Annotated in this window: 64 protein-coding genes, 1 pseudogene and 2 riboswitches (1 of these 67 running past the window's edge); of the genes and pseudogenes, 49 read left to right on the top strand and 16 right to left on the bottom strand. The window is 41.9% G+C overall.

The window, feature by feature from the left end:
- On the top strand, positions 1-187 hold the 3' portion of the coding sequence (locus KSP24_RS06525) for a hypothetical protein (protein ID WP_216974925.1). 116 nt of this gene lie to the left of the window's left edge; only the last 187 of its 303 coding nucleotides appear in the window; the start codon falls outside the window, past its left edge; it ends in the stop codon at positions 185-187.
- Here the strand turns inward: KSP24_RS06525 and KSP24_RS25590 are convergent.
- Positions 117-476 (bottom strand): DUF4231 domain-containing protein, encoded by a 360-nt coding sequence (locus KSP24_RS25590; RefSeq protein ID WP_216974917.1) that lies wholly within the window; start codon positions 474-476, stop codon positions 117-119. The two genes, KSP24_RS06525 and KSP24_RS25590, sit on opposite strands and share 71 nt — an antisense overlap.
- Positions 477-1,106: 630 nt before the next feature.
- On the opposite strand from KSP24_RS25590, the gene KSP24_RS06515 reads away from it, so the two are divergent.
- Positions 1,107-1,223 carry a sporulation protein YjcZ gene (locus KSP24_RS06515; protein WP_102163698.1) on the top strand — a complete coding sequence of 39 codons (117 nt, stop codon included), beginning with the start codon at positions 1,107-1,109 and terminating at the stop codon, positions 1,221-1,223.
- 252 nt (positions 1,224-1,475) lie between these two features.
- On the opposite strand, the gene KSP24_RS06510 is transcribed toward KSP24_RS06515, so the two are convergent.
- On the bottom strand, positions 1,476-1,928 hold the full coding sequence (locus tag KSP24_RS06510) for a hypothetical protein (RefSeq protein WP_129549459.1): 453 nt from the start codon (positions 1,926-1,928) through the stop codon (positions 1,476-1,478).
- Between the two features lie 114 nt (positions 1,929-2,042).
- Between KSP24_RS06510 and KSP24_RS06505 the strand changes: the two genes are divergently transcribed.
- The 3 genes from KSP24_RS06505 to KSP24_RS06495 all read left to right on the top strand — a co-directional run bounded on the left by KSP24_RS06505 (position 2,043) and on the right by KSP24_RS06495 (position 4,310).
- A complete protein-coding gene (locus tag KSP24_RS06505; RefSeq protein WP_129549458.1) occupies positions 2,043-3,431 on the top strand; it encodes a helix-turn-helix domain-containing protein in 1,389 nt (462 codons plus the stop codon).
- Positions 3,432-3,610: 179 nt separating this feature from the next.
- Positions 3,611-3,799: a hypothetical protein gene (locus KSP24_RS06500; RefSeq protein WP_129549457.1), complete on the top strand. Its 189-nt coding sequence runs from the start codon at positions 3,611-3,613 to the stop codon at positions 3,797-3,799.
- Positions 3,800-3,890: 91 nt separating this feature from the next.
- Positions 3,891-4,310 carry a hypothetical protein gene (locus KSP24_RS06495; RefSeq protein WP_025677576.1) on the top strand — a complete coding sequence of 140 codons (420 nt, stop codon included), beginning with the start codon at positions 3,891-3,893 and terminating at the stop codon, positions 4,308-4,310.
- A gap of 200 nt (positions 4,311-4,510) precedes the next feature.
- On the opposite strand, the gene KSP24_RS06490 is transcribed toward KSP24_RS06495, so the two are convergent.
- The 3 genes from KSP24_RS06490 to KSP24_RS06485 form a co-directional block, all read right to left on the bottom strand.
- Entirely contained in the window at positions 4,511-5,041 is a 531-nt protein-coding gene (locus KSP24_RS06490; protein ID WP_129549456.1) for an IS3 family transposase, read from the bottom strand.
- A gap of 98 nt (positions 5,042-5,139) precedes the next feature.
- Positions 5,140-5,271, bottom strand: coding sequence for a hypothetical protein (locus tag KSP24_RS25460; protein ID WP_276311643.1), 132 nt, complete (start codon positions 5,269-5,271; stop codon positions 5,140-5,142).
- A 237-nt stretch (positions 5,272-5,508) separates the two neighbouring features.
- Positions 5,509-5,967, bottom strand: a complete 459-nt coding sequence (locus KSP24_RS06485) for a hypothetical protein (RefSeq protein WP_216974753.1) — start codon at positions 5,965-5,967, stop codon at positions 5,509-5,511.
- A gap of 380 nt (positions 5,968-6,347) precedes the next feature.
- Here KSP24_RS06485 and KSP24_RS06480 point away from each other — a divergent pair, with 380 nt between their 5' ends.
- Positions 6,348-7,409, top strand: a complete 1,062-nt coding sequence (locus KSP24_RS06480) for a fibronectin type III domain-containing protein (protein WP_330706068.1) — start codon at positions 6,348-6,350, stop codon at positions 7,407-7,409.
- 57 nt (positions 7,410-7,466) lie between these two features.
- Here the strand turns inward: KSP24_RS06480 and KSP24_RS06475 are convergent, their stop codons facing one another.
- Complete coding sequence (locus tag KSP24_RS06475; RefSeq protein ID WP_013371509.1) at positions 7,467-7,787, bottom strand: hypothetical protein; 321 nt, start codon at positions 7,785-7,787, stop codon at positions 7,467-7,469.
- A gap of 1,389 nt (positions 7,788-9,176) precedes the next feature.
- On the opposite strand from KSP24_RS06475, the gene KSP24_RS06470 reads away from it, so the two are divergent.
- Positions 9,177-10,112 (top strand): hypothetical protein, encoded by a 936-nt coding sequence (locus KSP24_RS06470; protein ID WP_254207656.1) that lies wholly within the window; start codon positions 9,177-9,179, stop codon positions 10,110-10,112.
- Between the two features lie 14 nt (positions 10,113-10,126).
- Positions 10,127-10,516, top strand: a complete 390-nt coding sequence (locus KSP24_RS06465) for a hypothetical protein (RefSeq protein ID WP_199771159.1) — start codon at positions 10,127-10,129, stop codon at positions 10,514-10,516.
- A 350-nt stretch (positions 10,517-10,866) separates the two neighbouring features.
- On the opposite strand, the gene KSP24_RS06460 is transcribed toward KSP24_RS06465, so the two are convergent.
- A complete protein-coding gene (locus KSP24_RS06460; protein WP_064964213.1) occupies positions 10,867-11,181 on the bottom strand; it encodes a DMT family transporter in 315 nt (104 codons plus the stop codon).
- On the bottom strand, positions 11,178-11,516 hold the full coding sequence (locus tag KSP24_RS06455; RefSeq protein WP_129549452.1) for a DMT family transporter: 339 nt from the start codon (positions 11,514-11,516) through the stop codon (positions 11,178-11,180). The genes KSP24_RS06460 and KSP24_RS06455 overlap by 4 nt, the downstream gene beginning before the upstream one ends.
- Before the next feature lie 86 nt (positions 11,517-11,602).
- Positions 11,603-11,703: riboswitch (guanidine-I (ykkC/yxkD leader) on the bottom strand.
- Between the two features lie 223 nt (positions 11,704-11,926).
- Between KSP24_RS06455 and KSP24_RS25195 the strand changes: the two genes are divergently transcribed.
- Together KSP24_RS25195 and KSP24_RS06450 are read left to right on the top strand one after the other, a co-directional pair.
- Positions 11,927-12,019 carry a YjcZ family sporulation protein gene (locus tag KSP24_RS25195; RefSeq protein ID WP_225683653.1) on the top strand — a complete coding sequence of 31 codons (93 nt, stop codon included), beginning with the start codon at positions 11,927-11,929 and terminating at the stop codon, positions 12,017-12,019.
- Between the two features lie 308 nt (positions 12,020-12,327).
- Positions 12,328-12,435, top strand: coding sequence for a hypothetical protein (locus tag KSP24_RS06450; RefSeq protein WP_016821960.1), 108 nt, complete (start codon positions 12,328-12,330; stop codon positions 12,433-12,435).
- Positions 12,436-12,630: 195 nt separating this feature from the next.
- Here KSP24_RS06450 and KSP24_RS06445 read toward each other — a convergent pair whose 3' ends face one another.
- Positions 12,631-14,097, bottom strand: coding sequence for an FAD-binding protein (locus tag KSP24_RS06445; protein WP_216974752.1), 1,467 nt, complete (start codon positions 14,095-14,097; stop codon positions 12,631-12,633).
- 607 nt (positions 14,098-14,704) lie between these two features.
- Between KSP24_RS06445 and KSP24_RS06440 the strand changes: the two genes are divergently transcribed.
- The 5 genes and pseudogenes from KSP24_RS06440 (at position 14,705) to KSP24_RS25715 (ending at position 18,455) form a co-directional block, all read left to right on the top strand.
- Positions 14,705-15,586: a glycosyltransferase family 2 protein gene (locus KSP24_RS06440; protein ID WP_216974751.1), complete on the top strand. Its 882-nt coding sequence runs from the start codon at positions 14,705-14,707 to the stop codon at positions 15,584-15,586.
- Between the two features lie 109 nt (positions 15,587-15,695).
- Positions 15,696-15,797, top strand: a complete 102-nt coding sequence (locus KSP24_RS25190; RefSeq protein ID WP_080683377.1) for a sporulation protein YjcZ — start codon at positions 15,696-15,698, stop codon at positions 15,795-15,797.
- Between the two features lie 351 nt (positions 15,798-16,148).
- Entirely contained in the window at positions 16,149-17,567 is a 1,419-nt protein-coding gene (locus KSP24_RS06435) for a helix-turn-helix transcriptional regulator (RefSeq protein ID WP_216974750.1), read from the top strand.
- 232 nt (positions 17,568-17,799) lie between these two features.
- Positions 17,800-18,236 (top strand): annotated as a pseudogene (locus KSP24_RS25185) (DinB family protein); the annotation flags it as partial.
- Entirely contained in the window at positions 18,237-18,455 is a 219-nt protein-coding gene (locus tag KSP24_RS25715) for a DUF2798 domain-containing protein (RefSeq protein ID WP_483311487.1), read from the top strand. It abuts the pseudogene before it with no gap.
- Between the two features lie 93 nt (positions 18,456-18,548).
- On the opposite strand, the gene KSP24_RS06425 is transcribed toward KSP24_RS25715, so the two are convergent.
- The 3 genes from KSP24_RS06425 to lexA form a co-directional block, all read right to left on the bottom strand.
- Entirely contained in the window at positions 18,549-18,689 is a 141-nt protein-coding gene (locus tag KSP24_RS06425; protein ID WP_167347010.1) for a hypothetical protein, read from the bottom strand.
- A gap of 41 nt (positions 18,690-18,730) precedes the next feature.
- The gene (locus tag KSP24_RS06420; RefSeq protein ID WP_016821950.1) at positions 18,731-18,895 is read right to left on the bottom strand and encodes a hypothetical protein; all 165 of its coding nucleotides are present in this window, start codon (positions 18,893-18,895) and stop codon (positions 18,731-18,733) included.
- 416 nt (positions 18,896-19,311) lie between these two features.
- Entirely contained in the window at positions 19,312-19,938 is a 627-nt protein-coding gene (gene lexA / locus KSP24_RS06415) for a transcriptional repressor LexA (protein ID WP_013310545.1), read from the bottom strand.
- Positions 19,939-20,127: 189 nt separating this feature from the next.
- Between lexA and KSP24_RS06410 the strand changes: the two genes are divergently transcribed.
- The 4 genes from KSP24_RS06410 (at position 20,128) to KSP24_RS06395 (ending at position 22,388) form a co-directional block, all read left to right on the top strand.
- Positions 20,128-20,496, top strand: coding sequence for a LysM peptidoglycan-binding domain-containing protein (locus KSP24_RS06410; protein ID WP_216974749.1), 369 nt, complete (start codon positions 20,128-20,130; stop codon positions 20,494-20,496).
- Positions 20,497-20,604: 108 nt separating this feature from the next.
- Complete coding sequence (locus KSP24_RS06405) at positions 20,605-20,811, top strand: DUF896 domain-containing protein (RefSeq protein ID WP_016821948.1); 207 nt, start codon at positions 20,605-20,607, stop codon at positions 20,809-20,811.
- Positions 20,812-20,926: 115 nt separating this feature from the next.
- Entirely contained in the window at positions 20,927-21,436 is a 510-nt protein-coding gene (locus KSP24_RS06400) for a hypothetical protein (protein ID WP_013371492.1), read from the top strand.
- Between the two features lie 157 nt (positions 21,437-21,593).
- Positions 21,594-22,388, top strand: a complete 795-nt coding sequence (locus KSP24_RS06395) for an HAD family hydrolase (RefSeq protein WP_216974914.1) — start codon at positions 21,594-21,596, stop codon at positions 22,386-22,388.
- Positions 22,389-22,486: 98 nt separating this feature from the next.
- On the opposite strand, the gene KSP24_RS06390 is transcribed toward KSP24_RS06395, so the two are convergent.
- On the bottom strand, positions 22,487-23,029 hold the full coding sequence (locus KSP24_RS06390) for a 1,2-dihydroxy-3-keto-5-methylthiopentene dioxygenase (RefSeq protein WP_216974748.1): 543 nt from the start codon (positions 23,027-23,029) through the stop codon (positions 22,487-22,489).
- 281 nt (positions 23,030-23,310) lie between these two features.
- On the opposite strand from KSP24_RS06390, the gene metH reads away from it, so the two are divergent.
- The 27 genes from metH to KSP24_RS06255 all read left to right on the top strand — a co-directional run bounded on the left by metH (position 23,311) and on the right by KSP24_RS06255 (position 52,149).
- A complete protein-coding gene (metH, locus tag KSP24_RS06385; RefSeq protein WP_216974747.1) occupies positions 23,311-26,754 on the top strand; it encodes a methionine synthase in 3,444 nt (1,147 codons plus the stop codon).
- 79 nt (positions 26,755-26,833) lie between these two features.
- Positions 26,834-27,766, top strand: a complete 933-nt coding sequence (gene rnz / locus KSP24_RS06380; RefSeq protein ID WP_040103578.1) for a ribonuclease Z — start codon at positions 26,834-26,836, stop codon at positions 27,764-27,766.
- Between the two features lie 485 nt (positions 27,767-28,251).
- A complete protein-coding gene (locus KSP24_RS06375; RefSeq protein ID WP_216974746.1) occupies positions 28,252-29,079 on the top strand; it encodes a TIGR01457 family HAD-type hydrolase in 828 nt (275 codons plus the stop codon).
- Between the two features lie 66 nt (positions 29,080-29,145).
- On the top strand, positions 29,146-29,964 hold the full coding sequence (locus tag KSP24_RS06370; protein WP_013371485.1) for an Fpg/Nei family DNA glycosylase: 819 nt from the start codon (positions 29,146-29,148) through the stop codon (positions 29,962-29,964).
- Complete coding sequence (locus KSP24_RS06365; protein ID WP_216974745.1) at positions 29,954-30,802, top strand: deoxyribonuclease IV; 849 nt, start codon at positions 29,954-29,956, stop codon at positions 30,800-30,802. The genes KSP24_RS06370 and KSP24_RS06365 overlap by 11 nt, the downstream gene beginning before the upstream one ends.
- Positions 30,803-30,877: 75 nt before the next feature.
- Entirely contained in the window at positions 30,878-31,216 is a 339-nt protein-coding gene (locus tag KSP24_RS06360) for a cyclic-phosphate processing receiver domain-containing protein (RefSeq protein ID WP_058829642.1), read from the top strand.
- Complete coding sequence (locus KSP24_RS06355; RefSeq protein ID WP_216974744.1) at positions 31,213-31,527, top strand: thioredoxin family protein; 315 nt, start codon at positions 31,213-31,215, stop codon at positions 31,525-31,527. Before KSP24_RS06360 ends, KSP24_RS06355 begins: the two co-directional genes overlap by 4 nt.
- Complete coding sequence (locus KSP24_RS06350; RefSeq protein WP_216974743.1) at positions 31,524-32,297, top strand: ABC transporter ATP-binding protein; 774 nt, start codon at positions 31,524-31,526, stop codon at positions 32,295-32,297. The genes KSP24_RS06355 and KSP24_RS06350 overlap by 4 nt, the downstream gene beginning before the upstream one ends.
- Positions 32,298-32,319: 22 nt before the next feature.
- Positions 32,320-33,378: a 23S rRNA (cytidine(2498)-2'-O)-methyltransferase RlmM gene (locus KSP24_RS06345; RefSeq protein ID WP_090739187.1), complete on the top strand. Its 1,059-nt coding sequence runs from the start codon at positions 32,320-32,322 to the stop codon at positions 33,376-33,378.
- A 180-nt stretch (positions 33,379-33,558) separates the two neighbouring features.
- Positions 33,559-35,052 (top strand): serine/threonine protein kinase, encoded by a 1,494-nt coding sequence (locus KSP24_RS06340; RefSeq protein WP_216974742.1) that lies wholly within the window; start codon positions 33,559-33,561, stop codon positions 35,050-35,052.
- 44 nt (positions 35,053-35,096) lie between these two features.
- Positions 35,097-36,074, top strand: a complete 978-nt coding sequence (locus KSP24_RS06335) for an SAF domain-containing protein (protein ID WP_216974741.1) — start codon at positions 35,097-35,099, stop codon at positions 36,072-36,074.
- Positions 36,075-36,096: 22 nt separating this feature from the next.
- Positions 36,097-36,810, top strand: a complete 714-nt coding sequence (locus KSP24_RS06330) for a hypothetical protein (protein ID WP_216974740.1) — start codon at positions 36,097-36,099, stop codon at positions 36,808-36,810.
- Positions 36,807-37,664 carry a hypothetical protein gene (locus KSP24_RS06325; RefSeq protein ID WP_216974739.1) on the top strand — a complete coding sequence of 286 codons (858 nt, stop codon included), beginning with the start codon at positions 36,807-36,809 and terminating at the stop codon, positions 37,662-37,664. Before KSP24_RS06330 ends, KSP24_RS06325 begins: the two co-directional genes overlap by 4 nt.
- Positions 37,664-39,499, top strand: a complete 1,836-nt coding sequence (locus KSP24_RS06320) for an ATPase, T2SS/T4P/T4SS family (protein WP_216974738.1) — start codon at positions 37,664-37,666, stop codon at positions 39,497-39,499. Before KSP24_RS06325 ends, KSP24_RS06320 begins: the two co-directional genes overlap by 1 nt.
- On the top strand, positions 39,489-41,573 hold the full coding sequence (locus KSP24_RS06315) for a hypothetical protein (protein ID WP_216974737.1): 2,085 nt from the start codon (positions 39,489-39,491) through the stop codon (positions 41,571-41,573). Before KSP24_RS06320 ends, KSP24_RS06315 begins: the two co-directional genes overlap by 11 nt.
- A gap of 49 nt (positions 41,574-41,622) precedes the next feature.
- Complete coding sequence (locus KSP24_RS06310; protein ID WP_007430644.1) at positions 41,623-42,102, top strand: hypothetical protein; 480 nt, start codon at positions 41,623-41,625, stop codon at positions 42,100-42,102.
- A 40-nt stretch (positions 42,103-42,142) separates the two neighbouring features.
- Positions 42,143-42,538, top strand: a complete 396-nt coding sequence (locus tag KSP24_RS06305) for a hypothetical protein (RefSeq protein ID WP_216974736.1) — start codon at positions 42,143-42,145, stop codon at positions 42,536-42,538.
- Between the two features lies 1 nt (position 42,539).
- Entirely contained in the window at positions 42,540-43,094 is a 555-nt protein-coding gene (locus KSP24_RS06300) for a hypothetical protein (RefSeq protein ID WP_216974735.1), read from the top strand.
- Complete coding sequence (locus tag KSP24_RS06295) at positions 43,081-44,070, top strand: hypothetical protein (RefSeq protein ID WP_013371470.1); 990 nt, start codon at positions 43,081-43,083, stop codon at positions 44,068-44,070. The genes KSP24_RS06300 and KSP24_RS06295 overlap by 14 nt, the downstream gene beginning before the upstream one ends.
- Positions 44,071-44,423: 353 nt before the next feature.
- Entirely contained in the window at positions 44,424-44,963 is a 540-nt protein-coding gene (locus tag KSP24_RS06290; RefSeq protein WP_013371469.1) for a cupin domain-containing protein, read from the top strand.
- Positions 44,964-45,400: 437 nt separating this feature from the next.
- Entirely contained in the window at positions 45,401-46,954 is a 1,554-nt protein-coding gene (locus KSP24_RS06285; RefSeq protein ID WP_013371468.1) for an ABC-F family ATP-binding cassette domain-containing protein, read from the top strand.
- An 85-nt stretch (positions 46,955-47,039) separates the two neighbouring features.
- A riboswitch (TPP riboswitch) is annotated at positions 47,040-47,148 on the top strand.
- Positions 47,149-47,477: 329 nt separating this feature from the next.
- Entirely contained in the window at positions 47,478-48,071 is a 594-nt protein-coding gene (locus tag KSP24_RS06280) for a thiamine phosphate synthase (RefSeq protein ID WP_058711857.1), read from the top strand.
- Positions 48,072-48,128: 57 nt separating this feature from the next.
- Positions 48,129-49,277 (top strand): glycine oxidase ThiO, encoded by a 1,149-nt coding sequence (gene thiO, locus KSP24_RS06275; protein ID WP_040103593.1) that lies wholly within the window; start codon positions 48,129-48,131, stop codon positions 49,275-49,277.
- Positions 49,274-49,477, top strand: coding sequence for a sulfur carrier protein ThiS (gene thiS / locus KSP24_RS06270; RefSeq protein WP_013371465.1), 204 nt, complete (start codon positions 49,274-49,276; stop codon positions 49,475-49,477). The genes thiO and thiS overlap by 4 nt, the downstream gene beginning before the upstream one ends.
- A gap of 2 nt (positions 49,478-49,479) precedes the next feature.
- A complete protein-coding gene (locus KSP24_RS06265; RefSeq protein WP_040103594.1) occupies positions 49,480-50,247 on the top strand; it encodes a thiazole synthase in 768 nt (255 codons plus the stop codon).
- Positions 50,244-51,302 (top strand): ThiF family adenylyltransferase, encoded by a 1,059-nt coding sequence (locus tag KSP24_RS06260; RefSeq protein WP_216974734.1) that lies wholly within the window; start codon positions 50,244-50,246, stop codon positions 51,300-51,302. The genes KSP24_RS06265 and KSP24_RS06260 overlap by 4 nt, the downstream gene beginning before the upstream one ends.
- A gap of 154 nt (positions 51,303-51,456) precedes the next feature.
- The gene (locus KSP24_RS06255; RefSeq protein ID WP_216974733.1) at positions 51,457-52,149 is read left to right on the top strand and encodes a response regulator transcription factor; all 693 of its coding nucleotides are present in this window, start codon (positions 51,457-51,459) and stop codon (positions 52,147-52,149) included.
- 67 nt (positions 52,150-52,216) lie between these two features.
- On the opposite strand, the gene KSP24_RS06250 is transcribed toward KSP24_RS06255, so the two are convergent.
- Positions 52,217-52,717 (bottom strand): C40 family peptidase, encoded by a 501-nt coding sequence (locus tag KSP24_RS06250; RefSeq protein WP_013371461.1) that lies wholly within the window; start codon positions 52,715-52,717, stop codon positions 52,217-52,219.
- Positions 52,718-52,998: 281 nt separating this feature from the next.
- A complete protein-coding gene (locus KSP24_RS06245) occupies positions 52,999-53,640 on the bottom strand; it encodes a thiamine diphosphokinase (protein WP_129549434.1) in 642 nt (213 codons plus the stop codon).
- Between the two features lie 144 nt (positions 53,641-53,784).
- Between KSP24_RS06245 and KSP24_RS06240 the strand changes: the two genes are divergently transcribed.
- Positions 53,785-54,249 carry a low molecular weight protein-tyrosine-phosphatase gene (locus KSP24_RS06240; RefSeq protein WP_013371459.1) on the top strand — a complete coding sequence of 155 codons (465 nt, stop codon included), beginning with the start codon at positions 53,785-53,787 and terminating at the stop codon, positions 54,247-54,249.
- A 145-nt stretch (positions 54,250-54,394) separates the two neighbouring features.
- On the opposite strand, the gene KSP24_RS06235 is transcribed toward KSP24_RS06240, so the two are convergent.
- On the bottom strand, positions 54,395-55,129 hold the full coding sequence (locus tag KSP24_RS06235) for an alpha/beta hydrolase (RefSeq protein ID WP_013371458.1): 735 nt from the start codon (positions 55,127-55,129) through the stop codon (positions 54,395-54,397).
- A gap of 255 nt (positions 55,130-55,384) precedes the next feature.
- Between KSP24_RS06235 and pdhA the strand changes: the two genes are divergently transcribed.
- Complete coding sequence (gene pdhA / locus KSP24_RS06230) at positions 55,385-56,452, top strand: pyruvate dehydrogenase (acetyl-transferring) E1 component subunit alpha (RefSeq protein WP_216974732.1); 1,068 nt, start codon at positions 55,385-55,387, stop codon at positions 56,450-56,452.
- Between the two features lie 100 nt (positions 56,453-56,552).
- Complete coding sequence (locus tag KSP24_RS06225) at positions 56,553-57,533, top strand: alpha-ketoacid dehydrogenase subunit beta (protein WP_013371456.1); 981 nt, start codon at positions 56,553-56,555, stop codon at positions 57,531-57,533.
- Positions 57,534-57,671: the final 138 nt, after the last annotated feature.

Raw genomic sequence — 57,671 nt, 5'->3', positions numbered from 1 at the left:
TGGAATCTCATCTGAACTTGGTAAAGTGCGTGAGGAAGTAAATGTATCCAAATTTGAGGGAGAGCCACTCAAAACGGCGAAAAGTATCCATGTAAACCTGATATCTTCCAGAAAACTTACGAGCCGTTTGAAGCAGGCGCTTGCTGCTGATGGCTCTCTTTTTTTTGTTCATTTGCATGCAAATTAGCCCAATTGACATTTTCTTTTGAAATAACACTTTCCACACGCTCTACTAGCAAATTAAATGCCCCGTCTGCGATCTTGTAAATTCCTGTTCTCGTAAGATACATATACTTTTCTTGCCTCAGAGTTTCGCAAATTCCCCTGTATTCAATCCAATTTTCATGGTATTTGTGTAGACTAAGTATGCTTTCGAATAATGCTATACATGCTCCTAGAGCGCCAATAACAATGGCGATCCATCTTAATCCGGAGGAAAAGCTTGTTAAAACAGGAATCAGAGCAGCGGCAACTATCTCCGCTCTTTTTCACCGTTTGTAGTATTTTTGACACTCTATACTCTTTTTATCATACCAATTAATCTGATCATCAAGTCTCTCGGCAAGATATTCTCTTTCAGATATATCCATTGATCATCTCCCCCACATAGTAGAAATGTCATAGGTAATTCGCACTTGATAATTCTACATCATTTGACCTTCTTTGGGGAAAGTTGGAATAATTATTTACAAAATAGTCCAACCGTACTATAATCGTAACAGCACATACGAAAGCACCGTTGTGCAATCCGAAAGCATCGGTGATACCCTGCTGGCATACGCTGGTGGTTTTTTTTTGTTTACCTAGAAGTCCATTCCCTAAACAATGTCTCACATAACCTGTGGAGTAAACAAGGGAGGCGTTATGTGTGAGTGGAGCTGAAAGAGGTGGCGGGAATACTGACAGGACAGTTTGGATGTCGATAACTGTTATCCTGGCACTTTTTATTTTGTTGGTAGTTATCTTAACATTAACCCTTTTATAAAAGTTTTTAGGCTCTGCCGGTTTATCTGGTGTGAGCCTTTGTTTTGTTTACCTGCATACCCTGTCACTATACGAATTGATACATATATTAAGGTGTACAACAAGTAAAGGAGGTTAAAGCTATGAGTGGATGTGACAACACAACTCCAGCTCCAGTTGGTGGTATGTGGACTTCTACAGGAGCAATATTAGTGCTCTTTATCTTGTTGGTTATCATCACTAAATCACTTTGGATTTAATTATGTGAAGAAAAGGCTGAAGGACCACACACACTTTTTTCACTTCACTCAGTACAACTCCAAAAAACGTGCACTGACCCTGCTAGCTGTGCTGGTGGGGTATTTTTTTTGTATTAGAGGGAGGCATTCAGTTGGGGGAAATTAAGTCCAAAGGATAATCGTGTAGCTGGGCTTTTGCTAGACACTAAGTATGGCAACATTGTATTCATAAAGTGTCTCGGATATAACTCCAAGATACTCCCCTGCTTGAGGTTAGTTAATGTCTGATGGGTACTGGCCAGTAGTACCCCAAGCTTCGCCTTCAACTTTGTTACCGCCAGCTCGGAATTGAATTACGTATTCCCCTGATGGCATCCCGTTAGAGTATGAATTAAGACTAGTCCACGTTAATGTATCACCTTTGCCAACAGTTTTATTAAGGTATTCTCTCCCGTTACCCTGCAAGCTCCACGAAATTGTGTTGCTTCCTGTATTCTTCACTTTAATCTTTACATGTCCATAACCTTTTTTGACAGTAAACTCCATCGTCGGACTTGTCCCGCCAAGAACCTCATGTACTTCTTGACCAGTTGACTGGATAACTATACCTCCACGCCCCTTTGGTAATTCAACCCCCATATATGGTGTGGCGGAAGCAGCCAGCGGAGCTACTGCCGTAAGAGCCAATAGACCTGTAAGAATGATTAATGTGTTTTTAAACTTCATCAAAAACCGTCCTTTCGAATGGTATAATTTGTACTAATGACCAATCAAAGCACATAAAAAGGAATAAAATGTACTTTTGTATTAACAAAATGGAAAAAAATTTAATATTCGAAAATGCATATTTCCTATCTAGAACAAAAGGGTTTGAGCTTAGCGCAATTTGGACAACTTGCAGGCATGAATAGGGGAACAATAAGTGCTATTGTGACAGGTAATAAGTCAATGTCTGTTAACCAGCTTGACTTAATCACTGAGGCTATGGGTTTACCAGAAGGGGAGTTTTACGATCTGTTTATAGAAAACTTCATCATCGACCATCCTCCCAATATGAGACGAATCGAGCCGTTTTTGTTTCGCTGTGCGGAGTTGGACAAGTTGGATGCAATCCGTCGAGTGGTGGGAGCCATCATGGATAATCTGCTGTATTCACCCAAGCTATTTGAAATTGCAGAAAGATTGTTGGCGCAGGGACGACATGAGGCTGCACTACTGCTCTATGCAGGTGTGGCTGAAGCGGAGAGATATCAACATTCTGAACGTTTGGCAGTCTGCCAATACCGTATATTCACCATTCAAATCGGAGACGATCAAAGCCGAAATGTTAGGGTAGCAGCCGTTTTTGAGGCTTTTGTCGAACGCCTAGATGAAATAGATCAGCTTGATGCATTGAAGGATTTAGCTAACGTGTACAGGTCTTTGCGTAAATGGGACAAGGTAGACGAAATGGCAAGGCAAATGAGAGCTAAAGCTGAAATCCAATATTCGTTTGTCCATAACGAGAAACACAAAGTTGGAACGCCAGAAAAGAAAACAAGAGGACCGTTATTTGGATACATTGCTTATGCTGACCTGTTGTGTGCCAGTGTTTGTGAAGCCCGAGGCGATTATCAGCAAGCTTTACAATATACATACACCTATGCGGATTTAGACTGGGTTAAAGAGGACGACGAGGATACTAAGTACTGGATGAACTTGTTCAGTCAGTGGGCAGAAGGTAATACTTACGTATATAAGCTTTTATATGGAGATATAAATGTGCTGCATGATTATGTTGAATATATTGTAGCGACATCAGACACTAACGAAAATGAAAAGATATCAAAACTGCTTAATGTTTTAATTGCCGCAAACCAATATAGCATAGATGTAGACGATATACTTAAACGATTTGAAACTCTTATTGGGACTTTTTCGCAACAACCATCATCAGATGATATGTATACCCGACAAGTGATACCGGATTATATCGCGTGGTTTGGTTACGAGTTAGGTTTTTATTATTTACATCGAGGGAAGTACATTGATGGCTTTAAATATTTGATGAATGCAATGGTAAAGTCACATATAATAAATAATGAAACTTACTTTATAAACTGTATGGGGTTATTTGTTCGTTTTCAAGCCCATGCGGTTCCTGAAACTAAAGCTGAGTATTTCAATCTTATTGAAAGGGTGTGGGAAAACAATGTTCAAAAAAATGGTGCTTCTAATCATTGCGGCTAGCTTTTTGTTGATTGTTACTGTGCCGGATCAAGCCTTTAACCACCACCATAGTATTCAGCCTAACGTTACCATTGGAGGATTTTAAAAGCTAAAGCTCTGCCAAACTTATGGTTGGTAGGGCTTTCTTTAGTGCAGGAATTACCACACATACGGCAGAATAACTATCTGAGGTGATCAGCATGAACCATACATATAAAATGTTAAAGTCGGATATAGAACTATTTACAAGCTGCATTAAGACAGTAAGAGTATATGTAGTACAGCCGTTGGGTGGGGATTTGATAGATATTGTGGATTACGGTGGCGTAATGGAGAAGATTACACCAGAGTCGATCAAGATTAACGGATCTTACTTCTCTCGTAAGTAGTTTGAATTTAGAGTAGAAGTGAAAGAACCTACCAGATTGTAGACGGTGTCCCTTAAAGGTAGACTATATCAAAAAATAGGAGGGGAAAATGATGAAGAAAAGAATATTTCTGTTCTTGATTTTATCTTTATCTATAGCAACTACGATAGGTGCAGCTTCAGCTTCACCCAGTAAAACTAGTGGAAACAACATAATTTCTCAAAGATCGGGCGGAAGCGCAACTGTAAAAGAAGCCTTTAGTGTTCCTAAAGGATGGGGTCATGTTAAACTTTGTATGAAGAATCACTCTGATCATCCAGTAAGAGTAAGTTTAACTCACAGCGGTTCGAACAAACTATATATTGAAGCATTAGTAATCGCTCCTCATGATACAGTGACTTGGAAATCTACTGACCAAGGTTTTAGCGACGGTTTGCGTTCTGGAGACTACATACTTCAGTGGAGAGGCAGCGATTATAAAGTTGACGGAGAAACATGGGGAGTGGCTGATTCACAGCCTGGAAACCTCTAAATTCCCTAGGAATACAACTTGTCCTTCTGGCCATTTGATGAGAAAGGTTAACTGTTCAAGCAAGTAAGTGAATTAATCCCCTTAGTTGGTGGGAGAGCTTTTTTCGTTGATCAATTTGAATTTAGCGTAGATGTAAAAAAGGACTCTGCTGGTATGTAACCACTGTGACCCCAATTGAGGACACTTTGAATAAAGCCCGCTTAGGCAGCCAATAGATGGCTTCTGAATTCGTCAGGAATCATCTTTTTTAACGCCCATTGGTAGCGGCCTGAGTTGTAGTAAGCAATGTAGTTATCGATGCATGCCCGTAATTCTTGAATGGTTGCGCACGATTTGTATTCCAGATCACCCTTCATATGACCGAAGAATGTTTCCATAGAGGCATTGTCCCAACAATTTCCCTTCCGATACATAGACTGCCTGAAGCCTGCTTTACGGACCAGAAGGCGAATTTTGGGGTGGGTATAGTGCATGTCTTGGTCAGAGTGCAAGATGGCCTCAGGACGAACATTCCCATCGAACCGTTCAATTAACAACTGCAGCGTCCGCTTCATCAAGACGAGCTCCAGAGAAGATGACAGATAGTGAGCAAGTATCTGCTTGGTTGCCCCATCCTTCACACAAGACAAGTAGGCACACTGCCCGTGACCATAGTGCAAATAGGTGATATCTGTGAGCAATACTTTTTCTGGTTCCCCTTGGTCAAACTGACGTTTAGCAGGTTGGGGCATGTCTGGTGTTCCTGAGTCGCCTTGGCCATTTTACGGTATGGATTAGCTTGCCGAATCGTGGCGACAAGTTTGTACGTTCGCATGATCCGTCGGATCTTTTAGTGGTTCATAATAACACCATTTTCCCGTTCAAGCCTCATTTTAATTACCAATGCTCCTGCTTTGCCATGTAGGGCATCAAAATGCATCTTGATGAGCGCTAAGTCATGTTCATCTGCGCGAGCTTGCAACTGGCGTCTCTCCTCGGCATGAAGTCAGCGATAATAGCCGCTTGCACTGATGTGAGACAGTTTGCACAGGTAGCGTGTCATGCGCTTTAGGCTATATTGTCGGATCGTAAGGTTGATTATCTGATAGCGCTCGGGTGTCCATCTTACGGGTCACAGTTCAATTTAGCCGATAGAGTCCTTTTCTTTTTTATGTGAGTCGGATGTATATGAAGCCACTTAGTAATTTCTGTACATTAATTAGAATTGTCTTGCGCTTATATTGAGGTCCATTTGGGAACCGTCCTGGGTGTAAATGTATACACTATATGAATTTTTACTTTGAGAATAAATTTGCAAGGTCTTTTGACTACCAGGTGAAACTGAAGTGTCTATAGAGGTGCTAGAACCTAATTTCTTAATCTCTACATAAATTGTTGAACTTCCATTATTTTTAACGAACACATTGGCGTCTTCCCCATTCTCAGGGATCATGGTGAAGGTTTTCTCAAATGCTCCTTTTCCAGTGTGATGTATTGGATTAATCAATTGAACATCAAAAGGAGTAATAACATGCCCGTCCTGATTCTCAGTATTTTCAACCACTTTAATGAAACCATTATCAGTTTGATTTGCTGAAATTGAATCCTGCGCAAAAGCAGCAGGGCTTAGTGACAGAAGCAATGATGCGGCGATACCAAAACTCATTATTTTTTTCAAATTAAATCCCTTCTTTCTATAATTTAACTACAAAAATAATTATATATAATCTGTATATCTGTGTACATAGTTACTAAGTACCATAAAATTTAGTTGTTATGAGAATTGATAAATGGCAGTCTTATTTGCGATATATAATAGATAGCTCTGCTAACCTTAATTGGTCGGCAGCGCTTTTTTTTTTTTGGACTAGTTTGAATTTAGAGTAGAGGTAAAGGATTCAGCTGGGGAACTGGTGTAAGATCTGTTTCATACCCAATAAAAAATAAATATGCAAATATTTAGATTATATTTATAAATCAGCAAGTTTATGTTTAGACATGTTTTGAGGAATATATTACCTTAGTATCTGTTCATTAAATTACTAGGGGGAAATAATAGTGAAAATACGATTTATCAAAAAAATAGGAGTATTATTCGGGGCTTTTTTACTTGTAACGGTCAGTCTATTAAATTCAAATATTTATGCTGCGTCTGTTGGGGACAGGCTTACAGAACCAGAAGTAGGTTGGAAGAGATTTGATGATACTTATAAGACAATCTTGAGAGAAAATGGAGTGTTTGCTTTCGTACCATCCGATGAGCCAGACCAAGCATATAAAGAGGGATATTATTATAGTAAAGACAAAGGCGCGACAATTTCATTTGCTTTCACTGGCGAAAAGCTTAGAGTTCTAGCTCCAGTCTGGACTTTACAATCTAATAACATTGAAGTGAACATTGACGGTGTGAAAATAATGAATTATTCAGCGTATGGCTCACCAGTAAAACATCGAGTTATTTTGTTTGAAAAACTAAATTTAGACAAAGGTAAGCATATTGTTAAATTGACAAATAATCAAGCAGGTAAGGAATTTGAAGTTGATGCTATAGATATAGCAGAAGACGGAGAATTATTACCTATCAATGCTCCATTCAATTTAGATGCTTCTGCAGGCGACAGTAAAGTTACTTTAAAATGGGATCAAATCGAGAATGCAGAAAGCTATACAGTAAAATACGGAACAGAATCCGGCAAATATACTGAAACCGCAACAGCAACAAAAGATGCCTATGGAAACTTCATCATTCCAGATCTGACCAACGGAACAAAATACTACTTTGTTGTGAGTGCTAAAGTAAATGGTGTGGATTCAGAATACTCCAATGAAGCTTCAGCAGCTCCCCAAGGTGGAGGCGGTCAAACTGATCCTGAGCAACCAACAGGAAACCGCGCAATTCTGGTAGTCACCATGACAACTGGCTTAGAGAAAGAATTCGATCTGAGCATGAAAGAGGTAAATGACTTTATCGCTTGGTATGAAGGTAAGCAGGCTGGTTCTGGATCGGCTTCATATGCCATTAATAAGCACGATAACAATAAAGGCCCGTTCAGTAGCCGTAAGGACTACATGCTGTATGATCGTATCCTAACATTTGAAGTAAGTGAATATTCTAAATAAATTTAAAAGCTCTGCTAACCTTAATTGGTCGGTAGAGCTTTTAACTGTTCACGCCTCTTATAGTGTATCAAGGTATTCTTTCTGGAAATTGATAAAATCTTGCACACTATCGTGATAGGTAAATCTACCGCCATTTTTATCAATAATCCAGTTGATCTTCTCGTCATTTAACAAGACTCCATACATGCAGTGATGAAGCAGTTCAATTTGCTTTTCATCCCTAATTCGGATCAAGTATTTTTCTTGTTCGTCAATGAGATACCATTTCGTTTCTGCTTCATCCACATCCGCATCCACATACAGTATTGATACCGACAAGGGGAAGGGCCAGTCAAACCAATGTTCTCGTTTGTCTTCTCCATAACCTTCAAATGCCATGGTTATTTCCTCCTACTTGGATAATTTCCTGATTAGTTTAAATGTATCAACGTGCTGTGATTGTACGCTTTATTGATAACTGTTTTTTGGGAACTCGCAGCTGTTCTTAGCCTTTGGCATCTTGGCACCAATGCGGTGAATGACTTGCCGTTTGAAGGTTGGCACGAACTGCGATGCGTTTGTTTAGACTGGGGTAATAGGGAGGACGAACTTTATTGTAAATCCCTCATTTGCTCAATTTGTAAAGGCAATGCTAGTTCAAGGGAGAATTTTCGGTAGCCCCTTTTGGCAATGGACGACGTAGGCTTTTAGGAATACACACATTAATTTACTGCTGTTCTTGATTTATCCTACTAGCTCAGGAATATCGCCCCCATAATCTTTCCATGGCTTCACGTGCGCCATCGTAAACTTCTGCAAAAGTTTAGTGTAACTTTGGCAACGTCTATTCCGTAATTGTTGCATAATAGTTGTGTCCGCTTTCGTCGTTCATTGTTTTGATCTGTATAGTATACAGAAATGCCGGGTAACAAAGAAGTTGAATGCTTTGTTACCTGATATCGAACGCTACCACCAATACTCTACATTATTCTGCTGAGCGAAGACGGATACGCTCTATATTGTAATCATAGAGGGCTGGGATGGTGCCAAAAGATCATTACATTTCTCGTTTGGAAATAGTCATTATACGGTATTAAACCTCCAATGATCTGAAGTTTATTTTTCTGTACTCAGAATATAATTTGTCCATAACACATCAGGAGGCTGCATACATGTCATGTCATGCCAATAAGACTCGAAGGTAATGGATTAGGGGAAAGCATCCGCATCATACCGGAACATAAGGAAGCGTATCTAACACTCATGAACTACAGTTAACGGCGCGGCAAGCCAGAATTGGATGATCAGAAAGTGCAGCTAATCAAGCAAGCGCTAATAAAATTCCTACAACTCACGTACGGCTGCCACACGGTGAAGGTGATTTTAGCTGGGTTAAGTTGGAGAATATTATTTCTGCAGTACATAAAAGGCCCTAGGTAACCGGGGCTTTTTTTACGTCCTCTACCACGTTGAAAATATGTTTACTATTTAATATTTTTCGTATATATTAATGTTTGGAAATTAGTTTTTTTCACAAATTTTTCCTACAAAACTAGATTGAATTAACAGAGGAGATTATTTCAATGAGCATTTCATTAAGAATAGAACGCAAATCCGAGTGAACCAATCGAGTTTGTAAAAGGTGAGATCATTGGCTTTACTTATAATAATAATAGTTCCATAAAACTTTCAGCTAAGTCTCCGAACTTGGCTCATTCGCTACATATTCAAAGCAAAATTCCGCTTCATTCGCTTCCTTCAGTTATAGACAATGCGGATAATTCCAACATGCTGTATACATGGGCAACCACAGAATATAAACCTGATACTGAGGATTACTATCGCAAATGTAATATCCAAATCGTTAGAAATGAAAATACAATCCGAGATATTACGTTTACACACGCTTATGTAGATAAGTATCAAGAACAGATTGATACTAGCAAAGAGATCCTTGAGTTTGAACTTGTTTTAAAACAAAAAGAAGATCAATTGGGAAAAATTCAGTACAGTCCTCAGGTAGAACCTAAGGAAACAAGAGAACAGGATGAGTCTGATGCCTCGAAAAAAGTATTGGAAGGTGCATACAGTAAGAATATGTTAGTGTATGCAGGAAATAATACTTTTCCGTTTGAAAATCCGATGGTAGAACTAGAAAAGACTTGGGTGCGAGGCGTAGAGAAGGTAAAGAATTCAACAGATACTGTAATACATTATCCTGATCGTAAAGCATTTGCGTTAGTAGCTGTTCCTATAGCTCGAAAGAAGTACGGGGACATCACAGCCAATTTACTTCAACATTCACTTGACTACAAACCAGGAAATTTACACTTTAACGAGTGGTCATATGAGGCGCAGCAAGTTAAGAAATCTAAAGAGCACATCGCAATAGTTAATGATGAAGTCAAAAAAGCTAATGCTAAAAAAGTTAAAAGTTTTTCATATAATGATTCTAAGGGATTAGAAAGTGATAAAGATTTATATAATGCTTTTCACAAAATGAAGTACAAAATAGATGGAACATATGTAAACGGGCAATGGAAAATTACTACAACGTATTCTGATGTCTATAATTTTGAGTATAATTTTAAACAAATGTTTACTGGGAACAACAAACTTGGTTGGGCTGCAGCAAACCTAACAAATTTAATGGAATCATGGGGAACACTAAATGAGTATACGTCTTATGTAACAGTAACTGATACAAAAAAAGCTTGGAAGTGAGGTGTGAATTGCGGATGAAGCGTAGATATATCTTTATTTTGATCTTGCTCTCTCTACTAGTTATAACTACTACTATAATTTTTTTAGTGAATTTGGGGGATAATACGAAGTATAAATACCCATCAGGCAAAGATACCGTAGAATATTTTGGTGACGGGACTTTTCAAATTTATAGAGGGGGGCCGCACGACCCTTTAATTCTTTATAATCATCTTGCTGATCCGCTGGAAAATACTGTTGATAATATTGTGTCATATAAGATAAAAAAAAATATCGTATATGTGGTTGGGGAAAATGGCTTCATTAAATTGGATTCAAGTACCAACACGTACGAGCAAAAGAAACGGATTTCCGACTTTACTTCCAAAGATAGAGAGATATTCAATAAATTAATGGAAAAGTAGAGGATACCATAAGCAAATATGGTAGCAAGGGGGTTCTAGCTTGTTCACAAGTCCTATATGCACACAAGAAGAACTTTATCAAAAGTATATACAAGTCCAAATGTTGACTCTTAATATTAGAGATTTACCTAATATATTTTGTCGACTTCATAATTTTGAACGATTGCGTTTTGAAGATGACACTGAGGTTGGTTTCTGCAATTTCAGTTCTAAACTCTCGTAGAATTTTTATTTCAACGGCAGCCTTGGAAGGGGAAATATAATTCTAGACTGCCGTAGCTTTATTAAAATTAACATTCATCGTTAGCTTGCTCAGGAAACGAACTTTAGAGCTGCATCAATATATATTTTTAACTAGCTAGTTTCAGCCCCACAGCAGAGCTAAGGACCAACCCTATACACAAAATGCGCATTAAACCGCGGGGCTCACTATAAAAGATCATGCCGAGCATAGCGCCTCCAGAAGCGCCAATTCCAGTCCATACAGCGTAAGCTGTTCCCATCGGGAGTGTTTGCATTGCCAACGATAAAAATATAAAACTTAGGCCAAAACCAGTAATCAAAAGAGTCAGCGATTTCCAACTGCGGGTTTGATTGAACCTGTTTATAAGCAAAACCCCGATCATTTCAAAAATGCCCGCTAAGATCAAATACACCCAATTCATAGTCCACTTACCTCCTCTTTCTTCTTACTAAGCATTTTTAGTCCAATCACTCCAATAAGTAGCAGCCCGATTAAAGCTACTTTCGAAACACTTATGTCTGCGCCAAACAATAGAATTTCAGCTACTACAGTTCCAGCTGTCCCTAGCCCGACAAATACAGCGTATACAGTTCCAACCGCTAATGAACGAGCCGCCTTGATCATCAAATAAAAGCTGATGTAAATTGCGATTACTGTACCACTCCATTCCAAAAAACTATCCGCATGCTTTAACCCACTGACCCAAGCAACCTCGAATATAGCCGCCACAATGACTGAAAACCACGTTTTGTTCATAACACGCTCCTCCTTAAACTTCTTATTAAAAATTGTGCAAAAAAGAAAAAGATAAAAGCCCGGAAAATAAACCGCACAATGCGGTTATCTCCCAGGCTTTTATCCCTCCGTGTCACAGCCACTTGGCTGTGCGTTTTCTCTTGGACCAGACCAATCTTGCGATTGCGGAACCCTAGAAAACGTTTTTATTCAGTTATTGGTTAAAATCATACTAACACGCGATGTAACGTGAGTCAATTTACAACTCCACCACTAACCTGCCAGTTACTTTAACGCCGATGCTTAGTCTACAACTGCATTTTCACTGGATTCGCCTGGTTGGGTGTATTTTCTATTTAACTGAATGCCCGGTCACGGAGTCGTAGTTATACATATATTAAGGTGAAAACAATTAAAGGAGGGCTAAAGCTATGAGTGGATGTGCAGGTGTGTGGACTTCTACAGCGGCAATTTTGGTGCTTTATATCCTTTTGGTTATCATCCTTAAATCGTGTTGGGTTTAATTTTGTGAAGAAAATTGTATAGTGCCCCATCAACAAGTTCAATACCCTTATTTCTTTGGTAATCTGCCCGAAATCAGATTAGATAACAAGCTCTGCCGACCGATTAAGGTTAGTAGAGTTTGTTTTATTTGAGCATTTTCTTGATTAGCTTTAATAACTCAGAAGCACTATGATCCACTTTCATGCGTCAATGGTATTTTTATCAATGGTGCCTGTTTCTGTGGTGTTTTTTAATTACCAGCACGCCCTATCACAGAATGTATTCTTACATATATTAAAGTGACGACAGATAAAGGAGGTTAAAAGGCATGGGTGCATATGAAGGTAATGGCGGCGGCGGTGTATGGACTTCTACAGCGGCGATTTTAGTGCTCTTTATTCTCTTAGTTATCATCACTAAATCACTTTGGGTTTAATTTGTGAAAAGAACTGTTGGATAATATCACTTCACTCATGGATTGTAAAAGGTTGATTCCAGTAAGCGCATAAGCTATTTGGCAATAGCCACAGCATTCGCTGTTCTTTTGGTGGGTGCTTGCTGAATTTCTGCCATAATAGTTTTGCGCTTATTGGGTTTCGTCGGAAAGGGGAACGTCTCATTGAAGGGTTTATTAGCCTATACCGAATGCCTTTTCTTCAAGATCTTCTATAATTTCTAACGCAACAAAATATCCAAAAAATAATGTTAAAATATCCTCATATCGTTTTCCTGATCCTCTTGCGCTACTCAATATTATGTTTTGACTTTCTTGTATTTCTCTTTTATGGAGTGATAGAGAAACCACAGATGAATCAGGAGCGATCAGATCCACCATTAGAGTTGACAACTTTTTCTGAAACTCTTTAATTGGAAAGTCATTATTTTCTTTTGAGTACAGTTGCATAGGTTCAGGTGGATCTTTAAAGGTAATCGGGTATTGGGTATTGAAGACACCTTCATTAGCTATTTTGTCAGCAATTAATTTACCGAAAACGATACCCGCTGCAAATGCTTGCCCAGGGATTCTTCCCATACCAAGATCACCATTAAATTGAGCTTCTCCAGTAGCAAAAACACGATTTAAGTTTATAACTTCAGCATTAGCATTGATTTCGATTCCTCCTGAAGAATAGTGCATTGTTGGTGTGATTTTGATTCTTTTATTTTTAACCACCTTAGTGCTAAATCCATATTTTTTAAATCTTTCATTCAATATAGTTTCATCAGCATGGCTCATATCCAAGTACATATCTTTTTTTTGCTTGATGCAATCTAGTTCAAAATGTAAAATCTCGTCAATCATTTCGTGGTAATCATCTCGAGCAATAGCATCACAAATATACTCATCTTTTAATAGTTGAATTCCTTTCTCATCTACTATTTTCCCTTGGCTTAAAGATACAACTCCGCCCAATAAAATTTGTCTTCCATTGTATATTGACCAAGGATGAGACATTACAGTAGACATTCCCTTTAATCTTGCGCCTATTTTTTTAGCTAGGATAAGCGTTTCTCCAGTCGAACCCGGTGAATTATCATTGTAATTAAATTGTCCTGCATATCCTCCTGTAGCTAATACCAAATAATTAGTATAAATCCTGATAAATTGATCTAATTGAATGTCATAAAATAATGCGATAATTCCATCATCAGACTTTTCCAAATCAATCAAAATTTTATTACACAGCGGTTGTTCAATATGTTGTAACAAACAATTAACTAATTTTTTTCCTCCCTGTGATTTAATCAAACATTCAGGCATGATACCAAAGGATGTTTTCTCATAAGAGATTCCTAATTCCTCGAAAAAATTTATAACTATGTTGGAGTTTCTATATAGCGTTTCAATAACCGATCGATCTGCTCCACATTTATTAATCGTAAGATTAATAATATTGTTAATATCATTCTCCGATGGAACACGTGTATTTGCGGCTGCAAGAAAGGAGTTGCTTTGTTTGGGCGCATTCTTTTTTGTTGTAATGGTATACTTGATATTGTTTTTCGATAAATAATAAGCGACAGCAAGCCCCGAGATACCCGTACCGACAATCAAAATTGGAGTGTAGTGTTCTACGGATGTTACATTTCGTTCCATCATTCAATCTCCCTTTTTAAGATGCAGATATGATCTTCGGCTGAATCTCACAGTCCGTTTTCCACTTAGATATAGATATACAGTAGTATATGCAGCCGTGATATCTGACAAATATCGTTACGTTAAATTAAATACAGGCACATTTGCAAAAAGGAGAGGCAAAATAGAGTTGTTATACCCATCTTTAAGAAAAGATTACTGATATTTATAATATGTTTATTACCGATGAAGAATGGAATCTAAGTAATATATTTTTCCTAATTGTACAAATTTATTACTTATTTTGTCAATATCATCTAAGAAGTAAATAACTCGACTTTGAAGCATGAATATTCAAACCAATCAATCTTTGATGGCACTAGCGAATCTTTTTCTGTTAATTAATTATAAGGAAGTGTCTTTTGATAAGAGGATTGGCTTTCTAGGAGTGGAAAGCTTCTAAATTTTCAAAAGGGCATATTATATTACCGAGAAGCCGCTTCAAAATATATTTCAGAACATATCTTAGAACATAAGAATATAGAAGGAACAGCTATCAAAAATAGGGGAGCTGCTTTGTGATTTTATTACTGATTCTATTTTTAAAATATGAAATGGAGGGAATATTGTGCCACGAGCTTCGGTCATACTGCCAGTTTACAATAATGCGGCTTTTGTCTTGGAAGCAATACACAGTATTTTAACTCAAACTTATTCGGATTTTGAATTAATTGTTATTGATGATGGTTCGACAGATGGATCTACCTTTCTTATTTCACAAATATCAGACCCTAGAGTGATAAAAATCTTCCATAATACCAATCGAGGGTTGATCGCTTCTTTAAACGAAGGATTAAAAAAGGCCAATGGTGAATATATCGTTCGTATGGATAGCGATGATATTTCTACACCAGATCGACTAGCTGTACAAATCGCATTTATGGATCAAAATCCATTGGTTGATGTATGCGGTGCTGCTTTTACTTCATCTAGTGGAGGATCAATAAAGGTAAATCCGGCCAGTCATGACGAAATTAAAACATGGTTGCTATTTCACTGTTGTATCTGCCATCCTGCTGTAATAATGCGCAATAGCATGATCCGTCGGCTTGGCATTCAATATGATAGTAATTATCTCCATGCGGAAGACTACGAGCTGTGGAACCGACTAGCTTTCCAGGTACAAATGGCAAACCTCCCCATAAACGTATTGTATTATCGTCAACACAATGGACAAGTGTCCAATCAGCACAAAGCTATACAAGATGCTACTGCTCGGAGAATTCGTCAAAGACAGTTTAGTAAGTTGGGCTTGGAATTATCAGATGAAGAGAACCAGATTATGCTGGACATTCTTGAGTTTAAAGTTAATCCCTACAATTATGATAGTTACACCAGAGCATTAGGTTTTGCCAACTGGGTGCTAGACCAAAACAGTAAGTATTTAGTTTATAACCAGGAAATGTTAAATATAGCATTTTCGAGGTGCATATCCCATATTCCTTATTGACAGAGAGATAAGCAAGTGATCCTGTTGGACCGATGATACTCTAATGGCACAAGCTTGTAATGTTTTTACACATATATTGGAAGTACAACAATTAAAGGAGGTTAAAACCATGGGTGCATGTGAAGGTGGCTACGGTGTGTGGACTTCTACAGCGGCAATTTTGGTGCTTTTTATCCTCTTGGTTATAATTACTAAAGCATTTTGGATTTAATTTTGTGAAAAATTATAATGTAACACACTTCACTTTTTTTAAGATGGTAAAAGTTGAACCCAATGGCGCATAGGTTATTTGGCAGTAACCATAGTATTCTCTTCCTTTTGGTTAACTAAGTTTTTACAGCCTATTTGGGGATTACTTCCATAATAGGTTGTTGCGCTTATTGGGTTCTACTGTCAGTGATCAGCATAAACCATGTTTACCGAAGTTTTTTTATTTCATTTTATGTTAAAAATGAAATCTCACATTATTCGCATTATATATTGACATATGGTCAATTTTAGAGAAAAATAGATAACAATAATATAAAAATTTTGGAATTTTTATGTGAAGGGTGGATATGACATGAAGCATACACCTACGATTCGGGCGGAATTAGATAGATACCTAAAACAAGAGGGTCTGAACCTAACGCAATTCGGGCATATCGCAGGCATTAATAGGGGGATAGTAAGTGGCATTGTAACAGGAAATAGTTCTATGTCTGTTAACCAAATTGATAGAATCACTGAGGCTATGGGATTACCAGAGGGCTATTTTTACGACTTATATGTAGAAAACTATATTATCGACATTCCCCCTAATATGAGGCGAATCGAACCATTTTTGTATCGCTGTGCAGAGTTGGACAAGTTGGATGCGATCCGTCGAGTGGTGGGAGCTATCATGGACAATCTACTCTACTCACCCAAGCTATTTGACATTGCAGAAGAATTGTTAGCGCAGGGACGATATGATGCTGCACTATTGCTCTATGAAAGTGTAGCAGAAGTGGAAAAATATCAACATTCTGAACGCTTGGCCATCTGTCAATATCGTATTTTCGCGATTCAGATTGATGACGATCAAAGCCGCAATCTTAGGGCAGCCATACTTTTCGAGCCTTATGTCGAGCGCCTAGATGAAATAGAACAACTTGATGCATTGAAGGACTTAGCTAATGTGTACAGGTCTTTGCGTAAATGGGATAAGGTTGATGAAATAGCGAGAAAATTGAGAGCAAAAGCTGAAATCCAATACACTTTGAAACATCAACAGAAGAAACTAAAGGATGACGAGTCTAAAAATAGTTTAAGTCGCCCCATGTTTGTATATATTACCTATGCTGACCTGTTGTGTGCAAGTGTCTGTGATGCCCAAGGCGATTATCAACAAGCTCTACAATATACATATGCCTATGCAGACTTGGAGTGGGTTAGAGAGACTGATGATGATACCCTATATTGGGTAGAAATGTATCAAGACTGGGCACGATGCAATATTTACGTTAATAAACTCCTATCTGGAGATACAAGTGTGCTTGCAGATTATGTTGAATACATAGCTGAAACAGCACATACTGTGGAGGATGAAAAACTCTCAAAGTTGTTGAACGTTATGATAGCGGCTAACCGATATAATTTGAATGTAGATGATGTACTATCACGATTTAAGATAGACATTGATGCCTTTACCCAACTTCCGCTATCTACTGATATGTACACCCAACAAGTGGTACCTGACTATATTGCATGGTTTTGTTACGAAGTGGCCTACTATTATTTAAACAGGGGGAAGTACAATGATGGTTTTAAACAATTATTATGTGCTATGGTAAAAGCACATATACTAAACAATGAAACATACTTTATAAACTGTACGGGTCTCTTTGCACATTTCCAAGCATACGCGTCTCCAGAGGCCAGAGAAGAGTATTTTAAACTATCAGAAAAGGTGTGGTTAGACAATGTTGAAAAAAATGACACTGTTAATCGTTGCAAGTAGCTTTTTGTTTTTTCCCGTCCTGACGCAACATATTCAGATCCTTGTACAGGTTGGAGGTTCTTAAATGCAAAAGCTCTACTAACCTTATGGTTGGTAGAGCTTTTTAGTTAAAGGGATTGTTACACATGCCCCGAATGAGTCACTGAATGTTCAGTTTTAAAGCATACATATAAATATTTTGATGGCACAAAGTTATGACAAATTATATCTTCCCATGAAATGAGGTTTTTTAATGATTTTTGATCTAAGAGGGTCTGAATCTATGACACCGCAGGTGGGCATCTTTTATTCAATGGTGGAGGGTAATTACAACCGATTAAAATCCATCGTTCAAGATATGCAGCAAAGCGAGTTAGATTATAAAGGGCCAGATCATAAGTATAACAGCACTTCCCAGTTGATTAGGCATTTGTCATATGTGGACTTGAAATGGGTTTACAGAATTAAAGGAGAAGATATTCCTGAATATCTTGAGGAAAAGTATGGTCCTATGGTTGATAAACATAATAATATTCCGCAAAGTAGGGATAATTCACTTAAGGATCTCTTAGCGGATTATAATTTTGTGATTAATTTATTGGAATCTGGCACATATCTGATCATAGCCGGTATCACCAAGCAAATATAAATCAACTTCGGAAATGGTATAATGGTGTTCGGAAGTTCGGAATGGCCTGTTCTATGTCTTTCTACGGTTTATTAACTTCAATTCTTAGCCATGCTATTAGCGATCATTCATTATTTGAAGCATATTTAGAAATTTCTATAAAGAACTTTGTTGTGGCCTATCCATTACAATTATTGGTTATGGGTCCAGCTGTTCGAGCCTTGTTTATAAAATTTATAAAGAAAAGCGGACAAGTGGGACCAAAGCTGATACAAGTTTGAGGAAGCTATAACTGGCGGGATTGGTAGTTTGGTGATCATTTAACACAAAAAAAGCAGGAAGAATTCTTCCTGCTTTTTGCTTGAAAATAATTATTAACGTCTGCGTTGTCTATCATTCACGCTAAACAGATTAACAGCCAGTGCGTTACCTCTTGCACGCGCAGTGGCTCTTTGGTTGGAACGGATGTTTAATCTTCTTCTTCTCAATTCACGGTTGCTGTGTCTTCTGCTCATAATATCACCTCCCTTCAAAGAAATGAAGGTACGGTTAAATCTTAATGATGTTTATGCTTACGCTTGGAAATTTTGATATTTAATGCGTTAGTTGCGAGTGCATTTCCGCTTCCTGTTTTAGCAGCTGCGGCTTGAAAGACTTTAACGACCAGATATCTGTTTTTCCCGATGCGATGCTTATACGTTTTAACTCTATTTCTGATCATCTGCATAACTCCTTTACTTTAGGTCTGCTATATACATATGTCAATTGTGCTAGTAATGTATCAGCATCAATCTACTAAAGACAAAAAGAAGCTAGTACCTATGTTCCTAAATGTTTTTAAAAAAACTCATGCTAGCCTGCGTTCGCCTTCCCAACTTTACGTTATAGGGGAAGGCTACAGTAGGTTCACATGAGTCAAATTTCCATTTGTTTAGCTAATAAAAGTAAACAGTTCAAGATCAGAGGGGACTATTTCGGATAATGGGGGGATATAATAGTAGAGACAATATAGGTTGCTGAAAAGGAAAGAATAGTTGTGAGACACACATAGTAAACATAATAACAATATAAAACCGGCTCGCCTAGGCGGCCGGTTTTATATTCGTGGTAGTATAACGGGGAAGAAAGCACGATAAATCAGTGGAAGTCCCGGAAGAGTCCAACAACCTTGCCCAATATGCTGACGTGTGTCAGGCGAAGCGGTTCAAAGGCTGGATTTTCAGGTTGAAGCCGGATATGATCTTTTTCTTTGTAAAAGGTTTTAACTGTTGCCTCGTCTTCATCTGTCATAGCTACTACAATGTCTCCGTTATCAGCTGTCTGCTGCTGACGTACGATTACATAGTCTCCGTTAGCAATACCAGCTTCAATCATGCTTTCGCCTACAACAGATAACATGAATATTTTATCCTCACCAACAAAGTGTTGGGGAAGAGGAAAGTAATCTTCAATATTTTCTGTCGCCGTAATAGGAAGACCAGCGGTTACTTTGCCGACGACGGGAACACGACTAATGGAGTAATTAATCAAGTTGCTGTTATCCGATTCGTCTTGACCAAGTAATTCAATAGCCCGTGGTTTCGTAGGATCGCGGCGAATGAGTCCTTTTTTCTCCAAACGATCCAAATGACCGTGAACCGTAGAACTGGAGGCCAATCCGACTGCCTCGCCTATTTCGCGCACAGAAGGGGGGTATCCCTTTAGACGCACTTCATTGCGGATAAATTCAAGAATGGCCTGCTGGCGGCTCGAAATCTTAGACATACCGTATCAACCCCATTTAGTAACGTTTGGGAAAATTATAGCATAGAACCTCCGTTCGTACAAACATAAGTTCTAAATAATCCCTAAAAATATTTACGAACTTTTGTTCTGTTTTCTATTGAACAAAACAAACGTTCGTGTTATATTGTGAAAAACATAAGAACAAACGTTTGGAGGACGCGGCCAATTATGAAATATAGCACTTATCAAAGTATTTTCCCGATGAACTTAGAGAATTTACAGGAGACCCGAAAAGAGGGTAAGGTGCGTTTGTTACAGGTTATTACCAATACTCTTTTACTCAAGCTTCTTATTCTAGTAATTATCGTTTGGGTTGCAGGGGCAGGTGTACTTACGGTTTTCGCAGCACCTTCAGTTTCTAATAAAGAGGTGATTAAGCTGACTGTACAACCTGGAGATACGTTATGGAAGATTGCCGTGAATCATAAACCGGAACGAATGGATACACGGGTATATATTGAAGGAATTATGCGTATTAACGATTTGGAGGATCGGGGAGTGCAGGCAGGTCAGGTGCTTAAGCTTCCACACTTCTGATCTATAAGACTATAGAGCTTGTCAAGGAGCGCAATGCGGGAGCCTTGACAAGCTCTTTTCTACATGTCAAAGTGTATTATATCTTTGCTTTTATGGAGGGGACACAATTTGGATATAGACAGCTTGGTACAGCGCATTAATGAATTAGCGCGCAAAGCAAAAGCCGAAGGATTGACAGAAGAGGAAACCACAGAGCGCGCCAACCTTCGGGAAATTTATTTAGGCAACATTCGCCGTAATTTTCGGCAGCAGCTTGAAACCATTGAATTTGTGGACGATGATACGTCGAAGGGAAATGGCGGGCTGAAGCATTAATGTCGCTAAAGCCTGCATCATTTGCCTTTGTTTTAGGTATCTTTCCTGGTATCTATATAGATCAGCTTTAAGGCAGTTGCTTTAATGTAATATTTATTGGGAAGGGAATTGAGAGATGGCCCGATCATTTGAAAGAAAAGTACGTAAAAACACAGCGCATTTAAATAAAACGCGCAAGAAACAAGGCATTCAAACCATTAACGGCGCAGGTTCAGCAATGGACATTTTCCGTGGCCGTAATATTACTGTGCCAATCATGCTGGCTGGTCTTGCTGTATTGTACATGCTTATGAGTTACTTTTTGACTAAGACCGGCATGCGGGGAATGGACTGGCTGGTATTTGGCTTGTACTTGATGCTGGCTGTAATCTTCTTCATTCGCCGTCCTTATTTAAAAGTGGGAAAAGATACCCTCTATATGTTAAAAGGTGGCAGAGAACGGCCGATGACGGCAGGGGACATGAAAGCCATCAAAATTGAAAAGGGTTACGTTACCGTTGAAAGAAAAGGGAAGGGCGGTAATTTTATTTTTACAAAATCACTGGGACGCTACGATACGGATGCCATCGCAGAGCGTCTTGAAAAGTTTGCACTATCCAATCAGATACAGGTAGATAAGAAATAACCGATTTAGCCTGTAGCTCTGTAAGTAAGGCCGTATGATGTTATTTTTTCATATAACATGGTGCGGCCACTTGCTTAATATGGGCACACATAACGATCTGATTCGTGACCAAACAGACAATCTTACATATACAGTGGAAAGAGAGTGGATAATTCATATGACGATTCAGGCGATAATGTTTGATCTTGATGATACCCTTCTGTGGGATGAACGTAGTGTAGAAGAGGCATTTGATGCAGCGTGTCAAACAGGCTCCCGAGAAACAGGCGCTGATCCGAAAACGCTGGAAGAAGCCGTACGCAAGGAAGCGCGCGCTTTGTATGAGTCCTATGAAACCTTTAGTTTTACTCAAATGATTGGCATTAATCCGTTTGAAGGACTGTGGGCGAATTTTACAGCAGGTGAGCAACCTGAATTCCGCCAATTGGAACAGTTGGCTCCTGCTTATCGTAAGGAATCATGGCGCAGAGGGCTTCAGCAACTGGGGATATATAATGAGGAGTTGGCGGAAAAGCTAGCTGCCCAATTTGCTTCGGAAAGACGTGCACGTCCACATGTATATGAAGAAACGTTTGAGATTCTGGAACAATTGAAGGGGCAATACAAGCTGTTATTGCTGACAAATGGTTCCCCTGATCTACAACAGGAGAAGCTGGATGGAGTTCCTCAATTGGCTCCTTTTTTTGATCATGTTGTTATTTCAGGTTCTTTTGGTCGGGGCAAGCCTGATCCTTCTATATTCCAGCATGCTTTGGGCCTTCTAGGAATTGAACCTGGACAAGCTTTAATGGTAGGAGATAAGCTGACGACTGATATTCAAGGGGCTTTGGCAGCTGGTGTACATTCGGTGTGGGTGAATCGGAACGATAAAACCAATACTACAGAAATCAAGCCGAAGTTCCAAATCAAGCATTTGTTTGAGTTGCATGGAATTATTCAATCTTTAAAGTGAGAAATCTACAGTTTTCTAAAACAAGTATCAAGAAAACTCCCTTCGCTCGATATGCTACAGAGCAGAGGGAGTTTTCTTATTGACACCATAGATCTTAATTATGCTGTAGTGAATGTTGGATCTTCGAACGGTTCGGCAATCCAGCCATTTTCTTCGATGAACAAGCGGACTGCGACGATCTTTTGATTTTCCATTAAAGTGAAGAAGTGAGGTGTATTTTCAGGTACGGAAATAACGTCACCTGGTGAAAGCTCTACATTAAAATAGCCGATCTCTTCAGAGCCTTTAATGATGAAAATGCCTTTACCAGCAACAATGGCACGGATCTCATCCTCGGTATGGGTGTGAATTTGCTCGAACTTGGCCAGCAGCTCCTCCAGATTCGGCGTTGCTTCAGATAAGGTGATAACGTCCCATATTTTATATCCACGACGTGCGGCTAAATCCTTGATTTCAGGTTCAAATGTTTTAAGAACAGCGGCTTTTTGATCATCTGTCAGAGTAAAGTTTTCTTGCAGCTCCCTTGGCAGCTTGGAGGCATCCCAGTGTTCATACAATACCTGGTGGCTCTCCAAAAATTCACGTACCTGTTCTTCACCACTAATTCGCTCATTCGTATTGCGTATAAAAATTTCTGCCATGTATAAATCCCTCTTTTCCACTTGGATTAATGTTGTATAAAGAATACCATGTCTTATCCAGTTGCACAATACAGGCTGAAACATTTATATGGGAACGACTATAGCTAAACGATACAGTTTAAAGACGTTCGTCTATAACGATGCATACTACAAAAATAGATCAGCTAAGTCGTTTATGAAGAAGAATAGCCTGCATAAAACGTATGTTTTTACTTCAATCTATCTAAATGATACGGTTTCTGCTAAACTAGGATTTAACGTTTTGCGGGGGTGAAGAAATTTTGGATAAAGTTAGCTTGCAGGATGCGTTACAACGAAGAATACTCCTTCTTGATGGGGCTATGGGTACTATGATTCAGCAGGAAGACCTTTCTCCCGCTGATTTTGGTGGAGAAGAGTTGGAAGGCTGCAACGAGATGTTGGTCTTAACGAGACCGGATGTCATTCAAGGGATTCATGAAGCATACTTGGAGGCCGGGGCAGACCTGATTGAAACGAATACATTTGGAGCAACATCCGTCGTTTTGGCGGATTACGATATACCAGAACGTGCCCGTGAAATTAATCTGGTGGCGGCCAAACTGGCACGTAACGCGGTGGATAAATACAGCACTGCGGACAAGCCTCGTTTTGTTGTAGGAGCTATGGGTCCAACCACGAAAACCTTGTCTGTCACAGGCGGTGTTACATTTGTAGAGCTGATTGAAAGCTATCAGGAGCAGGCTTTGGCGCTTATTGAAGGCGGGGTGGATGTTCTTCTGTTGGAGACCTCACAGGATACGCTTAACGTTAAGGCAGGCAGCATTGGAATTCGTCAGGCTTTTGAGCAGACAGGGATTGAGCTTCCGTTAATGATTTCTGGCACGATTGAACCGATGGGAACAACGTTGGCCGGACAAAATATCGAATCCTTCTGCATATCACTCGAACATTTAAACCCAATCTCGATTGGACTGAATTGTGCTACAGGTCCAGAGTTTATGCGTGATCATATTCGTTCTTTGTCTGAAATGTCCTCTGCAGCTATTAGTTGTTATCCAAATGCGGGCTTGCCCGATGAAAATGGTCAATACCATGAATCGCCGGATTCATTAGCTCGTAAAATGGCTGCTTTCGCTGAAAAAGGCTGGTTGAATATTGCAGGAGGCTGTTGCGGTACTACACCAGAGCATATAAGAGTAATGAGTGAAAGTATGGCGCAGTTTGAGCCTCGCCAGCTCGTAGGTCATCATCATCCTCCTGCCGTATCAGGCATTGAGCCAGTATATATTGAACAGGATAATCGTCCGTATATGGTTGGTGAGCGAACAAATGTTCTTGGTTCCCGGAAATTCAAGCGTTTGATCGTAGAAGGCAAATATGAAGAGGCGTCTGAAATTGCCCGCGCTCAGGTAAAAAGCGGAGCACATGTCATTGATATTTGTGTGCAAGATCCGGACCGGGATGAAATGATTGATATGGAAGCGTTCTTGAAACTGGTTGTAAACAAGGTGAAAGTACCATTGGTGATTGATACCACGGATATTAAAGTTATCGATAAAGCACTTCAATATTCGCAAGGTAAGGCAATTATTAATTCCATTAATTTGGAGGATGGTGAAGAAAAATTTGAGAAAATGGCTCCTATTATTCATAAATACGGCGCTGCTGTTGTTGTCGGAACGATTGATGAACGTGGACAGGCAATTGCGCGTGAGGATAAGCTTGAGGTAGCTAAACGTTCTTATGATCTGTTGGTGAACCGTTACGGTCTGGCAGCGGAGGATATCATTTTTGATACTCTCGTATTCCCAGTAGGAACAGGGGATGAACAATATATCGGTTCGGCTAAGGAAACGATTGAGGGCATACGTATCATTAAAGAAGCCCTTCCTGGGGTTCATACCATATTGGGCATCAGTAACGTATCCTTTGGTTTACCGGAAGCGGGTCGTGAAGTGCTCAATTCTGTCTATTTGTATGAATGCACCAAAGCGGGACTGGATTATGCAATTGTAAATACAGAGAAGCTTGAACGCTATGCATCTATCCCCGAGCATGAACGGAAATTGGCGGAAGATCTGATCTATAATACAAATGACGATACTTTATCTGCATTTGTAGCAGCTTTTCGTAACAAGAAAGTGGAGAAAAAAGAGAAGATATCAAACCTTTCGCTCGAAGAACGGCTGGCTTCCTATGTAGTGGAGGGAAGTAAGGAGGGACTGATCCCCGATCTGGAGCAAGCTCTCGCCAAATATTCTTCTCTGGAGATTATTAACGGACCGCTAATGAAAGGGATGGAAGAAGTAGGACGTCTGTTTAACAACAACGAGCTGATTGTTGCGGAGGTTCTGCAAAGCGCTGAAGTAATGAAAGCATCCGTGGCTTATTTAGAGCCGTTCATGGAGAAGAATGAATCCTCGGTAAAAGGTAAGATTTTGTTGGCTACGGTCAAAGGTGATGTGCATGATATAGGTAAAAATCTGGTGGAGATTATTCTATCCAATAATGGTTACCATATTGTAAATCTGGGTATAAAAGTACCACCAGAACGCATCATTGAGGCTTATCGTGAAGAAAAGGCTGACATGATCGGCCTGTCCGGTCTGCTTGTTAAATCGGCACAACAAATGGTGCTAACCGCGCAGGATTTGAAAAATGCGAACATTGATATTCCAATAATGGTTGGTGGAGCTGCCTTAACGCGTAAGTTTACTAAAAATCGTATTCGTCCTGAATATGATGGACTGGTAGCCTACGCGAAAGATGCTATGGATGGTCTGGATATTGCCAATAAGCTTATGGACCCTGAGTCCCGTAAAAAAATGGCCGAGGACATGAAGGCTGAGCAAGAGGCAGAAGCGGCAACAGTTGTGGAAGCCAAGCCGCTCCCTAAGCTAACTCGGGCTGTACGCTCTAACATTGCTCAGGATTTGCCCGTCTATATCCCACCGGATACGGATCGCCATGTACTGCGTAACTACCCACTGAACTATATTCTGCCTTATGTGAATATGCAGATGCTGATGGGACATCATCTTGGCTTAAAAGGGAATGTAGAGCAACTGCTAGCTTCGGGGGACCCGAAAGCGATTCAGTTGAAGGAAACCGTGGACAGCATCATGTTTGAAGCTGTTACAGACGGAATTATTAAGGCGAGTGCTATGTATCGGTTCTTCCCGGCTCAGTCCCAAGGAAACCAAATTCTAATCTATGATCCGTCGGATGTAAGTAAAGTACTGCACACATTTACGTTTCCACGTCAGCAGGTAGAGCCTTATCTATGTCTGGCTGATTTTTTGAAATCTGTGGAATCAGGGGTTATGGACTATGTAGGTTTCATGGTTGTTACCGCTGGTCATGGTATACAGAAGCTATCTACCCAGTGGAAAGAAAAAGGAGATTATCTGCGCTCACATGCACTTCAAGCGGTAGCGCTCGAAGTGGCAGAAGGACTAGCAGAACGGCTTCACCATATTATCAGGGATAGCTGGGGTTTCCCGGATCCTGCCGATATGACGATGAAACAGCGGCACGGAGCCAGATATCAAGGTATTCGGGTATCCTTTGGCTATCCGGCATGTCCGGATCTGGAGGATCAGGGACCGTTGTTCCAATTGTTAAAACCTGAGGACATTGGCGTTGAACTAACAGAAGGGTTTATGATGGAACCGGAGGCTTCAGTATCAGCCATGGTGTTCAGCCACCCTCAGGCGCAGTATTTTAACGTCGAAAAGGTTTAACACCTTTATCAGATGGGATAGCAAATACCCTCCGAGCTTCGGAGGTTTTTTGCTGGTCAGCAGGAAGAAGGTAAATGTCATGGAATTATATTTTCTCGGTACAAATGCAGGGGTACCTACAATTCAGCGAAATGTAACATCCATTGCTCTTCGTTTACTGGAGGAACGAAGAAGCATGTGGTTGTTTGACTGCGGTGAAGGCACTCAACAGGAAGTATTGCGTTCGCCGCTCAAGCTGAGCAGACTTGAAAAAATATTTATCACTCATTTGCATGGGGATCATCTTTTTGGTCTGCCGGGCCTTTTGTCGAGTAGGGCATATCAGGGGGGTACGGCACCTCTGACTGTATATGGACCGCCTGGGCTTCAACAATATATTGAGCTATCTTTAGGGATCAGCCAATCTCGTATCAATTACCAACTACATATTGTGGAGCATACGGGCGGGGTCCTGTTCGATGATGGTCAATTTCGGGTGGAATCCGCTTTGCTGGATCATCGGATCGACAGTTATGGCTACCGAATTGTAGAGATGGATAAGCCCGGTAAGCTCAACCAAGAACTGTTGGAGCGATACGGGATCAAGCCTGGCCCAGTGTACGGTAAATTAAAGCGTGGAGAAAGTGTGGAAGTAGAGGGTGGAGTTATTCTGAATCCTCAGGATGTATTGGGTTCACCTAAAAAAGGGCGGATCGTCACTATTTTAGGTGACACGAGACCCTGTCCGAATACAGTAGTGCTGGCACGAGATGCAACTGTCGTCGTTCATGAAGCCACATTTCTGCATGATCTGGCGGATACGGCGTACGAGTATCATCATAGTACGGCGCTTCAGGCAGCGGAAGCTGCCAAAGCCGCAGGCGCGGGGCAGTTAATTATGACGCATTTTAGTTCTAGGTATAAAGATCAAGAGCAGCTTCAGCCTTTGCTGGAGGAAGCGCGAAGCCTATTCCCCAATTCATTGCTTGCGGAGCAGCATGTGTTGTTACCGGTACCTGATATCGGTCAATAAACGATTGGAGAGAAAGGTATGTGCTTAGGTGCCGGGGCTTGCTCCGGTGCTTTTCTTTTTCACTAGAAATTATTTTCCGGGAAAGCGCAGGATGCGACAAGAGGTGAGACGTATCAGTATGAGGATGAATAAAATTGTTCTACCACATATGGAGGTATGTCATATTTGAGTTTCTATATATCGAATTTAAAGGATTTAGTTGCTTGAGTATGCCCAGAAAATACAGGAAGTTTTCTTTGAAGACGTAGCATCTTCGATGGAATTCGACGAAGAAATGATCTTATGCTATGGGGAAGCGACGGCTTTTAGCGAGGGTTGACGCTATTTTGGATGGTTTACCAGCAATTCATGGACTTCATGAGCATTTTTGACTTAAGATAGATGAGATGAGTGGAAATGACCGATTATTTAATGACCTGAGTCATTCAGGTGGTTAAATAAAAAGGAGAACACCATTCATGGGGTGAATTATTATTTTCAAGGTTATGATGTATGAAATTGAAGTGGGGGAGGGGTTTACGATAAAATCGTTACTAATTGATCTGGATGGAACCCTTTATCATGGTAATCGGATGATCAAGGGTGCGGATCTGTTCATTTCCCGATTACGCTCAGAGCAGATACCTTATGCATATGTCACAAACAATGCTTCACGTACACCCGAATCGGTGGCTGAGCATTTGATTGGTATGGGAATTGAAGCAGCTAGTCATGAAGTATATACTTCAGCGTTAGCAGCTGCACAATATGTTGCACAGCAAAGCCCTGGAGCTCATGTATATTGTATTGGTGAAACGGGATTACGCGAGGCACTCACGGGGGCTGGCTTGCAGCTTGTTCAGAACCATCCTGATTATGTGGTACAGGGGATAGATCGTCAATTTACATATGAAACGCTGGCAGCTGCCATGCGTTGGATTCGTGAGGGAGCCACATTTATTTTGACAAATCCGGATCTACAATTGCCTTCGCATGACGGACTTACACCAGGTGCAGGTACAATTGGAGCTGCCATTGAAGCTGCTTCACAGGTCAAACCGATCGTCATCGGCAAGCCTTCAAGCGTGCTAATGAATTATGCACTGAATCGCTTGAACATTAGAGCGGATGAAGCTCTGGTTGTGGGCGATAATATGCTTACAGATATTGCGGCAGGTGCAGCAGCAGGTTGTAAGACAGCTTTGATTCTGTCAGGCGTGACGACTCGCGCTAATATGGATGAACATATTCGTGCCGTTGGAGTGAAACCTGACCTGATGTTTGAAAATTTGGACGAACTGCAGGAATGGATGAAAGAAGAGCTGAAGTCATAAAAAATATATGTTTTAGAAATTTGCGAGAATTAAAAGCTATGTAGCTACGAAGGGAAAGATGTTGATATGCCGGAACTTCCTGAAATGGAAAACTACAGAATCTTATTGTCAAAACAAATTTTGGACATTCCGATTACTGGAGTGACGGTTAGCCGCGAAAAGTCCATTAATACTGAAGTGGAAACCTTTAAGAAGCAATTGCTGGGTGCAACCGTTGTATATTTAGAGCGTCGGGGTAAGCATTTGATTTTTCATTTAAACACGGGTAAACGACTTGTGCTTCATCTAATGTTGGGAGGACTGTTGTATCTGGGAACGGAGGAGCAACGTCCAGACCGTACGATTCAGATCGAATTGGATTTTAGCGGAGTGAAGCTTTATTTTATCGGACTGCGCTTAGGTTATCTGCACTTGCTGACGGCTAAAGAAACAGATGAAGCTTTGTCAGACCTGGGGCCAGATCCGTTAGACCGTCGTATGACGTTGGAGAATTTTACAGCACGTCTAAAAGGACGACGGGGAATTTTGAAAACAACACTGGTAAATCAGCAGGTTTTTTCGGGAATTGGAAACTGCTATTCGGACGAAATTGCTTATATCGCCGGATTTACACCGGGTTCCAAGGTACAAAATATTGTGCAGTCTCCAGAAAAAGTGGAAAAGCTATATCATGCTACTCAATCCGTACTTCGTGAAGCTACTGCGGAGGGCGGTTATATGGAAATGCCTCTAATGGAGGGAGACACGCTAACAGGTGGCTTTGATCATCAGTGTCGAGTATATGACCGTGAAGGAGAAGAATCTCCAAGCGGTGGGAAAATTGTAAGAGTCGAGCTGGCGGGAAAAAAAGCATTTTATTGCCCGGTGCAGCAGCATGATGCCTAAATTGCTTATCGGCTCTCACGTGAGTACGCGTGGTGGCTTTTCCAAAGCTGCTATACGTGCACGAGAGCAGGGAGGACGTTCATTTCAATATTTTCCGAAAAATCCTCGTAGTCTCAAGCTGAAGGAATGGAGTTCCATAGATGCTGCTGCTTGTAAAACCTACTGCTCAGAGCACCAGCTTCAATCTATTGCTCATTCGCCATATCCCGTGAATCCAGCTCATGGTCGCGAACGCGGTCAGGAACTTTATGAACTGATGGTTGCTTCATTACGCAATGATCTGGATATTGCTGAAGCCTGTGGATCGAAGGGGATAGTTGTTCATTTTGGACATATGCATTCGTCAGACCCGCTGGAGGGCTATCGTAATATTATTAACTGTCTGAATGATGTGCTGGAAGGCTGGCAGGGAAATGCAAAAATATTAATTGAGAATCAGGCTGGGGATCATGGTCCCATGGGAACCACGCTGGAGGAAATGGTTCAAATTCGCCAGTTGTGTCGAGATCCTGGCAGCATCGGATTTTGCCTGGATACTTGTCATGCGTATGCAGCAGGATTGTGGAACGGTGGAATGGACGAGGCTTTGCTTGAAAAAGGGGACCGTCTCGGCTATTGGCCAGCACTGTGCGGAGTTCATTTGAATGATTCCAAATACCCGTACGGCTCTAAAAAAGACAGACATGCGCGCGTGGGGCAAGGTTTCATTGGTACTGAGGGCATGCGCTGGATAACAGAACAAGAAGCTGTAAGAGGTATTCCCGTCGTATTGGAGAGTGAGGCGGGACCTGATGGGACACATCAGGAGGACATTCAAATGATTCAAAGCTGGGAGTGATTTATTTTAAATAGATAATAGTGATCTTAGAGAATGGTGTAAGCTTACTTTTTTGGGAAGAAGGAGGAGAAGTTGGTGTATTTGTTTATGGACGATTATCGACCTTGTCCTCCAGGTTTTAAACTGGCAAGGGACGCGGATGAGTGTCTGCTTCTGCTTCATGAATACCCTATATCGATCCTGTCGTTAGATTATGATTTGGGTCCAGGCCAACCGACGGGAAAGGATGTAGCTGCTGCTATTGCAAGTAAACAGTTATATCCGCGTGAAATTTACTTGCATTCCTCTAGTCCGCAGGGGCGGCGAGCCATGTATGAGCTGCTTTATGCGAATAAGCCGGAGGGAGTCACTGTGCATAACGGGCCGATTCCTGAGGTGCGTATGCAAGAGATCCTAAACGAGTCTAAGCGATGAAAGAGATCAGACAAAAAGAAGCACGCCGTGCCATATGGGAGGGATGCAAGCTGGCTTTGTTTGTATACACTCCCATGTGCGGAACATGCGAGGCTGCCCGTAGAATGTTAGAGGTAGCAGAGCATTTGCTCCCCGAAGGAGCAGTGGTGCAGAGCAACATTAACTATATTCCTGAACTGGTTCAGGAGTATCGGATTTCCAGCGTCCCCGCGCTTCTTATATATAATGGTGAAAACAAAAATCCTGAAATCATCTACAAAATGGAATCTGTAGGACACTTGCTGAGCAGGATAAGGAGCGTGATGGAATGATATCCATGAAGAACATTACATTACAGCGAGAAGAAAAACGTATCTTGGACGATGTAAGCCTCGAAATACGAGAAGGTGAACATTGGGCTATTCTGGGTCGAAATGGTTCCGGCAAAACAACATTGTTGGAAATGATGACAGGGTATATGTTTCCAAGTCGTGGTACGATTGAGGTGCTTGGGCAAACGTATGGTCAATGTGATGTGCGGGAAGTTCGCAAGCAGATCGGATACATTAGCCAGACATTACTGGAAAAGCTGGCGCTAAAAGATCCCGTTTGGGAAGTGGTGGCTACAGGTGCGTATGCTTTTTTGCGTTTTTATCAGGAGATTCCGGCGGAGGCAAAAGAAAAAGCCGTATCTCTTCTGGAGGGTATGAATTTAGGCGATCTGATTCATCACCCGTTGGGCACATTATCGCAAGGAGAACGTAAAAAGGTAATGCTGGCCCGCTCGCTGATGGCTGAACCTCGTCTGCTGATTATGGATGAGCCTTGTGCCGGATTGGACTTATTTGAACGGGAAAAGATGTTGGTCGAGATTGATCGGCTTCGCAAGCGAGACTTATCAGTGGTCTATGTAACTCATCACATTGAGGAGATTGTCCCTCTTTTTACGCATGTTGCGTTGATTCGGGATGGCAAAGTCGCAGCTGCTGGATCGAAAAAAGAAGTTTTAACGAAAGAATTGATTATGCACACTTATGAAGTTCCAGTTGAGCTGGAATGGGATGGTGAACGTCCCTGGATTCGGGTGTGCACTGGAGGGTAACGTTATTTTGGAAGAACTATACATGAATACAGATGAACAGAGTGAATGCGCTTTGTCATCATCAAGATTTGTTTGTACGGCCAATCATGGTTTTGCACCCTATGCTCAAGAGGAGCTTAGAAGATTATTTGGGTCTGTAAAAAGTACAATGCTTCTACCTGGTGAAATTTTTTTAGCAACACTACCCGCGGGAGAAATTGAAACAGTGAGGACGATTACAGGCCAGCCACCAATGTTTCTTCGCCACTTGTTTCCTGTTCATTTTCAGGAGGAAGGAACGGATCTGGTTCAAGTGCAAGAGCGTCTGGTTGCATTTATCCGTAACCGCAGGGAACTGATAGATCAACGTGTTTCTTTGCAAGTACGCAAAGGAACTAATAGCAGTTGGACTGAAAGCGCAGGTGCGCTCAAGTTGGCTTTGAGTGAACAATTAAGTGATCTACCTATGGAGTTGGTGGTACAAGGCGCTGATGTTATTGTTTCCGTTTTTGCAGATACGGATACGTGGTACGCAGGCGTATCACATCCTCAGGACAACCTATCGGATTGGAGTGGAGGTGCAGTTCGTTTTCAGAAGGAAGACGGACAGATCTCTCGTGCCAAATTCAAGCTACTGGAAGCAGAAGCAACGTTCGGTATTGATTTTAGCGCTTTCCATCAGGGACTAGATATTGGGGCAGCACCGGGTGGATGGACTTCCTTTTTGCTGGAGCGTGGACTGAAAGTTACAGCGGTTGATCCGGCCAAGATGGAGCCATCGCTGATGAAGTACGCCAATCTGACGTTTTTGCGTAAAAATGCAAGTGAAGTCAAATTTAAAGAAAATTCGTTCGATCTGCTGGTTTGTGATATGAGCTGGAGCCCAAAACAGATGGCAAGGCTCGTTACTGATTTACTATATAGTTTGCGGAGTGGTGGTACTGCTATCGTAACAGTCAAGCTAATGCATAAAAAGCCCTTGGCGCTCATTCATGATGTGATTGCTTCATTCGAGGAGTCCGGCATGCAGATTCAGCGAGCTAAGCAGCTTTTCCATAACCGAGATGAGATTACCCTGTATATGATCAAGTATGGAAAATAATTCTTTACAATAGATACAGGTGTGCTATATAATAAAGCCAAATTGTTCCTTTAAAAAAATAATTGTGTTAAATCAAGGGAAAGCATCCCGCGAAAATTGTTTTCATGTCAGCATGAAGACTTCATTTTGCGGTGGCTTTCCCTTTTTTGCGTTGTCTGCTTTTAGAAGGGAGGTAAGAGAATGATGAATCAACCATCACGATTAGAGTTCGGGTCAATTGTCGGTGAGCGTTACCGAATAATTCGCACGTTAGGTTCGGGAGGCATGAGCCGCGTGTTCATGGCCGAAGATTTAAAGCTGCCGGGCAAGCATTGGGCGGTGAAGGAGTCGATTGCCGATCCAAAAATAATGAAGATTGTACGGACGGAAGCCGAAATGTTGATTTCGCTAAGCCATCCACGTTTACCGAGAATTGTTGATTTTTTTGAGTATCCTCCATCTGGTGCGGTATATCTGGTTATGGACTACATCGAAGGAATTACGCTGGAAGCATACATGAGGGGATACCAAGGCTATATACCACAGGAACAAATCATTCCACTCGCTCTGCAGGTATTGGATGTACTTGATTATTTGCATACCCGTCAATTACCAGTCATTTATCGGGACCTCAAGCCGGCGAATATTATGCTGACACCAGAAATGGAATTTAAGCTGATCGATTTTGGGATAGCGAGGAGTTATAAGTCCGAGCTGGATCAGGATACGATAAAGCTGGGCACAGTAGGCTTCGCTGCCCCAGAGCAATATGGAACAGGACAGACGGATGCTCGTTCGGACCTGTACAGTCTGGGGGCGTTACTATTGTATCTATGTACAGGTGGTAAATATAGCGAGTGGACTGCAGGAGTTGAAGGGTATATTCGTGGGGAATTGCCTCGACATTTGATTCCGATAATTCGAAAGCTGCTGCGGGATCATCCTGAGGAACGATTTCAGTCTGCTGAGGAGGTCATTGGAGAACTGAGGCGCAGTGCTGATTTTCAGTCTGCTCAACCAGGAAAATCTATGAGTAATGCTTCAATGGATTATGCTGGAACAAGGGTAGTAGCTGTGCTGGGCGTGTCTTCCGGCTCCGGTGCTACGCACACAGCAATTGCGGTGAGCCACTACTTGGCTCGAAGGACCCACTCTGTAGCCTTGGTTGAGCTACATAGTACAGCTAAGGCATTCGCCCGACTGCAAGAAGTCGTGGAAGGCATACCTGTTGGACAAGCGAGTTCAAGTCGGCGTTTTGAAGTCGATGGAGTCCATTATTGGCGGCAAACATCTCGTGCGGATGTCATTTCTTTGCTGGGCGGCTCCTACAGATTTATCGTACTGGACTTGGGGAATGGGCAGGACAATGAACGACTGGAAGAATTTCTGAGAGCTGATTACCCGCTAGTTGTTGGCTCAGGAGCCGAATGGAGAGTTCAGGATATAACGGGCTTAGCCCGATCTCTTCAGCGTCTTCCGCAACATAAATGGAATTACTGCTTGCCATTGGCATCCTCGGAGGCTGTCCGCAGGTTACGAAAGGAGCTAGAACACGATAAAGTATTTGCGCTGCCGTTCCACTCAGACCCCTTCGAACAGGATGATGAAATGGATCAGGTATTGGATGAGCTTTTTCGTGGAGTCATTACAGACACCCGGAAAAAACGTTTCGGATTCCTTAAACGGCAGCACTAAATAAATAGACATGTATATATCAAAAGAGGTAGGGGAGAAGCTGTGTGTCCAAGCTAAGAAAAAGTAGCAAACAAAAACTATCCGCAGGTTGTATTGGCGCGGGAATTGTAGGCATGATCTTTGTGAGCTACCTTATACTGAATACCCATCAAATGAGTGAGATCAGGAAACAGGCAGAGGTGGAGGCAGAGCAGAAATGGAGACTGTATGAACAAGAACAACGGACCGCGAAAACAGGCTGGGCGGTTGTTCGTGACATTTCACCAGGCGAGCAGATTACATCTAATGATTTGAAGGGAATTAAGGTTCCTGGTTCTCAAGCCCCGTCAAATTTATTGGCAAATAAAAATGAAGTTTCCGGCACCACAGCCAAGATAGAACTAAAAAAAGGATCTGTGCTTACATCTGCTATGATTACTGCTAATGAACCTACACCTAAGGATCTACGCAGCCGTGAGTTAAAAGTGGTGGTACTGCCCAGCAGCCTGAAGTCAGGGGACGAAGTAGATATCCGCATTCAATTTCCAACAGGTCAGGATTACATTCTATTATCCAAAAAGAAGATTTCCCGGCTGGAAGGCCCAATCGTATGGGTTACTATGAATGAGCAGGAAATACTATCGCTTTCGAGTGCTATTGTAGATGCCTATCTGCATAAAGCATCCATCTATGCTCTGACATATGTAGATCCCCAATTTCAGCCCAAGGCAATCCCGACCTACCCGCCTAATGAGCAGGTGTTAGCGTTAATGAATAGTGATCCGAATTTAGTCCGTGTTGCTGAACAAAAACTGTCCAAGCAGCTACGAGATTCTCTAGAAAATGCGATTGGTTCATCAAACAATGTGATTTCAACACCTGTGGAAAGAGTTCTAAGTGAGGAGGTTGCAGCTCAGCATGCGGGCACAGCTATTGAAGATGCAGCAAGCGGAATTGATGATACAGGGAGTGAGGAACAGGATCACAAAGAACAAACGAAGATTCTAACGCAGGGCGGCAGCTCTGATCCGTATGCCAAATAAATGAGAGAAAAGGAACGGAAGTATGAAAACATGGATATTTGCCGGTCTTTGTGACAAAAGCGATACCTTATTATACATCAGCAGCGTATTGGCAGCTTCCGGTCAACAAGTACTGCTTGTGGACGCTACACTGCGGGGACGGTATCGGTATAGCATAGGAATGCTTGATAAGCCACTACCCATTACGCAGTTTTGTGGATTCGATGTGGCAATTGGATTTACAGCATGGGAAGATCTGCATATCGATATGCTGGCTGATCAAAATGAAGAACAGACTTATGACATTGTTATTTTGGATGTAGAGCTACCTGATTTTTGTCCAATTTCTGTTTGGAAAACGGCAGAACTGCGAGTTTGGGTCAGTGATTATAGCCACATGTTAATGCACAACGGACAGAATTGGCTTGAGCATTTGTTTGACCAACCTGGATTCCCCAAAAATCTTGTATTTCACAAGCTATTTATACATGCAGTGGATTGTGGTGTGGAGGAAGCGTATTTGTGGGAATACATGAACCGCTTTCCTGCCTTATGGCAGCAAGAGCCGTATGTACTGCCATGGGATGAGGGTCAGCTTGCTCTAAAGCTGGAAAATGAGCATAAAAAACAGCTTCTGCTAAAACCTCTATCCATAATATATAAGAGAGAATTGTGCCGTTGCATTGGGGAATGGATGAGTTGGGAGATAAAAGAGAGTCATCGTGCGCTAAAGCGTGCGGAAAGGAGGAGAGCATGAGCACCATTTTATTTTGGAGTCCAATTAAGGGAGCGAGTGGGAGTAGCTCTTTAGCGGCAGCAATAGCAATTACCATAGGTAATTTATATAGAGGAAGACTATTATTAACTCATTTAGGCCATAGGCATACCGGTATTGAATCAGGATTTCCTATACAGGAGTACGCCATGGACGATCCGAGTCTACAGATTCAGGAAGGGGGCTGGGAGGCTGTTTCACGTTTAGTTCTGAGAGGGACGCTGTCTAGAGAAAATATTCGTAACTATACAATACCTGTGTTAGAACACACTCTGGATGTACTTGAGGGAACCTCTGGCTTTGGAGCTGCACCGCCGCTACTTTCTCCTGATCTTGTAAGGGTGGTAATTGATACAGCGAATCAATATTATGATTTAACGCTGATTGATGCAGGGAGTGGGGGAGGCTGGGGGACTGTACAGCATGAAGCATGTGCACGAGCCAAACTGGCTGTTCTTTCGCTCACTCAGAATATGCGTGAGTTGGACGCTTATTTTGAATCTGTGTCTCCGTTATCCACATATTCGTCATTACCCTTATTAATTGTCCTTGGAAAATATGATGTGCATTCACAAGCGAATGAAGCGAATATACGCAGGAGATATGGCTACAAGGGTACTTTGTATACAGTTCCTTATAGCACCGAATTTATGGACGCATGGAACCGCAGGGATGTGATTGGCCATGTGCAGCGCGAGGTGCGAAGTGGAAAAGAGCAGCAACGCAAGCTTTTTATGTCTGTAGGATGGGCGCAGAGCGTACGGCAGATTAGCAAAGCTATTCTGGAGGCGGTAGAGTCCGATCTTCGGCTCAAGGCTTTGGAGAGGGGCGCTTAATGCTGTCCGCTCATATGATCAACGGGTTAATTGTTACCTGCATTGTGTTGTTGTGCATCGTACTGATTATTGTTAAATATCGAGGGAATCTTTACTCGCAACATTCAGCTCTTCGGGTAGAACCAAAGACCGAAGATGCCACCTTCGAAACATTGATAGAATACATCAAAAATGCGCTTCATGAACTAAGTCACAGCCAGATGGCAGATGCCGGATTACATGAAGAGGAATATAGGCGGCGTATCCATCAAAGGGCGGAACTACGAAGGGCGTTAAAGGACTGTGCCAATGGTAGCAGTGGAGATAAACGTTTTGTTAAAAATCTGATGAGTGAGCTTCTGATAAACAGTTACGGTTTGAACGAGAAAATCGCCGATACTGTTATGCCATTCTCCAGACCTGAGTTGTTTGACACACAGGATCAATTCGAAATTATTTTTTACCAATATCAGCAGAAGTTTGGCGCGGATGCACTATCACGTTTACTGGATACTTATGACTTAGCCGAAATGAGGTATTCACAGCAAGGTGAAGAGGATGGAAGCTATTTCGTAACGACAGAGGATATCCGCTATATCTATGACTGTGAATACCGTCCCCTTTCCTTTATGGAGAAAGTGGATATTATTGTGCAGCGGATTTATCAAAATTATAAAGGCTTTTCTGTCATTGATGATATTCGTGACCAGAAGATCGATGGTGTAAGCGGGGGTGTCAGTGGTGTGCCGGAAGGTGGGATTCCTTCATCACCACATTGGTCTTCAGATAGATATGTATTTGAACAAACCTCTGCGCCTACTACAAATGGATATGAGAGTGTGTGGATTTTCTACAAAGGTAAAACTATCCATCTTTCATTCCTTTCCTTCGGATCGGAACGTGAGCTTAAAAGGGTATGTCAAAATATTTACAAATACAATTATCCAGGACAGCTTTCTGAAGCGAATGGTTATAAGGTCAACGAAATGAAGGATGGATCACGGGTAGTAGTAGTGCGCCCGCCTTTCTCTGAATCATGGGCTTTCTTTGTTCGTAAGTTTGATATTCAAAGCGCTTCGCTGGAACAGTTAATTAGGGGACAAAACGCTGATTTTCCAATCCAGCTATTATCTTATCTAATGAAAGGCAGTCGGATTACTGCAATTACAGGTGCGCAGGGTTCAGGAAAAACAACATTGTTAATGGCGATGGTCAAGCATATTTACGCTTCGTATACGCTTCGCGTTCAGGAAATGGCCTTTGAGCTGCATCTACGCAACATCTACAGTCGCCGTAATATTCTTACCTTTCGAGAAACAGATCATATTTCAGGACAACAAGGTCTTGACTTGCAGAAAAAAACAGATGGAACCGTCAATATTCTAGGTGAAGTAGCGAGTGATGAAGTAGCTGCTTGGATGATTCAAATGTCGCAGGTTGCTAGTCTGTTCACTATTTTTACTCACCATGCTAAAACATTTCGTGATCTTGTATTTTCGCTTCGTAATTCACTGCTCAAAACTGGAGTATTTCAGCATGAAGGCATTGCTGAAGAACAGGTAGTGCATGTCATTAATTTTGATGTGCATCTCAAGCGTGATGCGCAAGGGCGGCGTTATATCGAACGGATCACAGAATGTGTACCGCGTAATCCAGAGCATACGGATGTAGGTCCCAATGCTTCATCGAGCTATAGCTATCGCCATGTTATGGAATATCGAAATGGAAGTTATATACCAATGAAGCCCTTGACAGCTAAAAGCGTAGAAGAAATGTGTGAGCAAATGAATGCTAAGGATGCTACAGATTTCCGCAGTTTTTTGACCCGTTATTGGGAGGAAGACTATGAGTCTTAAAGAAATTTTATTGTGGGTTTTGCTTATATCAGGTGGGGGATTTGCAGTTCTATATACAGTTTTGTATGGGTTGCATAAGCATAAGAGCTATGCAGTTCGCAGAGGTATAATTCATTCTGTACAGGAAGCACGAAAGGGAAAAGCGGTACTTCAACGGGAACTTCAAACTTTAATGCATAAATTGTATACGCTGTGTATAAGGGTCCCTATTACATTTGGATACATCACTAGTGTACGTAAGCGACTAGCTGGTCAGCATGCATACGATGAGTATAAGCTTCGTCTGCAGACCATGAAGATGATACTGTTCATCTGGGGTATTTTTGTTTGCAGCGGCGTTGTGCTGTTGATGATGAAACCAGGAATAGAGTTTGCTATATTGGCCGTTTTATGTGGAGTGGTAATCAACAGTCTTGTTATAGATGTGGCCACTAGCCAAATGGAAAAAAGGCTACTTTCTCAAATGATCGAATTGTTCGCCAATGTACGTCATCACTATCATCAGCACGGTATGGTAGAAGAATCCATATCTGAAGCGGCCTATTTAGCAGAAGCAGAGGCTGGAAGACATGCACGGCTCATCCATGAGGCGCTGACAGATGCTGATCCGCACGAGGCACTCGAAAGATATTATGAATCAGCTCCAAATCGATTTTTAAAAGCCTTTGCTGGTATTTCGTATATGGTAATGGAGTTTGGTGATCGGGTTGAGGATGGTGGTTCCATTTATTTAAAGGGGCTAAGCAGTCTTGCACGTGAAATCCAGTTGGAGTTACTGCGGAGAAATAAACTGGACTACCTACTAAAAAGTTTAAACGTGATCGCACTGGCTCCCGTTTTCTTTACTACCCCTATCGAGAGATGGGCGAGATCCAGCTTTCCATCCATGGATGAGTTTTATCAGGGGAAATTGGGTTATATCACAAAATTGACCGTTTACATTGTTATCATCCTATCCTACTTTCTGTTACAGAAACTGCAACAGTCGGACGAGACAGGATATCGTGCGGGTAAAGGGCGGAGGGTGTGGGAGCAGAAGTTATATCGTCTGCCCATCATTCGTAATATGGTGGATTCTTTAATTCCCCGGCAGCATATGACATCTTATTCCCAGATAACCCGACTATTAAAGGAAAGTGGTGCGGAGGTAAAGCTTGAGTGGCTCTACATACGTAGAATTGCTCTTTTTATCTTAGGATTAGTGCTTAGTATCAGCACCATATTTATTTTACATGAAGCTGAAAAAACGCATATCCTTCACGCACCAGTACAATCGGGTCAAATGTTTGGACGTTTAAGTCCGATAGAGGAAAAGGAAGCTTTGAAGCAGAGTGAGATTGACCGCAAAATCATACAAACGTTGAACATGAAAGCGGATAGCACATACGAGCGAGCGTACGCTGCTTTAGAACACTATGCTAATGGCACAGCTACTCCAGAGCAGCTATCCAGAAATACTCAACGAATTCTCCAAAAGCTGAAAGATTGGAATGAAGAATATATCAAATGGTGGGAAGTACTGATTAGTATAGTTGCTGGGTATGTAGCCTACCAAATGCCCATGCTTTTATTATATTTGCAACGGAAAATGCGTTATTTGGACATGAAGCATGAGGTGTATCAGTTTCAAACGGTTATTTCCATTTTACGGGTTATGGAACGAATGTCTGTCGAGGAAATATTGGAGTGGCTGAACAGATTTTCAGTTATCTTCAAAAGACCTCTGCAAAAATGTCTGCTTCATTATGAACATGGACCAGAGGCAGCTCTCGATTTGTTGAAAGAAGAAGCACCTTTGCCGGAATTTCAACGTCTGGTGGACAAGCTTTATTTATCTTTGGGGAAAATTACCATTAGAGAGGCGTTTGATGATTTGGAATCCCAGATGACCTACTATTTTGAACAAAGAAAACAGGAGTATGAAAAAATAATAGACAGCAAGGCAATCTGGGGGAGGATGATTGGTTTTGCCCCGATGTATGGTCTTATCTTTTTATATTTGGTGATTCCGCTGATCGGTATGAGCTTTGTTCAAATGGGTAGCTATTATGAGCAAATACAAAAAATTCAGTAAGTAAATTCAATGATGATTAACCAATATTACAAGTTGAGGAGAGAAAGAAATGAACAATGCATCAACAGCATTAAAGGTAGCTGCTGGGATATTTTTGACCATCGCACTAATTACAATTGTAGTCATACTGTTTATCTCAGCTCAGGAAGCTACTAAAACAGCACAAAACAATTTCGCCGATATCCAGACCGAATTGTCTCAAGCCTCCTTTACAGTATACGACGGCACAACAATTAGCGGCTCCCAGGTAACCAATGCGCTGCGGAAGTTTCAGGGAAAGGACCAGTTCGGTATTCAGATTAAAACCGGCAAAAATATGGCAGGACAGTGGTATGGAAATGCTCTGAACATTAGTCCAGACAGCGAGCAGTATGGTGCTGTGAATGGCGGCAGTGATAAGACGGGAAAAATTGCGAATACACTTAATGAAAAGGAGAATGAATACGTAAATCCAAGTGGTAAATTCAAGGCTGAAATCGTTAAAGACAAATCAAACGTGGTACGTGGGTTGTTGTTTACCCAGTCTTAAGAAGTACAGCAAAGATGATAGTCATAAGGGAGATGTGAGCATGTCTGATCACGCTTCAAGTATGCTGTGGCTTGGTGTGTCAGTTATTCTATTTATAACCGCATGTGCAGCAGCAGCAAACTTGTCCAGTCAATTGGGTAGTGCACTGGAATTAAGGTCGCAGCGGGAGGAGCAATCAGAGGGGCGGATATCCAGAACTATAGAGGTGGAGACGCCACAACGGATTAAGGGGACTCAAGTTATCCAGACCATTCGGATGAACTTGCAGGAGGGGATTTCGGTTCAAGTTGACGGTTTAGAGTACGATGTATACTCTGAACCGTTTGAGCCTGATGTATCTACCTTGGATGCTTCCTCTATATATACCATATACCCACAGCGTAATGGGAACGGAGACATAACATCTGTACGTTTTGAGAAATTGGGGGAGGACTGAAGTGGTTCAAACAATATCCAAGCTGCTGGGGGCGTTGCTCGCTGTATTGCTTTTGTACATCGTACCCGCAGCTCAAGCTGCTGAACGGCAGGATGATATATCCGGGTTAAATACATATCATTCGATTGTACATTTTGTTGATATGGTAAGAACCAAAGGTTACATTACACCGACGATGTATAACGATTTTATGCGTGATCTGGAGCTGACAGGCAATACGTACGAAGTTGATTTGGAGCATATGCACAAAAAATATGTACCGAACTATGCAGATGCGGCAAAGCCAGACAGTTTTCTGGGTAATTATGAAGCTGTATACGATGGCTACTATAACCCGCAAATCTTACCTGTACTCTTTCCTGATAATTCGCAGCCCAAGCCGGAACAGACACGTCGGTATACCTTGATGGCCGGAGATTATTTTACAGTACGATTACATAATACGAATCGAACTCCTGCGGATTTATACAAATCCTGGATTTTGGGTGGAATAGATAACGATAAGCCGGCAGTTTCAGCTTCTTACGGGGGCATGGTTTTGAATGAAGATTACTGATTTTGCAGTTATATTTGTCCTACTCTTTTTGCCCTTTGGTGTGGTTAGTGATTTACGAGTGCAGAATCAGCGTGAAGTACAGCAGCTAGAAATGAAATATACGTCTGCTCTCCGTACCGCAGTTCAGGATGCAGGTGTTGTGCTCTCACAGAATGAACGTCAGGAACGCGAGGCCGGATATGGATCAGATAAGTTTTTTCGTGTAGATAAAGAAGAAGCACTGACCACGTTCCTGCACACTTTCTTCCTTAATATGGGCATTGATGGGGATACAGCAGCACAACGTGCGTTATTGGATTACATACCAGTCATTGTGATTCTGGACTATGATGGTTATTATACGTTCGCTTCAGCAACCTATAAAGATGCGTATGGACAAGCGGTCATAGGCCACAAGTGGAGCGAAAAAAAGCCTTATGCCTATGTTGATGCAGCAGGCAATAGTGTGGGATTCACCCTGGACAATTATCTGCACGCATATGATGCGCGGAATCAGAGATGGGTGGAGGGTTTTCAAAAGGAGCTTGAGAGTCAGACCCCCATTTCGTTACTGAACAATTCATTAACCTTTGAGCAAATGCGCCGTTCTACCATCGTTCGCACCGTTCAGGAAGATCTGGCTCGAATGATTAACGTCCATAACGAAAAAGCAGCACGGAATGGCATTTCCTATACGTTCACTCTTCCACTCATTCCACAAGAGGAATGGTATAACACGATAGATGATGTGGGTATGATCGCGTTTATCCAAGGCATTCCAGTTGGAGACAGATATTACAATAACTATGGGTTTGGTGGTGGAAGAGTCGTCCGAAAGCAATCTATTATTGGAGGCATAGAACCGGGTACTGGAATGAAATATTTTTATAGAGATTCATATCCAGCTCCTTTTCAAGCGGTTGAGCGTTTTACGGATGAAAAATCTGCGGCAGCTGCTGGGTATTTCGAATACAAATATCATAACAGCTTAAATTAATCACTCTCCGGGGTGGGTTTCGTATTATTAGGTCAACTAAAAGGTTGGCCTGCAGTGACAGCCTAGTCTTTCGATTTTATGGTCACTGCTATTTTAAAGAGTGAGTCAAATAAATGGAATTTGATACTCGACATATCGGGGGAGTTCCAACGAAGCTGACACCACTCGCAAAGTATATGCAGTTATATGTAAATTTAAGTGCTAATATCTGTTGAAGTAAAAGACGAAACCGCTTGTGAATATTTTTGTCTTGGCATCATTTAGGCACTTGCCTAATATTGAAGGTTTTTAGTCCTTTATATAGGCAACCGCATATGATAAGTAAACACTGAATCAAAAAAAGGAGAATGAGTATGTACCCTAAATCATGCCATCACTTCCCATGGCATATTCCTATGTATAACAGCTGTAATTACAACTATCGGAGTTATAATCCTCAATACTACAATTGGTACAACAACGACAGTAATCTCAATGAAAAGATAATATTAAGAGATTATGGACAAAGTCCATTTGTAGTGAATATTGACCAGGCTGCAAATCAAAACAAAAATTATCGTACTGCTATATGGACAGGGAAACATTTTCAAGTGACTCTGATGAGTATTAATGTTGGCGATGATATCGGTTTAGAAGCTCATCCAACAACTGATCAATTCATACGTATTGAAGAAGGTCAGGCACTTGTTCAAATGGGGGATAGGAAAGACAAATTAGATTATCAAGTGATGGCCTATGATGACTATGCAATTATGATACCTGCTGGAAAATGGCACAATGTAATTAATACAGGAAATACGCCCCTTAAGATATACGTTATCTATGCACCGCCTGAGCATCCATTTGGTACAGTTCATGAAACAAAAGAAATTGCCATGTCTGCTGAAAGATAGCCAACTATAAATTAATTTTATTTCATCCCGGTCCAGAATCCAGACCGGGATGATTACATTTTCTTCATTTTATTATTCCTCCGATACTCATGAGGACTGTCTACATAGAGTTCCTTTTTATTAATTGTTATTAGAACTTATCAATTATTTAGGCATTCGTTGCTAGGGAATTGTAAGCTTCTGTATACTAGAAGCTTAGATTACCAAAGCAGCAAGAAACTCCTTACGTACCTACCGAAGAGGAGCTTAAGTGCTACTACGATTAACTGTTTTTCTTTTTTTAGGCCAATCCATCTGAAAACCTTAAAATTCGCTGTTTTCAATATTCCGATAAGGGTGCCGGATGTGCTACAATAAAGCTTTGAAAGAAACAATAGCTATATGAAATAAGAACACTCGGCAATGCCGATGAGACAATAAGGAGCCAAAAACAGCTTATGAGTTTATTGACTGTAGAAAATGTATCCCACAACTTTGGGGACCGTGCGTTATTTAAAAATGTTTCCTTTCGATTACTTGCGGGGGAACGTGTAGGATTGGTAGGAGCAAACGGTGTTGGTAAATCGACACTCATGAACATTCTGACTGGAAAATTGCTTAAAGATGAAGGCAAAGTGGAATGGACTCCACGTGTACGTTATGGCTATCTGGATCAGCACACCAAGCTAACGCCAGGTAAAACAGTACGTGATGTATTAAAAGACGCGTTTCTTCCTTTGTTGGAACTGGAAAAGGAAATGATGCAGATTACGGATAAAATGGGAGAGGCTTCTCCCGAAGAGTTGGAAGTACTGCTGGAACAGATGGGAGAAATTCAAGAGCAACTGGATATGGGGGATTTTTACCTCATTGATGTGAAGGTTGAAGAAATGGCGAATGGATTAGGTCTCTCTGCCATCGGACTGGATCGGGATGTAGCAGCCCTTAGTGGTGGGCAACGGACAAAGGTGCTGCTTGCGAAGTTGCTGTTGGAAAAGCCAAATGTATTGCTACTGGATGAGCCTACCAACTATTTGGATGTGGAGCATATTGAGTGGCTTACGCGATATTTGAAGGATTATCCCTATGCTTTTATCCTAATTTCACATGATACTGAATTTATGAACCAAGTCGTTAATGTAATCTACCATCTTGAATTTGCTAAGATGACCCGTTATTCAGCTAACTATGAAAAGTTTCTTGAAATGGCGGATCTGAACAAAGCCCAGCATATTGATGCATATGAGAAGCAGCAGGAATATATTAAGAAACAGGAAGATTTTATTCAGCGCAATAAAGCGCGCGCATCTACATCAGGTCGTGCAAAAAGCCGTGAAAAGCAGCTTGATCGGATCGAACGTATTGATAAGCCAGAAGAAGCCGCAAAGCCAACCTTTCAGTTCAAAGAAGCCCGTGCAAGCGGGAAAACAGTTTTTGAGGGTATTGATTTTGAAATTGGCTATACTCATGCCCTTTTGCCTAAAATGTCCATGACGATCGAACGTGGTGAAAAGATCGCAATTGTTGGCTGCAATGGTGTTGGTAAGTCTACGTTACTCAAAACCATTCTGGGGAAAATACCTCCGATCAGCGGAAAAACCTATCAGGGAGATTTCTTGCAGCCCGCTTATTTTGAGCAGGAAGTAAAGGCAGAGAAAATTACACCGATTGACGATGTATGGAATGAATTTCCACATTTAAATCAGCATGAAGTACGAGCGCATTTGGCGCGCTGTGGTTTGAAGAATGAGCATATCACCCGACCTTTGTCTGCGCTTAGTGGTGGAGAACAGGCTAAAGTCCGCCTTTGTAAACTGTTAATGCGTGAGAGTAACTGGGTACTGTTTGATGAGCCCACCAACCACTTGGATGTCAAAGCAAAGGATGAACTCAAACGCGCTTTGAAGGAATACAAAGGGACCGTATTGCTTGTATCCCACGAACCGGACTTTTACGAGGATTGGGTAACCAAAACGTGGAATGTAGAAGAGTGGTCTAGTAAAGTTAACTAAAATCCAGTTCTGACAGATTTCACACAAGGTGGGGTTTGCAGAATTAGGAAAATATGCTAAGCTATCTTTAGCTGATACAATAAAATAGTCACACTAGGGGAGCCGCCCATGCGGCTGAGACGAAATAAATGGATTTCGGACCCTTTGTACCTGATCTGGGTTATGCCAGCGTAGGGAAGTGAGTACTGTACAAACAAGGTAGTAGCTCTTTACTTTTGTTTGCGCAGGAACGATATACGTTTACGGATATAATAGTCCGTTTGATTTTGAACGTTTGTCAAGCCACTTCCTTTGGGAAGTGGCTTTTTGCGTTTCGTTCATCTTCATTTGTTCGAGTTTCCGTAGACGGATTTACATATAATCTCCTTTCATTATTGCTGGTACATGTGGCTGGCTCCGTATGATATTACCCAATATGGAGCTACAACAATATAGATTCAGCTAATACGATTTTTTTATAACACAAGTTCATATTCTTTAGTCCAAGTGAGGTGAAAATGAGATCGAATTACACGTAATTACGATGGAAAGTGTCTCCTGTGTGAATGTACCCCAAGTGGCTGCCGCTATTTGTCCTTATATTCATTATGTACACGCACGTTCGAAACAGAAGGGTGCCTCTGCTTTGCTTTCTTTGACTCGTAGCATGATCAAGCAGGAAGTTCCTTTGCGGCAAATTGTAGTAAATGACCGCGTGGACGTAGCTTTACTTACCTCGGCAGGAGCTGTCCAGCTTCCAGCTAATGGGTTATCTGTGGTGGATGCGAAAAGTCTACTTTCAGAGGGTACACGCTGTGGAGTGTCTGTACATTCCTTGGAGGAGGTGCAGACCGCCGAGCAGGCTGGAGCAGACTATGTACTATTTGGTCATGTATATGAGACCCATTGTAAAGCTGGTCTTGTACCGCGGGGTATAGCACAGCTTGAAAGCATTTGCAGATTGTCGGACATTCCGGTGATAGCGCTGGGAGGCATACAACCCCATCATGTTCCAGAGCTTTATCATGCTGGAGCAAGCGGAATTGCGGTGATGTCTGGTATATGGGAAGCAAAGTCACCCGTTGCAGCAGCGATGGAATATAGGCGAATGGTAGATCTTGTAGTTCACGACCTGTAGCAAGAAAACAAGACGAAGGGAAAGCAGAATGCTTACTGGAGAGGAGACACGGAACATATGTCAAAGACACATACAGAGAAAAAAGCGATAGGACACGCTGAATGCTTGGTCATAGGCGGAGGTGTGATCGGCAGTTCCATTGCTTATCATGTGGCTAAGGAGGGACGTAGTACGATCATGCTGGAACGATGGATCCCTGGTGAGGGAGCATCAGGAGCAGCGGTGGGAATGCTGGCAGCGGAAAGTGAAGAGTTTGCAGACCTTGAGCTGGCACGATTTGCCCGTACAAGTCGAGATGCATTCCCTGACCTTGTCTGTGATTTGGAACGTTTATCGGGTATTTCAGTGGACTTTCGTACAGGAGGATTTGTGACCCCATTTCGTTCGGAAGCAGAGGGCCAAAAACGCTGGAATGCTGCGAATATGCGAGAGGATGATCGTCCCATTTGGTGGGATGCCAAGGAGTTGGCCCGACGGATTCCGGGCTTGGCAGATCAAGTAATTGGGGCTATCTACCGATCAAAGGAGACACAAGTGTCTCCTGTCCAGCTTTGCCGTGCTTATGCAGGGGCAGCTGCGGTGCTGGGAGCAACAATATGGTCTGGAACTCAAGCTGAGGAACTGGTCATACAGGATGGTCGAGTTTGTGGTGTGCGAACGGATAGTGGATTTTTTTCCTGCGATCAGGTCGTGATTGCCGCAGGCTTGGACAGCTTGAAATTGCTAGAACAAATTGGGTTTGATTATCCACTATACCCGGTCAAGGGCGAAGCGGTAGCAGTCTCCTCGAAGGATCATCCGTTGGATTATACCATTTATGCTGACGATATTTACCTCGTGCCTAAACAGAATAACGAGCTTTGGATTGGTGCCACAAGTCTTCCGCATCAATATGACAAAGAGGTGACCGTAGGAGGCTTAAAGGGGTTGTTAGCACGTGCATCTGCCTGGTTACCGCGTGTACAGGAAGCTTCTTTTGTACGTGCATGGGCAGGCTTGCGTCCGCAGGCGGCTGCGGAGCGTCCTTTCATTGGGCCTGTTCCTGGAGTAGAGGGCGTCTATGCTGCAGTCGGGCATTATCGCAACGGTGTCCTGCTTAGTGATGCGACTGGGCGAGCGATGGCAGCTATGCTTAAAGGGGCTGGTGCAGCTGGACTTGGAATAAGTAAATTTTCTTCTGAACTTTTCAAGGAGGAAAGCTTATGAAGCTGACCATTAACGGACAGAGCATGACCATTTCCAATCGAATCACTCGTGTGGATCAATTGCTGCATGAACTTGATTTAAAGGTGAAAACCGTAGTGGTAGAGCTGAATCGGCATATATTGACCCGTGAAGATCATCATGAAACGGTACTTAAGGATGGAGATTGCCTAGAAATCGTACATTTTGTAGGAGGCGGTTGATCATGTTAACCATTGGAAAAGCATCTTTTACCTCAAGGCTGTTGCTAGGAACAGGGAAATTTTCGGATCTGGATATCCAATCCCAAGCCGTAGAGGCTGCTGAGACGGAAATATTAACGTTCGCTGTGCGCAGACTGAATTTGGAGGAACGGGATAAGCAGCATTTTCTCGATACACTGGATTTGAGCCGGTATACACTTCTTCCCAACACAGCGGGGGCAACAACAGCAGAGGAGGCAATCCGTATTGCCAAGTTGGCAAAAGCCTCCGGCTTGTGCGATATGATTAAGGTAGAAGTCATTGGGGATAGCAAGACGCTGTTGCCTGATCCTTTTGAAACATTGAAAGCTAGTGAAAAGTTGCTAGAGGAAGGCTTTGTCGTGCTACCCTACATATCGGATGATGTGATACTAGCGAAGAGGTTGCAAGAGCTTGGAGTACATGCCGTAATGCCTGGAGCGTCGCCGATTGGTACAGGACATGGTTTGCTCAATCCGTTTTCGTTAGAGTTGATTATCGAGCAAGCGGAAGTTCCGGTCATTGTCGATGCTGGTATTCGCTCACCTGGTGACGCAGCAATGGCAATGCAGTTGGGAGCAGATGGTGTTCTGCTGAATACAGCTGTCTCAGGAGCGAAGAATCCTGTGAAAATGGCTGAGGCCATGAAGCTGGCTGTACGTGCAGGCAGATATGGATTTGAGGCGGGGATGATTCCTGTAAAACGTTATGCTTCAGCAAGCAGTCCGATAGAAGGCATGGTTCAGGGATGAGGATTACTAAAAAATCTGCTGCTGAACCACCACAAAGTGACCGTTATTCCAGACAGGAAAGGTTTGCACCCTTTGGGCCTGCAGGCCAACGCCGGCTTGCTTCCTCTCATGTACTAATCATAGGTGTTGGAGCGCTGGGCACTGGTATTGCAGAAACGTTAGTTCGTGGAGGCGTAGGTACGGTAAGCCTGGTAGACCGGGATTATGTGGAATGGAGCAATTTGCAGCGCCAGCAGCTTTTTCAGGAAAGTGATGCTGTGCAAAGGTGTCCCAAAGCAGTAGCTGCCCAGCGAAGATTAAAGGATATTAATTCGGAAACAATTATACATGCACATGTTTTGGATGTTGGGATAGAAGAGCTGGAAGAGTTGATCCAGGGGGTAGATCTCATGATGGATGCAACCGATAATTTCGATACCCGGCTTCTTATGAACGACATGGCACTCAAGCATCGCATTCCTTGGATTTATGGAGGATGTGTGGGTAGCTACGGTGTAACTTACACTATTTTACCGGGTCAGACACCTTGTCTACACTGTCTGATGGGAACTGTACCGCTTGGAGGGGAGACCTGTGATACGGCCGGGATTATTCCGCAGGCAGTACAAATGGTCACCGCTAACCAGACTACGGAAGCTTTCAAGCTTCTTGGTGGATATCCCGAGAACTTGAGAGGAAAGTTGCTTTCGTTTGATTTGTGGAAAAATGAGTATGTAGCAATAGCAGTGGATCGTCTTAAAAAAGCGAATTGTCCTTCTTGCGGTAGCCAACCGACGTATCCCTATTTATCAGCCTCTTATCGGCAGAAAACAGATGTTTTGTGCGGTAGGGATACCGTTCAAATAAGACCTGCCAACCGGACACATCTGAATCTCGCAGAGGTAGCAAATAGATTTACAGCATTGGGTGAGGGGAACGTAGAGTGGAATTCGTATCTGGTTTCCTTTAGTGTGGGCGAGCATCGCTTGGTTGTTTTTGCAGATGGCAGAGCGCTGATCCATGGGACAAAGGACGTGGCAAAAGCAAAAAGTCTATATCATCGCTATTTGGGCTGAAAACCATAAACCATAAAGCATAAAGCAGAAAACCATTCTTTGAGAATGATTTTCTGCTTTTTTGTTACACTAACACAAATATGTTTTAATGGCTTATAACAAACTTGTTCGTATCCAATATGTAATGCGATGTCCAAACCAGGTGGGTGAAAAGATGAGCCCGTTAATTGTACTTGTGGATGAAAATGAAGCGCCCGCTGAATTCGTTCATCCATTGGAGCAGGCAGGTTATCAGGTGGTTCATGTTCGTAATACGTCGGATGTAAGCCCTTATATAGCTCAAAATCCTGTGAGTTTGCTACTCCTGAACATTAAAGATGAACAGGCGGACACTCAAGGCTTGATTCGCATTTTGCAGCAGAACTATCCTCATGTTCCACTGCTTGTAATGATTTCATCAGATGAGGAAGCACTTATGGTTTACTGCTTTGAACAAGGAGCACATGATGTAATGGTAGTGCCCTTTTATCCTAGAGTTCTTCAGGCTAGAGTAGCTAATTTATTACGAATTTTTGGTGTTGAACGTGATGTGAAAAGAGCAATCGAGGCAGGGGATTTACATATAGACACTGCAAGCAGAATGGTGAGCAGAGGGGAGCGAAAGCTGGAATTAACTCCGAAAGAATTCGATCTTTTGCTACATCTGGCGATACATCTTAACCAAGTTTGTAGCAGGCAGCAAATTTTAAAGGATGTTTGGAAACATGATTATATCGCTGATACGAACGTAGTAGATGTGTACATCAGGCATTTAAGGGTTAAAGTAGATAGAGGGCAAAAGTTTAAAATGATTCGAACCGAACGAGGCATTGGCTATTCACTCAGAACGCCGATCGAAGCAAAATAGCATAAGTTATGTATAAAAAAAGCCGGAACTTTTCGTCCCGGCTTACCAATCTTAAATGAGTTTTACATTACAGCACGCGACGTGCTTTAATGTACGTTCTTTTCCAGTTGCCGGAGTTCAAATCAGAGATGGTCACCCCAGGTCCACCGTAAGTGTGTAGGATTTTACCCCCGCCCATATATACTGCTACGTGAGTAATATTGCGTCCTGTGGCACGGCTACCGCTTGAAAAGAACACTAAGTCACCTTTTTTCAAATTGGCCTTGGATACGGCATGTCCGACTTTAGACTGTTGAACAGAAGTACGCGGCAAATCGACTCCGTATTTCTTGAATATGTGCTTCATGAAAGAAGAACAGTCAAAATTGCGTGTGGTGCTTGTGGAAGCTCCAAACTTATAAGGAGTACCCATATATTTTTTGCCGTAGTTAATTACTTTCTGACCTACAGTAGTAGTAGCAGTAGCAGCTTGTGCTGTATTTGTTCCCTCAATGGCAAAAGTACCAAAGCCGATAGTGGCAGCGACTCCTGCGATAATTACCTTTTTTATGATTTTATGCATATTCATGTTGTAAGTACCTCCAAAAATTGATTTGTGCAATATTTTGCTGAGTTGCTAACTAACTGACAGCGTTGAGTATAACAGTTTTGAAGCCGCCTAATAGTTGGAAAACTACTCTCAAATGCTTGTGGGGCAAGGCTTACGTCGCAATTATTAAAAAACGATTAAAAATTACAATTTGTAAAAAATAAATTAATTCTAGTACCTTCAAAAAACCGAAAAACCCTTGTTAGTCAAGGGTTTTGAGTGTGTGAACAACTTTTTAAATAGTTACAACAATGTCATAATTAATCCTTGCTTTGAATAACGAGTAGTAGACCGCTTTTGATAGAAATAGTACCTTTTGCAGCCGTTAGCTTATTGCTGACACCCCGTGATTGTCCCATTTTGAGGGTGGCATTATGAAGGGGATACATAAATCCTTCCAGTTGTATACCTGTTACTTCGGCGGTCATAGGAATCAGGGATGTATATGTATAGCCCATGGGCTGGATCTCGAGCGTTGATCCGGTCAGCTCAATATAATTATGTGCGTCCATGATAGCGCAACTAATGTGATGCTGCATGGCCCGTACTAATATTTGAACATTGGCTAAGGTGTGGTCCATTCGAGTGCCAGTAACACCGAGCAAGAGTACATGATCTACTTGTTCTTCCATAGCAATTTCTAAAGCAAGCTCTGTATCAGTTAGGTCCTTATGTACTGGATCGCACGCAATCATACGTTGGCTTGCTGATTTTACCTGTTCTTGTTCCTCTGAAGTAATCGAATCAAAATCTCCTACAGAGACGTGTGGTGTAATACCGCGTTCTATCAGGAAAAGGGCACCTTTATCTGCGCCTATAATAAAATCATCGGGTTGTATTTGTTGTAAATCTTCTTCATTAAGACGACCGCCTGAAAATACAATGGCTCGCTTTTTCATCATAACCAACATCCTTTCTTTCTGCATACGGTTCCAGATATACGATCATTTTAAGTATACCGCGTTAAATATGGCTTGCACAATTTTGGAGGTCCTGGCTACAATGGAACAGAAAAAAAGTGCGACGTGAATAGGAAGGGGAACGAAATGATTAACGTTTTGTTTGTGTGTTTGGGCAATATTTGCCGCTCTCCCATGGGGGAGGCAATACTGAGACATAAAGCAAAGGAACGGGGATTAGACGCAGAAATTCGGGTGGACTCGGCTGGAACAGGTGACTGGCATATTGGAAATCCTCCGCATGAGGGAACGCTAAAGCAGCTTAAACTGCACGGAATCAGCGAACAAGGCATACAGGCACGGCAAATAACGGATCGTGATTTTGACGCATTTGATTATATTGTGTGCATGGATGACTCTAATGAACGAAACATGCGTAAACTTGCAGGTGGAGCAGATGCTGATATTCTAAAATTCATGGATTTGCTTCCTCAAGAAAAGTTAAGAGAAGTACCCGACCCATATTTTACCGGGAATTTTGAAGAGACCTATCGATTATTGGACGCAGGATGCGAGGCCTTGCTGGACAAGATCATAGAAGAAAAGCTATAATGTGAACGACAGATGACGGCAATCATTGCCGTTTTTCGTTATATATTTTTGAAAGCGTAATCAAAATATAAAAAAAGAGGAAGGAGCCTTATGTCCTCCTAGGTCAATGCTCCATTCCTCATCATTGTCTGGGATGTTTTTTTACTCAGGCACGATCCAAAAAATACATTAGCGCGTCAGGCAACTCGTTTTGCCAAAAGCCCCATAAATGTTTGCCATCCTTTTCACGGTAAGAAACTTCGGCGTTCCGCTCGCGCAGTAAATCTGCGCATTGACGGTTCAGCTCTACAAAGTTGTAAATGCCGGTATCACTCTCAAAAGCATCTTCCTGAAGGCCAACTGTCATCCATACATTTAGATGCGACAGTTCTTTCTCACGGGCAATAATTTCTTGCGAAGCTTCATAGTAGGCACCTGAGAGGCTAATAATGCGATTAAACAGCTCAGGATACAATAGCGCCAAATGCAAAGACACACTGCCTCCCAGTGAATCCCCAGCAAGAATGCGGGAAGCTGCATCTTTTCTTATAGGATACTTTTGTTCCACATAGGGAATAATCTCTTCTGCAAAACAGGCAGTGTATGCCTCAAAACGATTGCCGAAGGGAGCGTACTCCTGAGTTCTGATTTTGGTGTTCACTTCCACGCCTACAATAATGAAGGGTTCCACGCCCTCATCCAGTATGAGACGGTTGGCGTGTGTTGCAATGCGTCCAAAGTTGAAGAATTCCTCTCCATCCTGACAATAGACGACCGGGTAGCTCAATATTTCATTATAGCCGGGCGGCAAATAAATCCGAAGAGTTCGGGTTTCGCCAAGTAAGCGGCTGTCTACTTCGTCTTTAAGGATGGTTCGTTTTAAATACCGAGAATCCGTCATTTTTCGTCACCTTTCTTGGGTATTATTTTGCATTAAGGATCACAATAAGTTAAGATTACCCTGATTGCAATAGATGTTTAAAATTTCAATCATGTACTAAGCTGTTATAGTAAAAAACACACCCTGTTACATACACAAAAATGTGGTAAACTCAAAAAAAATAACTAAATCTTTGACGCGAGCGATATAACAGGTGTATAATAATCCTATAACAGCGGAACTTGATATTCAAATTTTTTTGTTGAGGTGAAGAAAATGAGCAAGGTTCCTTATGAAGTTTACACAGAGGAAGTTGAGGCTCTGTCCGTGCTTTCTCCGGATGGTGAAATTGTCAATAAAGATAAATTGCCTAAACTTACAGATGATCAATTGAAAGAAATTATGTATCGTATGGTATTTACACGTACTTGGGATGACCGTGCTGTTAACTTGGGCCGTCAAGGACGTCTCGGCTTCTACGCTCCGGTATCCGGACAAGAAGCAACAATGGTTGGTAGTGAATTTGCGCTCCAAAAAGAAGACTTTATTGCACCAGGCTACCGAGATATTCCGCAACTCGTTTGGCATGGCCTGCCATTATATCAAGCTTTCTTGTATTCCCGTGGTCATCAACACGGTGGTCAAATTCCGGACGGCGTTAACGTATTGATGCCGCAAATCATCATTGGCGCGCAAATTCTGCACGCTATGGGAATTGCAATGGGCTACAAACTGAAAAAACAAAAACAAGTCGTCATTACATATACAGGTGACGGTGGTTCTTCCGAAGGTGACTTCTACGAAGGTCTGAACTATGCTGGTGTGTACAAATTGCCAGTTATTTTCTTTGTGCAAAACAATGGTTACGCGATCACAACTCCATTCTCGAAACAAACCGCTGCCCTTTCGATCGCTCATAAAGCAGTAGCTGCTGGTATTAAAGGCGTGAAAATTGACGGTATGGACGTGCTTGCAGTTATTAAAGCTGTTCAAGAAGCTGCAGAGCGTGGACGTAATGGCGAAGGTGCAACATTGATTGAAGCCGTTACTTACCGTTTCCGTCCGCATTCCCTTTCTGATGATGCGACGAAATATCGTTCTAAAGAAGAAGAAGGCGAATGGAATGCAAAAGATCCAATTGCCCGCTTTGCGAAATACCTTGAGAAAAAAGGTCTTTGGACTGAAGAAGATACAGCTCGCGTAAAAGAAGAAGCTAAGGCAAAAGTGAACGAAGAGATCAAAAAAGCTGAGAAAACAGAAAAAATGACAATTCCTGGCCTGATCGATAGCATGTTCGAAACTACGCCTAAGCACTTGGAAGAACAAAAAGCTGATTTTAAATAATTGAACTTGAAAGAGACCGGGCGGCAACCCGATCCGGTCTGCTTTTCGATTGACCTGAACTGAAACTGATCTGTCAATGTTTAAGGAGGAAATGAAGCAAATGGCACAAATGAACATGAAAGAAGCGATTCGTGACGCACTGCGCGTAGAGTTGAAACGCGACCCTAACGTCCTGCTTTTCGGTGAAGACGTAGGTCATGTAGGTGGCGTATTCCGCGCTACAGAAGGTCTGCAAAAAGAATTTGGCGAAGAACGTGTATTCGATACTCCGCTGGCGGAATCCGCAATCGGGGGTCTTGCTGTCGGTCTGGGTATCCAAGGTTTCCGCCCTGTAGCTGAAATCCAGTTCGTAGGCTTTATCTTTGAAGCACTCGATCAAATGGCAATTCAAGCATCCCGTATGCGTTACCGTTCCGGCGGACGTTACAATTCTCCAATCGTATTCCGTACACCTTTTGGTGGCGGTGTTAAGGCAGCCGAGCTGCATACAGATTCCTTGGAAGGTCTTTTGACTCAAACACCAGGTATTAAGGTTGTTGTTCCTTCCAACCCTTACGATGCAAAAGGTCTTATGATCGCGTCTATTCGCGATAACGATCCAGTATTTTTCATGGAGCATTTGAACCTGTACCATGCATTCCGTGCTGAAGTTCCTGAGAATGATTACACAGTTGAACTGGGCAAGGCAAATGTAGTTCGTGAAGGTTCCGATGTGACGATCATTACTTACGGTATGATGGTACACACTTCGGTTAAGGCTGCTGAAGAGCTGGAAAAAACAAAGGGTATTAAAGTGGAAATCATTGATTTGCGTACAATCAGCCCGATTGACATTGATACCATTGTTGCCTCTGTTCAAAAAACCAATCGTGCTATCGTTGTTCAAGAAGCGCAAAAGAGTGCCGGTGTTGCTGCTGAAGTTATTGCACAAATTAACGAAAAAGCAATCCTGCATCTGGAAGCACCAGTTCTGCGTGTAGCAGGTCCGGATACCGTTTATCCATTTGCTCAAATTGAAGATACTTGGTTGCCAACGCCAACACGTATCATTGATGCGGTTAATAAAGTATTGGAATTTTAATTAAAGCACACCGTAAATTTGGGAGGTTTTAAACGTGGCAAAATTTGAATATAAATTCCCGGAGCTGGGTGAAGGTCTTCACGAAGGCGAAATCATCAAGATGCACATCAAGCCCGGCGACAAAGTAACTGATGATGA

The sequence above is a fragment of the Paenibacillus sp. AK121 genome, assembly GCF_019042715.1.
Classification (GTDB): domain Bacteria; phylum Bacillota; class Bacilli; order Paenibacillales; family Paenibacillaceae; genus Paenibacillus; species Paenibacillus polymyxa_C.
The sequence above is the reverse complement of the archived record's forward strand: the minus strand, read 5'-3'. Positions and strand labels throughout refer to the sequence as shown.

Coding starts and splice junctions, on each gene's coding strand:
- KSP24_RS06515 (WP_102163698.1), top strand. CDS start 1,107: ATGAGTGGATGTGACAACACAACTCCAGCTCCAGTTGGTGGTATGTGG.
- KSP24_RS06510 (WP_129549459.1), bottom strand. CDS start 1,928: ATGAAGTTTAAAAACACATTAATCATTCTTACAGGTCTATTGGCTCTT.
- KSP24_RS06505 (WP_129549458.1), top strand. CDS start 2,043: ATGCATATTTCCTATCTAGAACAAAAGGGTTTGAGCTTAGCGCAATTT.
- KSP24_RS06500 (WP_129549457.1), top strand. CDS start 3,611: ATGAACCATACATATAAAATGTTAAAGTCGGATATAGAACTATTTACA.
- KSP24_RS06495 (WP_025677576.1), top strand. CDS start 3,891: ATGAAGAAAAGAATATTTCTGTTCTTGATTTTATCTTTATCTATAGCA.
- KSP24_RS06490 (WP_129549456.1), bottom strand. CDS start 5,041: ATGCCCCAACCTGCTAAACGTCAGTTTGACCAAGGGGAACCAGAAAAA.
- KSP24_RS06475 (WP_013371509.1), bottom strand. CDS start 7,787: ATGGCATTTGAAGGTTATGGAGAAGACAAACGAGAACATTGGTTTGAC.
- KSP24_RS06470 (WP_254207656.1), top strand. CDS start 9,177: ATGCTGTATACATGGGCAACCACAGAATATAAACCTGATACTGAGGAT.
- KSP24_RS06465 (WP_199771159.1), top strand. CDS start 10,127: ATGAAGCGTAGATATATCTTTATTTTGATCTTGCTCTCTCTACTAGTT.
- KSP24_RS06460 (WP_064964213.1), bottom strand. CDS start 11,181: ATGAATTGGGTGTATTTGATCTTAGCGGGCATTTTTGAAATGATCGGG.
- KSP24_RS06455 (WP_129549452.1), bottom strand. CDS start 11,516: ATGAACAAAACGTGGTTTTCAGTCATTGTGGCGGCTATATTCGAGGTT.
- KSP24_RS25195 (WP_225683653.1), top strand. CDS start 11,927: ATGAGTGGATGTGCAGGTGTGTGGACTTCTACAGCGGCAATTTTGGTG.
- KSP24_RS06450 (WP_016821960.1), top strand. CDS start 12,328: ATGGGTGCATATGAAGGTAATGGCGGCGGCGGTGTATGGACTTCTACA.
- KSP24_RS06445 (WP_216974752.1), bottom strand. CDS start 14,097: ATGGAACGAAATGTAACATCCGTAGAACACTACACTCCAATTTTGATT.
- KSP24_RS25190 (WP_080683377.1), top strand. CDS start 15,696: ATGGGTGCATGTGAAGGTGGCTACGGTGTGTGGACTTCTACAGCGGCA.
- KSP24_RS06435 (WP_216974750.1), top strand. CDS start 16,149: ATGAAGCATACACCTACGATTCGGGCGGAATTAGATAGATACCTAAAA.
- KSP24_RS25715 (WP_483311487.1), top strand. CDS start 18,237: ATGGCCTGTTCTATGTCTTTCTACGGTTTATTAACTTCAATTCTTAGC.
- KSP24_RS06425 (WP_167347010.1), bottom strand. CDS start 18,689: ATGAGCAGAAGACACAGCAACCGTGAATTGAGAAGAAGAAGATTAAAC.
- KSP24_RS06420 (WP_016821950.1), bottom strand. CDS start 18,895: ATGATCAGAAATAGAGTTAAAACGTATAAGCATCGCATCGGGAAAAAC.
- lexA (WP_013310545.1), bottom strand. CDS start 19,938: ATGTCTAAGATTTCGAGCCGCCAGCAGGCCATTCTTGAATTTATCCGC.
- KSP24_RS06410 (WP_216974749.1), top strand. CDS start 20,128: ATGAAATATAGCACTTATCAAAGTATTTTCCCGATGAACTTAGAGAAT.
- KSP24_RS06400 (WP_013371492.1), top strand. CDS start 20,927: ATGGCCCGATCATTTGAAAGAAAAGTACGTAAAAACACAGCGCATTTA.
- KSP24_RS06395 (WP_216974914.1), top strand. CDS start 21,594: ATGACGATTCAGGCGATAATGTTTGATCTTGATGATACCCTTCTGTGG.
- KSP24_RS06390 (WP_216974748.1), bottom strand. CDS start 23,029: ATGGCAGAAATTTTTATACGCAATACGAATGAGCGAATTAGTGGTGAA.
- rnz (WP_040103578.1), top strand. CDS start 26,834: ATGGAATTATATTTTCTCGGTACAAATGCAGGGGTACCTACAATTCAG.
- KSP24_RS06375 (WP_216974746.1), top strand. CDS start 28,252: ATGATGTATGAAATTGAAGTGGGGGAGGGGTTTACGATAAAATCGTTA.
- KSP24_RS06370 (WP_013371485.1), top strand. CDS start 29,146: ATGCCGGAACTTCCTGAAATGGAAAACTACAGAATCTTATTGTCAAAA.
- KSP24_RS06365 (WP_216974745.1), top strand. CDS start 29,954: ATGATGCCTAAATTGCTTATCGGCTCTCACGTGAGTACGCGTGGTGGC.
- KSP24_RS06355 (WP_216974744.1), top strand. CDS start 31,213: ATGAAAGAGATCAGACAAAAAGAAGCACGCCGTGCCATATGGGAGGGA.
- KSP24_RS06350 (WP_216974743.1), top strand. CDS start 31,524: ATGATATCCATGAAGAACATTACATTACAGCGAGAAGAAAAACGTATC.
- KSP24_RS06345 (WP_090739187.1), top strand. CDS start 32,320: ATGAATACAGATGAACAGAGTGAATGCGCTTTGTCATCATCAAGATTT.
- KSP24_RS06340 (WP_216974742.1), top strand. CDS start 33,559: ATGATGAATCAACCATCACGATTAGAGTTCGGGTCAATTGTCGGTGAG.
- KSP24_RS06330 (WP_216974740.1), top strand. CDS start 36,097: ATGAAAACATGGATATTTGCCGGTCTTTGTGACAAAAGCGATACCTTA.
- KSP24_RS06325 (WP_216974739.1), top strand. CDS start 36,807: ATGAGCACCATTTTATTTTGGAGTCCAATTAAGGGAGCGAGTGGGAGT.
- KSP24_RS06320 (WP_216974738.1), top strand. CDS start 37,664: ATGCTGTCCGCTCATATGATCAACGGGTTAATTGTTACCTGCATTGTG.
- KSP24_RS06315 (WP_216974737.1), top strand. CDS start 39,489: ATGAGTCTTAAAGAAATTTTATTGTGGGTTTTGCTTATATCAGGTGGG.
- KSP24_RS06310 (WP_007430644.1), top strand. CDS start 41,623: ATGAACAATGCATCAACAGCATTAAAGGTAGCTGCTGGGATATTTTTG.
- KSP24_RS06305 (WP_216974736.1), top strand. CDS start 42,143: ATGTCTGATCACGCTTCAAGTATGCTGTGGCTTGGTGTGTCAGTTATT.
- KSP24_RS06295 (WP_013371470.1), top strand. CDS start 43,081: ATGAAGATTACTGATTTTGCAGTTATATTTGTCCTACTCTTTTTGCCC.
- KSP24_RS06290 (WP_013371469.1), top strand. CDS start 44,424: ATGTACCCTAAATCATGCCATCACTTCCCATGGCATATTCCTATGTAT.
- KSP24_RS06285 (WP_013371468.1), top strand. CDS start 45,401: ATGAGTTTATTGACTGTAGAAAATGTATCCCACAACTTTGGGGACCGT.
- KSP24_RS06280 (WP_058711857.1), top strand. CDS start 47,478: ATGGAAAGTGTCTCCTGTGTGAATGTACCCCAAGTGGCTGCCGCTATT.
- thiO (WP_040103593.1), top strand. CDS start 48,129: ATGTCAAAGACACATACAGAGAAAAAAGCGATAGGACACGCTGAATGC.
- thiS (WP_013371465.1), top strand. CDS start 49,274: ATGAAGCTGACCATTAACGGACAGAGCATGACCATTTCCAATCGAATC.
- KSP24_RS06265 (WP_040103594.1), top strand. CDS start 49,480: ATGTTAACCATTGGAAAAGCATCTTTTACCTCAAGGCTGTTGCTAGGA.
- KSP24_RS06260 (WP_216974734.1), top strand. CDS start 50,244: ATGAGGATTACTAAAAAATCTGCTGCTGAACCACCACAAAGTGACCGT.
- KSP24_RS06255 (WP_216974733.1), top strand. CDS start 51,457: ATGAGCCCGTTAATTGTACTTGTGGATGAAAATGAAGCGCCCGCTGAA.
- KSP24_RS06250 (WP_013371461.1), bottom strand. CDS start 52,717: ATGAATATGCATAAAATCATAAAAAAGGTAATTATCGCAGGAGTCGCT.
- KSP24_RS06245 (WP_129549434.1), bottom strand. CDS start 53,640: ATGATGAAAAAGCGAGCCATTGTATTTTCAGGCGGTCGTCTTAATGAA.
- KSP24_RS06240 (WP_013371459.1), top strand. CDS start 53,785: ATGATTAACGTTTTGTTTGTGTGTTTGGGCAATATTTGCCGCTCTCCC.
- KSP24_RS06235 (WP_013371458.1), bottom strand. CDS start 55,129: ATGACGGATTCTCGGTATTTAAAACGAACCATCCTTAAAGACGAAGTA.
- pdhA (WP_216974732.1), top strand. CDS start 55,385: ATGAGCAAGGTTCCTTATGAAGTTTACACAGAGGAAGTTGAGGCTCTG.
- KSP24_RS06225 (WP_013371456.1), top strand. CDS start 56,553: ATGGCACAAATGAACATGAAAGAAGCGATTCGTGACGCACTGCGCGTA.